The organism is Kaistia nematophila (genome assembly GCF_026343855.1).
Classification (GTDB): domain Bacteria; phylum Pseudomonadota; class Alphaproteobacteria; order Rhizobiales; family Kaistiaceae; genus Kaistia; species Kaistia nematophila.
The window spans coordinates 169882-225119 of sequence record NZ_JAPKNK010000002.1; the positions used below are offsets into that span (position 1 = coordinate 169882).

A 55238-nucleotide genomic window follows, 5' to 3' on the forward strand; every position below is an offset into this window, starting at 1 on the left:
CTTCACGCCCGCGGACGAAGAAATTCTCGCCGCCGCCGATGGCCTGCTGCCGATCTGCCGCGCCGCCATGGACGGGCAGCAGATCCATCACGCGCTGAACGCGGTCTGGGGCGTCGTCGCTGAGGCGAACCGCTATTTCGCCAACCAGGCTCCGTGGCAACTGCGCAAGACCGATCCGGACCGCGCAGCGACCGTGCTCTACGTCACGGCCGAGGTGATCCGCCAGATCGCCATCCTGTCGCAGCCGGCCATGCCGGGTTCGGCCACGAAACTCCTCGACCTGCTGGCGATCCCGGAAGCTGGCCGAAGCTTCGCGTCGCTCGGCGCCGCCGGCCGGCTCGCGCCCGGTTCGACCCTGCCCACCCCGGCCGGCGTGTTCCCGCGCTATGTCGAGGCGGAAGAGGCCGAAAAGTCGGCGTAAAGACACCATCCGAGCCGCAGCACACGCGTCGGCTCGGATTGTCCTTTCGGGATCTGCTTCGGCCCCGTCACCTTCAAGCAAGACCCTCACCCAACCCTCTCCCGAAAGCGGGCGAGGGCTTTTGAGCCGACGTGGTTGCAATGTCGGAGCCGCTCTTCTCGAAGGACTGGGTGCGGCGCGCCCCCTCTACCGCTTGCGGGAGAGGGTTGGGGTGAGGGGCTTTCTTCTTTCCAGCCGGTCCCTTTGCCAGACCTAACCCGGCGCCAGGCGGTCGTTGATCCGCTGCACGGTGGCGATGGTTTCCGATTCACGCGTGCGCCGCAGGGCGAAGTCCTGTCCTGCCGCCGCGATCTCGCGGCAGGCCTGGTCGTGCGCCCGGCACCACTCGACCTTCTCGACGATATCGGACAGATCCGCCGCGACCGGTATGTAGTGCGTCCACGGCACGAACTCGTCGTAGAACCATTGCCGGAAGCCGGAAGGCGACGCGACCTTCAGCACGCAGCAGCCGAGCAGCATCCGCGTATAGAGATTGCCCCAGCTGTTGGTCGGGCCATCGATGTCGAGCGCGAACTTGACGTCGATCCAGCGCGCCGGAGGCACGTAGCTACCGAGGATGCCGTGCGCCTCCATCGCCTGCCGCGCCGGATGCGCGGCGCGGTCGCGCTCGGGCACGATCAGGCGCACATCGACGTCGTCGAGCCCCCTGAGCGCCAGGCAGAGCCGCACGCGCTGCTTCAGGTTGGGATCGTCGATGTCCATCGCTTCGGTCGTGGTGTCGCCATGGCCGGAAATGGCGCCCCGCCAGAGTAGCATGTCGCTGCGCGCCGCCCACTGGCCCGGCCGGTTCTCGGCCAGCCGGCGGAAGGCCTGGTAGATCTCGGGCTTCATGAAGCCGGGATCGGGCACCAGCAGCGATTGGGGCTCGTCGGAGCAATAGGCCAGTTCGTTGGCGATGTTGCCGCCGCCGTCCGAAATGTTCGCTGTCGCCGACGTCACGCCAGGCGCCGTGCGGGCCATGATGTGGATCAGGGGCGGCAGTCGCCGCCAGACCATCTCGAACTGGTGCGGGTCGCGCGCCATCAGATCGAGGTCGAGCGAGACATGCAGCTGCGTCCCGATCCGTTCGAAGTCGATCTGGTAGCGATGGCGGGCGGTCTCGGCGGACTGCGTCAGCACCAGCGACGAGGGAGCACCCTGCATGGCTGGCAGGCGGGCGGCCAGCTTGCGCACGAGGGCCTCTTCCTTGAGGCGCCTTGGAAGGATCGCATAGAAAGTGCGTTGGCTGAGTTGCAAGTACGAATCCCCGGCCGCCTGCGGTCACTTGCGGCACTGTAGTGGTGCGATCTCGCCACTGTCCACAATGGTCGACAGCGTGGCTGTTAGCCGCTACTGACTGCGCACGAAGCACCCCATATTGCGGCCATGACACCATCCATGACGCACTCATCCGAACCGTTGAACAGAATGCTGGTCGATAGCCACTGTCATCTCGATTTCGCCGACTTCGATACCGATCGCGAGGCGCTGATGCAGCGCGCCCGGGACGCCGGGATCGGCCTCATGGTCACCATCTCGACCCGCGTCCGCCAGTTCGACAGGATCCGCGCCCTCGCCGAGGCGCATGACGAAGTCTACTGCTCGGTCGGCACCCATCCGAACAGCGCGCATGAGGAGCCGGACATCACGACCGACGAACTGGTCGCGCTGTCGGCCCATCCGAAGGTGGTGGCGATCGGCGAGGCCGGGCTCGACTATTTCTACGGCGCCGAGCACAAGCTGCTGCAGGCGGAGGGGCTGCGCCGCCATATCGCCGCCGCCCGCATCACGCAGCTGCCGCTGGTGATCCATGCCCGCGACGCCGACGCCGACATGATCGCGATCCTGCGCGACGAGATGGGGAAGGGGGCCTTCCCCGCCATCCTGCACTGCTTCTCGTCCGGAGCGGAGCTGGCGAAGGTCGGCCTGGAGCTCGGCCTCTACGTCTCCTTCTCCGGCATCCTGACCTTCAAGAGCGCGCAGTCGATTCGCGATGTCGCCGGCTTCGTGCCGATGGACCGCCTGCTGGTGGAGACCGACGCGCCCTATCTCGCCCCCGTGCCGCATCGCGGCCAGCGCAACGAGCCGGCCTATGTGCGCGACACCGCCGCCGTGCTGGCCGAGGTCAAGGGCGTGTCGGCGGAGACGATCGCCGAAGCGACGACGGAGAACTTCATGCGTCTCTTCACCAAGGTGCCGCGCGCCGCGCTGGCAGGCCCCACGGCGGTGCCGCATGGCTGAGGGCGGGGCAGGGGCTGTCCGGGCCGATCGGCTGCGGATCACGGTGCTCGGCTGCGGCGCATCGCCCGGCGTGCCGCGCATCGGCAATGACTGGGGCGCGTGCGACCCGTCCAACCCGAAGAACCGGCGCACCCGATCCTCGATCCTCATCGACGCCTTCCGTGGCGATCACCCCTATCCGACGCGGATCCTCGTCGATGCCGGCCCCGACGTGCGCAACCAGCTGCTCGACGCGCGCGTCGATCGCGTCGACGCCGTGCTCTTCACCCATCCGCATGCCGACCATACGCACGGCATCGACGACCTTCGGTCGTTCTGGCTCGATACCCACCGCCTGGTGCCCGTCTATTCCGACGATTTCACGCAGGAGCGGCTGGAGGAGGCGTTCGGCTATTGTTTCCGGACGCCGGCCGGCGGCAGCTATCCGCCGATCCTCGGCCGGACGCGGATCGAGGCAGGGCAGGGCTTTTCGATCGACGGTCCGGGAGGCAAGGTCGACATCCTGCCGATCCGCCAGATTCATGGCGACATCGACAGCCTCGGCTTCCGGATCGGCGGCTTCGTCTATTCGAGCGATATCAGCGCCATCCCCGACGAAAGCCTGCCGCATTTCGCCGAGATGCAGCTCTGGATGGTCGATGCGTTGCGCTGGCGGCCGCATCCGAGCCATTTCAGCGTCGACGACACGCTCGCCTGGCACGAGCGCCTGCGGCCGCGCAAGACGATCCTGACCCACATGCATGGCGATCTCGACTACGCGGCCCTTGCGGCGCGCATCCCTGGCGACGTCGAGCCGGCCTACGACGGAATGGTATTCTCGCTCGGCCTCTGAGCGGCATTAACCATGGGATGCCGTATTCGTCGCACTGGCCCGACCGAAAAGGACATGCCAATCTCGGAATCATAACAGCGGCGGACCATCGGGAACCGGCGCCCGGGAAAGGGGATACTGCTTAATGAAGAGCCGAAACGCGGCTTGGTCCGTCTTCGGGATCGGCGCAGTCGCCGTATCGATCTACATCCTCTACCGCGAGTTTCGTCGCATCTCGTTCGCTGAAGTGGCGGACAGTCTCGCCGCGATAACGCTCGGAAACTGGGCTCTGGCGATCTGCGCCACCCTCGTCGCCTATGCCGCGCTCGCCTGGTACGACCGGATCGCCATCCAGCATCTCGGCAAGAAAGTCTCCTGGCTCTTCATCTCGCTCTGCTCGTTCACGACCTATGCGCTGTCGCATAATATCGGCGCATCTGTGATCTCCGGCGCCGTGGTGCGCTACCGGGCCTATTCGACGCGCGGCCTGACGGCCCAGGAAATCGGCCTCCTCATCGTCTTCTGCTCCTTCACCTTCGCGCTCGGCACCGTGCTGATGGGTGGCTTCGTGCTGACGATCGAGCCGCATATCGTCCGCCGGCTTGTGGACGTGCCGGACTGGGTGTCCTTCAGCGCCGGCATCATCCTGCTCGCCATGGTCGGGCTCTATGCCCTCGGTTCCTGGCGGCACTTCCCGCCATGGCAGTTCAAGCGCTTCACGCTGCAATATCCGCGCTTGCCGATCGTCACGCGCCAGATGCTGGCAGGGCCGCTGGAACTCGCCGCCGCTGCCGCGATCATTTATTTCGCGCTGCCGGCGGCCGGAAATCCCGGCTATCTCGTCATTCTCGGCGTGTTCCTCGCCTCGTTCACGCTCGCGCTTCTGTCGCATGCGCCCGGCGGTCTTGGCGTGCTGGAGGTGACCTTCCTGGCGGCGCTCCCTGAGCTCAATCCCAACGACGTTCTGGCCGCGCTGATCGTCTTCCGGCTGCTCTACCTGCTCATTCCATTCGGCTTCGCGCTCATCGTCGTGCTGCTATTCGAAAAGACGCAGCTTGGCCGCAAGGACTCCGAGGCGTAGCGGGCAGGGCCGGGGAGGCGAACTGCCCTGCTCTTTCACGGCCGCAGGGTCGATCGGTGCGGCCGTTCCGATTCCTCGTAAGCGCATTTTTATAATACATATCAATTAATTATTGGCGGATCCTGATCCGCTTTATAGCTCCCGAAATATCTGAGGCCGCGGCGATGTCTCGTCCGCGGCCTCGTTGTCTTCACCTCGAAGGCTGGTGATCAGGCCTTCGCCTTCCCATGCCGGGCAAGCCAGCGGGCGTTGTAGCCCAAGGGATCCTGCGGCAGCCGTTCGACCGGAACGCCGAGATTGGCGGCGCGGATGCGGGCGATGTCGGCCTTGGGCTTGCGCTCCATCGTCAGGACTCCGTTCTGTTCCTGATAGGTGTCGGTCAGCTGCGTGTAGCAATAGCCCGCGAGCAGGGTCGATTCCGTCGTCGGGCGCAGCACGTCGGCATAGCGGACGAGGAAGTCGTCGGCGTCCTTCGCCTGGCTGTAGCCCCAGCCGGCTTCCTGGCCCATGAAGAAGGCGATACCGCCAAACTCCGTCAGCATGACCGGCTGGCCCGCCCAGGCATGGCCCTCGAGAGCAAGGGCGCGGCCCGCCGAGCGGAAGGTCGTCAGCGTGTCGCGGAAGACCGTCTCCGAGCGATAACGGCCATCGAGTACGTCGCCGCTATGGTGGTAGTCGTGCACGGCGAAGATGTCGGTCGCCATCTGCTCCCAGCCGTCATTGCCGCTCACCGGCCGCGACGGATCGAGGGACTTGGTGAGATGGTACAGCGCCTGCTGGTAGCTGCGCTGGCGCGCGTCGTGGGGCAGCTCGGGAATGCCCCAGGACTCGTTGAACGGCACCCAGGCGACGATGCAGGGATGCGAATAGTCGCGCTCGATCGCTTCCTGCCACTCGGCCGAAAGGCGCGTGATTGCTTCGGTCGAGAAGGAATATGCGCTCGGCATCTCCTCCCAGACCAGCAGGCCGAGCACGTCGGCCCAGTAGAGATAGCGCGGGTTCTCGATCTTCTGGTGCTTGCGGGCGCCGTTGAAGCCCAGTTGCTTCGTCAGTTCGACGTCGCGGCGGAGTTCCTCGTCGCTGGCGGTCATGACGCCTTCGCGCCAGTAGCCCTGGTCGAGCACCAGGCGGAGGAAATAGGAACGGCCGTTCATGACGAAACGGCCATTCGCGGTCGAGACGCCGCGCATCGCCGTGTAGCTCTTGACCGCATCGACGACATTGCCGGCGGCGTCGATCACCGCCACTTCGGCGTCGATCAGCTGCGGATGCTCCGGCGACCAGACATATTCGGCGCGCGCGTCATCGATGCCGGGGTCGGGGAGGGCGAGCACGCGGCGGGTGTCCTTGCCGGTCAGCGCATATTCGTCCTCGACCAGCACCCGCCCCGCGAGCGAAAGCTTGACCTTGAGCCGGCAGCCGGACGGCCGCGCGACGCGCGCATCGAGGCGGATCTCGAAGCGGGCGAAATCGGCCGTCCAGTGCAGGCGGTCGACATGGGTTTTGCCGACGCGCTCGATCCAGACGCTCTGCCAGATGCCGGTCGTACGCGGATACCAGATGCCATGCGGAGCCGCGAGCCAGTCCTGCTTGCCGCGTGGCTTGTGCATGTCGGCCGGGTCGTCCTCGGCGCGCACGACAATCTCGAACGACCGCCCCTTGATCAGGGCGCCGAGCGCGATGCGGACGGGCGTGTGGCCGCCTGTATGGGAGGCGGCGTGCTGGCCGTCGATCCAGATGTCGCTGATATAGTCGATGGCGCCGAAATGCAGGATCAGGTCGTGCGCGTCATCCGGCGCCAGGCCCTCGGGCAGTTCAACCGTCCGGCGGTACCAGACAACCGGATGAAAACCCTCGTCCTGAATGCCGCTGCGCGGCGATTCCGGCACATAGGGCACGTTGATCGTGAGCGGGAAATCCGGCTGATCCGGCCGCTGCCATTGCGCGGCATCGTCATAGGCGAACTGCCAGGCGCCATCGAGCGGCTGCCACTGGCTGCGCTCCATCTGCGGGCGCGGATGGGTACTGTAGATCAAGGAATTTCCTCCAATTCCAGCACGACAAGACGCAGTCGGGCGTCGGCGCAACGTCAGGACGCGGCGCCGTTTGGCCCAAGGGCAGGGGACTGCCCTCCTCCATTCTGCGATGACCGTCTCGATCAATGGTATTATGATAAGATTGACGAATTGGGGTGTCAAATCGGGAGCCGAAACGCCCAAATTCGAGGCGAAAATGGCCGAATGCCGCCAAATCAGCGCGCCGGGGTCGCGGCTTCGCCCGAAAGCGGCCCCATTGAGGCCGGGAATCAGGGGCCTAATGCGTCCATCGCTCCGCTGAGCAGAGGAACCGCCATGGATATCAACGACGAGCTTTCCGAGAAGACGTTTCCGCGCGTGCCGCGTCTGGTGCTGCTGGGATCGGCCTCGCTCGCCGCCGTGCTTTGCGCCGGCTTCGTCGCGAACGCCATGCTGACCCGGTCGCAATTGCCGGCGTCGAGCGCGCCGGCGACCGCGCAGATGTATGTGTTGCCCGAGGAAGGCGCATCCGACACGGCGGCCGCGCCGATCCTGGACGCCGATCCGCTGCCGACGGCCGAAGTATCGCCCGACACCACCACGCCGCAGGCCGAGACAAAGGTGGCCGCCATTCCGCCCAAGCCGCTGAGCAAGCCGGCTGAAGCCAGGGTCACCGAAGCCAAGGCCGGTCCGGCCAAGCCTCGCTGCGAGGCCGATGAGTGCGTCTCGTGGGAGACGACCGTCAACAAGGCGCTGGCAGCCTCTGCGAGCCCTGGTGAGGCGCGGGTGATGCCGCCGCACGGCACGATGCAAGCTGTTGGTCCGCAGCCCATGCCGGCTGCCATAGAGCCGCCGATGACCATTCCGCAAGATGAGCCGATGCTGATCGAGCGCGAGGCATCGACCGTCGGCGGCCTGGCCAAGTCAGCGGCTACGAGCGTTGTCACGCAGAGCGGCCGGCTGGTCGACAACCTGATGCGCTGGAGCGATAAGACCGTGACCAAGCTGGTGACGCCGCCGCGCTGGGCCTCGGCGGATGAAACGCCATCGACGTCGCCGACACCGTAGCCGGCAGGCGACGCATCACGCACAAGGTTTGCGGGCGGCAGATCGGCTAGACCCGTCCGGCCACAGTTCAATCCCCAGCCAGCCCGGGTATCCGATATAGTTCCATAATATATCTTATGCGAATTGAGGATGTTGGAGTGGAGCTGGGACGTTGCACGACAGCGAAGTCCCCTCAACCGCCATAGAGCCCTTCGCAGAACGGCGGTACGCTCTCTGTGACACCGGAGCGGCTGGAGCGTTGAGCGCGTCGTCGTCGTGACCGTGTTGCCGCAGGCCCGCGTCAGCCCCGCTGTCGGGTGAAGCTCGATACGCGGCGGTCGCTACGCCAGGCGGTGAGCAAGGCCTCGACATTGGCGTCGACGCTGTCCGTCGAGTTCAGCTCGATGTCGTATGCCTTGCCGACATGGATGGTCTCGTAATCCTGACGGGCGCTGCCAATCGGCCGGTCGCCGCGCGCCGCCTCTCTCTCGACCAGAAGCTCCAGCGGACAATGGACGCCAGCGAAGAACACGTCGTGCTGCGCAAGCAGCCTCGCCAACATCTCCAGCCAGTTTTCCTTGTCGAGGATGTGCTCGAGGATCAGGTTGTTGCCGGCGTCCGCATAGGCCTTCAGGGAGCCGTGGAAGCCGTCGAAGAAGGCCGACCGGGCGTCGGCCCAGCGAAACTCGCCGCTCTTGAAGCGTCGCGTCGGCAGTAAGCCGGCGTCGCGCAGATGATCGATCGAGATATGCCAGAACGGCATCTCGATCCGGTCCTGCAGCGCCTTGGCGATGGTCGACTTGCCGGAGCTGGATGCGCCGTGGAGAAAAATGATCTGTGCCATCCCGGCCTCCTGCTGGTTGAGACGCGGGATATGGCAGCCCTGTGACGGCAGCAAGACGCTTCATGGGCGGATGCTGCATTCTCCTCCATATCATTGATATGACGTCGTTTTATTCGATCGGGCAGGGCGGATCAACGCTGGCTCCGATATTCCAGGGCGAGGCGGGAGGCGAGCGCCCTGCCCGGTTCCTGCGCCCTCCTCTGCCGCTGCGATGGCGGCAGGTCAGCGATCCTTGAAGCCAATCGAGGCATGTGTCCCGTCGCAGAACGGCTTGTTGGCCGATTGGCCGCAGCGGCACAACGTCATCCGGTTCCGGGTCTCGTAAGGCGTGCCGTCAGCAGCTTCGACGGGAATGCCGCCTCGCACCCAGAGCGGCCCGGCGACGCCCTTCTGCGGGTCCTCGACGATCACGATTGAGGGCGGCAGTTCGGGCTCGACCGGTTGGCGCGTCCCGTAGTCCCAGGCGACCAGCCGGCCGGAAGGACATTGGCCGACCTGCCGGACGAAGGCGGCGCGCTCGGGTTCTAGCCTCGCCTCTGACACTGTGTTCCAGACTTTGCCGTCGCGATCGCAGAAGCGCGCGAAAGCACAGAGCGACTCGGCGTCGGTGAGCGCCAGCGCCGGTCCGTCGATCTCCTGCGCCATAACTGCGTAGGACCGTCTGGCGGCCGTCTCGTCGCCGACGAAGCCGATGCGCGTGTGGGTGTCGTCACAGAACGGCTTGGTCGCCGAACGGCCGCAGCGGCAGAGCTTGTAGGCCACCGTCGCCGGCTCGATCGTTTCGATCTCGACCCACTCGACGGAATCGCCCGCCGCGTTGGCGCCGATGGCCTGCCGGCTCAACGGAACCCGCCCACGAACCAGATACGGCCCGTCCTTCGTGACGGTGATCTTCATGCCGGATGCAGCGTTGTTGTTCACGGTGCGGTCCTTCCGGAGAATGGCCAAATCGACCCGCAGCGGATCGCGACGCGGTCCCAGGGCAGGCGCACGGTTTCAACTGGCGTTCCGAAGGAGAGATTCAATCCAGGGCAGTGCCGTGCTGCGGATCGGCTCGGTCGGGCGGGGACCAAGTCCCTGCCCTGTCATGTGCGCTTCATCGTCTCCGGGATAGCTGCCACATTCCCGCAAACCGCACGGCCCCCTGCATCATGACATCGATTCTCTCAGACAGCCGGCTCAACCGCTATTCGGCCGCGACGCAGACAGAGCCGCCCCGGCATCTGGGCCGTCGTTACGACCGGAGCGGCACCTTCCTGTCCGAACCCGGCAATACCGTCGTCTGCCATCTGGTCGAGGGATCGCCGTCGCAGCAGGCGGTCGTGGAAGTCCGCCGCCGCATGCAGGCTGAGCCCGATGCCGGCCGCCTGGCGTTCACGCCTGTATCCAGCCTCCACATGACGCTGTTCCAAGGCATCATCGAATATCGCCGCAGCTTGCCGTTCTGGCCGTCCGACATGCCGCTCGACACCGACATCGACGTCATGACGGCTCACTATCGGGACAAGCTGAAGGATTTTCACGGCGCCGGACCGTTCCAGGTCCGTGTGATCGACGTCGTTCCGACCGGACTGACCGTCGCCGGCGCCACCGACGAGGACGAACGACGGATGCGGGCGTGGCGTGACGCCTTCGCCGAGGCGTTCGGCTACCGCCACCCCGACCATGACGACTACGTCTTCCACGTCACTCTCGCCTACATGATCGACTGGCTGGCCGAGGATCGGCTTTCGGCGTGGGAAGCGCTGTTCGACGACTGCCTCGGCCTGCTCGCGCGCGAGGCGCCGATCCTCGAACTGCGGCCGCCGGCCTTCTGCAGCTTCGAGGACATGAACCATTTCGAGGAACGGCTGGTCCTGGAATAGGGCCCGCTGCGATTGGCGAGGGCCGGATCGTCGCCCTGCCCTCGCCGCCGCATATGGACGTTCGTGTCCCGCGCCCCGCCGGCCCTACTCGGCCGCCTCGAGCGCCGGATAGTCGGTGTAGCCCCTGGCGCCCGGCGTGTAGAAGGTCGAGGCATCCGGTTCGTTCAGCGGCGCGTCGATGGCGAAGCGCTTGGCGAGGTCGGGCGACGCGATGTACTTGCGGCCGAAGGCGACGGCGTCGGCCGAGCCTTCCCGGATCAGACGCTCGGCGTCGGCCTTGCTCATCCGCTCATTGGCGATGACGACGCCGCCAAAGGCCCGCTTGATCTCGGCAAGGAGGCTGTCCGGCTCCTCGCGCTCGATCACGAACAGGAAGGCGATGCCCCGCCGCTTCAGCTGTTCCGCCAGATAGGTGAACAGGGCGCGCGGGTTGCTGTCGCCCATGGCATGGTCGTCGCCGCGCGGCCGGATATGGGCGGCGACGCGATCCGGTCCCCAGACCGATATCGCCGCGTCCACGATCTCCAGCATGAGCCGGGTGCGGTTCTCGATCGAACCGCCATACTGGTCGGTGCGATGGTTGCTGCTGTCCTGCAGGAACTGGTCGAGCAGGTAACCATTGGCGCCATGCACGTCGACGCCGTCGAAGCCGGCTCGCTTGGCGTTCTCGGCGCCGCGACGGAAATCCTCGATGATGCCGGGGATCTCGCTCGTCTCCAGAGCGCGCGGCACGACATAGGGACGGATCGGACGCAGCAGGCTGACATGGCCGGGGATTCGGATGGCCGAGGGCGCGACCGGCAGATCGCCGCCGAGCAGTTCGGGATCCGAAATGCGGCCCACATGCCAGAGCTGAGACACCATCCGCCCTCCGGCGGCGTGAACGGCATCGGTGACCTGCCGCCAGCCTTCAACCTGGGCGTCGGACCAGATGCCGGGCGTGCCTAGATAGCCCACGCCCTGCGCGCTGACGCTGGTCGCCTCGCTGATGATGAGGCCGGCATTGGCGCGCTGCGCGTAATATTCGGCCATCAGCTTGTTCGGGACGCGCTCGGCCCCTGCCCGGCTGCGCGTCAGGGGAGCCATGACAATGCGATTGGGCAGGTGAAGCGCGCCGGCCTGAAGCGGCTCAAAAAGCAGGGACATGCGGGACGAATTCCTTGGCGTCACAAGTTGTCAGTTTTCCTGACCACTATAGGGCGTATGGCGACGGCTGCAATCGCCGATCGAGAGCGTCTCGAGCAAAGTGGATACCGGCTCGCGTGAAGAAGACGCGGCCAGACAAAGAACCGGAACCCCTCCGTGCCCCCATGAAACACGGAAGGGTTCTAGCCCGGACGCGGCATCTTGAAGGCATGGCGCGGCGCGCGGAATTGGCCCCGCACGCTGCCAATGCCGAGCTCGAAGCTGTCGGCGATGCGGTTGGCGCGATCGATGAAGATGGCGGCGCCATCAGGCGGCATGATTTCGCTCGCCGTGGCGCGGAAGAGCGCCAGCCAGCGGTCGAAATGCGCCGCCTCGATCGGCAGGCGTAGATGCTTCTGCATCGGCCGGCCCTGGTAGCGGCCGGTTCTGAGCACGACGTTCGACCAGAAGGCGCAGAGCTTGTCGAGATGCTCGGGCCAGTCATCGACCTGGGCCTCGAAGATCGGGCCGATCAAGCTGTCGCGGCGGACGCGGTCGTAGAAGGTGTGCACGAGGGTCTTGATCGACGCTTCATCGACGCCGGGAATGGCCACCCCAAATCCGCTGGTCTCGCCGGTCATGATCCACTCCGCTGCGTCCGAATGCCTCTCAGCTAGGCGGTAGCCCCCTGCCCCACAAGCCCCGCGTGACAAGCAGCCGCAAGCCGCGCCAAGGTTTCACAGGCCCCGCCAAGGATTCAATTGACAGACCGGGGCCTCTCCGACATCTAGGCGACCAGAAATAGAACAATGAAAAGGTAGCCCGTCCCGTCGACCCTGTCCGCGCCCCTGGCGCGGCGCGCCTGACGCCTGTCGCACCGGACCAGCCACCGACCAACCACGACCGAGACATGCCCGCATGAACAGCGAAGCGCCGCGCATTTCCTTTGTCAGCCTCGGCTGCCCCAAGGCCCTGGTCGATTCCGAGCGGATCCTGACCCATCTGCGCGCCGAGGGCTACGAGCTCTCGCGCCATCACGACGGCGCCGACGTCGTCATCGTCAACACCTGCGGCTTCCTCGACAGCGCCAAGGCGGAATCGCTGGAAGCGATCGGCACGGCGATGAAGGAGAACGGCAAGGTGATCGTCACGGGCTGCATGGGCGCCGAGCCCGAGCAGATCCGCGAGGCGTTCCCCAACGTGCTGGCGATCACCGGTCCGCAGCAATATGAGAGCGTGCTCGGCGCGGTGCACACCGCCGTGCCGCCGGCGCACGATCCGTTCGTCGACCTGGTGCCGCCGCAGGGCATCAAGCTGACCCCGCGCCACTACGCCTATCTGAAGATTTCCGAGGGCTGCAACAACCGCTGCTCCTTCTGCATCATCCCGAAACTGCGCGGCGACCTCGTCAGCCGCCCGGCCGGCGACGTGCTGCGCGAGGCCGAGCGCCTGGTGAAGGCCGGCGTCAAGGAGCTGCTCGTCATCTCGCAGGATACGAGCGCCTATGGCGTCGACATCAAGTACGAGGCCAGCAAGTGGCGCGACCGCGAGGTGCGCGCGAAGTTCCTCGACCTGTCGCAGGCGCTCGGCGAGCTCGGCGCCTGGGTGCGCATGCACTATGTCTACCCCTACCCGCATGTCGACCAGGTCGTCGAGCTGATGGCCGAGGGCAAGATCCTTCCCTATATCGACATCCCGTTCCAGCATGCGAGCCCGAACGTCCTGAAGGCGATGCGCCGTCCGGGCAACCAGGTGAAGACGGCCGACCGCATCCATAAGTGGCGCGAGATCTGCCCGGACCTCGCCGTGCGCTCGACCTTCATCGTCGGCTTCCCCGGCGAGACGGACGAGGATTTCGAATTCCTGCTCGAATGGCTGGACGAGGTGAAGCTCGACCGCGTCGGCTGCTTCAAGTTCGAACCGGTCGAGGGCGCGCCGGCGAACGAGCTGGCCAATCCGGTTCCGGAAGAGGTCAAGGAAATCCGCTGGCACCGCTTCATGAAGCGGCAGCAGGAAATCAGCGCCAAGCGCCTCGCCAAGAAGGTCGGCCGCCGCATCCCAGTCATCATCGACGAGACGACGGGCCTGACCGCCAAGGGCCGCACGGTCTGGGACGCGCCGGAGATCGATGGCGCGATCCACCTGACGTCGCGCCGTCCGATGCGCGTCGGCGAAATCTACACGGCCAAGGTCGAGGGCGCGGACGCCTACGACCTGCACGGCGTGGTCGTCTGATTGGCTGGGGGGCCTTGCGGCGCCGGGCCCCTCGCCCTATCAGCCGGTGACCTTCTGGGCGAGCGCCTGCAGGCGCTCCGCCGGCGCGCGGCCGATCAGGAGCCGCGCCTGTCCGCCCGAAGCCCAGTGAACTACGGTGAATCCGTCGAGTTCCTCCGTCGTCGGCGCCCTCTCCCTCTGGTCGGGGTCGGCGATCACGCAATAGGCGATCGGCCCGTGCTGCGGATCGAGATAGGCGATCTGCACCAGCGGGCGGCCATGGAAATCGAAGAGCTGCGCGCCGCGGAACGACAGGCCCGGAAACGCGTCCGGCACGGATGACAGGTCGACGCCGAGCTTGGCCGACGCGGCCTGGAGTTCTGCCGCCGCGCGCTCGGGCGTCGGCGTCAGGGCCAGCGTGTCCGCCGTCGTCAACGACCAGTATTCCGCCACCGCCTGCCGCCAGCCCTCTGCCGCGGCCTCGGTCACGGCCGCGTCGCGATCGACGCGGCCGCTGAGCGACATGCCGACCACCCCGCCGAGCACGAACAGGGCGAGCGCAGCCGCGACGAGCCGAGGCTGCCATTTCGGCAGGCTCCAGCTGCGGGCGCGCGGCCGTTCGAGCACGAGTCGGGTCTCGTCGGACGCGATCGCGGCGGCAAGCCGCGCTTCGAGCCGCGCGCGCGGGGCGTCGGCGCCAAGGGCGGCAAAGGCCGGCGCGATCAAACGCCCGCCCCGCTCGATCCGCTCCAGCCGGGCCTGGAGCGGCTGGTCGCTCGCAAGCCGCGCCGCCAGCTTGTCCCGCTCCTCGACCGACAGCGCGCCGTCGAGATAGGCGATCAGCCTCGCATCGTCCGGATGACTAGTGTCCGTCATCGCCGCCTCGTTCTGTCTCCTCGCGCCGCTCCGTCGCGTCCGACAATCCGCCGAGCCGCTCGCGGACCGTCGCGAGCCGGCTCATCACCGTGCCGATCGGAACACCCAGGAATTCGGCCGCCTCGCGGTAGGAGAACCCTTCGGCATAGACGAGCAGCACGGTCTCCCGCTGCGCCTCGGCCAGCTTTCCGATCTCCCTTAACACTTGAGAGGCAAGAATATTCGTCTCGATCTCGTGACGACCGTCGACGACCAGCGCGATCTCGGCATCGACGATCCCGGCGCCCTGGCGGACGCGCTGGGAGCGCAGCTCGTTGATCCAGATCGAACGCTGGATGGCGAACAGCCAGCGGTCGAGCCGCGTGCCGGGAAGGAACTGGTGCGACCGCTCCAGTGCGCGCACGCAAGTAGCCTGGACCAGATCTTCGGCAGTATCGCGGTTGCGCGACAGGACGAGCCCATAGCGCCAGAGCGCTTCGAGATGAAGCGCGAGGTCCGCCTTCACAGCATCGTGATCCGTTCTCGACATGGGCTACCGAATAGGGCTCCCGCCCCTGCTGTTCTTGCCGCGACTCTCGTCTCACGGGCGAGAGGAAACCAGTCGGAGGGTCCGATGACAACCATGTTCGAAAAGACAACGCGTTCCGTGCTGACGCTCGCCTTCATCGGCCTGCTGGCCTCGACCGGCGCCGCCCTCGCCTCCAGTGGAGGAGGCGGAGGTGGCGGCGGCGGCGGGGGCGGTGGTGGTGGGGGTAGCAGCGGCGGAGGCGGAGGTGGCGGCAGCAGCAGTGGAAGCAGCAGTGGCAGCGGCGGCGGTGGCAGCAGCCATTTCATGCCGTCCAACCAGGTCTGCAAGCGCGGCATGGTCTACAACATGAACCTGCAGCGTTGCGTCAAGGCGCAGCATAGCGGCCTCGATGACAAGCAACTGCTGCAACAGGGCCGTCAGCTGGCGCTGGCCGGCTATTACGACAACGCCCTCGACGTGCTCGACGCCGTGCAGGACAAGCACGACGCCGTCGTGCTGACCTATATCGGCTACAGCCACCGCAAGAAGGGCGATACCGATGTCGGCATCGACTTCTACAAGCAGGCGCTGGCGATCGATCCCAACAATGTGAACACCCATGAATATCTGGGTGAAGGCTATGCCAGCGCCGGTCGCACGGAATTGGCCCAGGCCGAGTTGGTCGTCGTGCAGAAGCTGTGCGGCAACACGGAATGCGAGCAATACGAGGAACTCGCCTCCGCGTTGGCGGGCAAGCCGGTCGAATAGGCGGGATCCGGCACAGAAACCGGCGGCGCCGTCTCGGATGCCGCCGGTTCGCGCGTCACCACTTCGTGACCCGAGGGGCGCGTCGCGGATATCGAATAGTGCGTCGGCAAGGACTAGCCTCCCGTCGGCACCACGCCGACGGAGACATGCCGATGAACTCGGTACCAGCTCGTGCCCCTCTAGCGATCTCGTGTGTCGCCCTGCTCAGCCTGGCCGCGACGGCTCCGGCCTTCGGCTATTGCGGTCATGGTAGGACGGTTCATGCGCGCATGCCGCCATGCGGCAACCAGCAGATCTGGGACACCCAGTTCCAGCGCTGCCTTTCCTATAGCGCGCACGGCCCGCCCGATCAGCAAGCCTGGCCACGGGGGCCGAGCTGGGCTTCGAACTACAATTACGGCCGGGCCATGACCGACTGGAACCAGTAGTCGCGGTCTGCAGGCCGTGCGGTCCAGACACGATACCGATCGACACCGGCCGCCGAGTTGGCTACCGCGGCGCGTGCCGGATGCGAATCCCTGACCTGGAGAGACAGGCATGAACCTGATCCGGTTTCCGAGCGCCGCCATGACTGCGCATGCCGGCAGTCCCACGGTGGCGGCGACGCTGCGATCGCTGGTGACGGTGGTGCCCCCGCATCGGATCCCGCAATCCGTGGCCAAGGAACGGGCGCGCGAGGTGTTCGGCTCGCGCATGCCCTTCTTCGACCAGTTGGAGCAGGTGTTCGATAACGCCGCCATCGAGGCGCGCTACAGCTGCCTGCCGGTCGAGTGGTTCCTGGGGCCGGCCGATTTCGAGGAGAAGACCCGGCTCTACCAGCAGCACGCGACCACCCTCGCCCATGACGCCGCCCGCCTGGCGCTCGAGCGGGCGCACTTGCAACCGCAGGATATAGACGTCATCGTCTTCGTCTCCTCGACCGGCATCTCGACGCCCAGCATCGAGGCGCGGCTGATGAACAGGATCCCCTTCCGATCGGATGTGATGCGGCTGCCGATCTTCGGGCTCGGTTGCGCCGGTGGCGTACTGGGGCTGACCCGCGCGACCCAGATGACCCGCTCGCAGGCAGGGCTCCGCTGCCTGCTCATCGTTGTCGAGCTGAGCAGCCTCGCCTTCCGCTATGATCGGCTGACCAAGAGCAACCTCGTCGCCAGCGCGCTGTTTGGCGACGGCGCGGCGGCGGCGGTCATCAGCAGCGACCCGCGCGACGCCGGTTCTCCGGCGCTCGGCATAGGCGGCGAGCATTGCTGGGCGAACACGCTCGACGTCATGGGCTGGAACATCGACGCGAACGGCTTCGACGTGATCTTCCAGCAGAGCATCCCACAGATCATCGCCGAACACTATCCGGCGGCCCTCGACGGCTTTCTCTCCCGCCACGGCTTGACGCGCGCCGATATCGACCGGCCGTGCTGCCATCCGGGCGGCGCCAAGGTCATGGACGAGCTGGAGAAGGTGTTCGACTATCCGAAATTCGGCCTCGACGCGGAACGGCGCGTGCTGGCGGCCTATGGCAACATGTCGGCGCCCACGGTGCTGTTCGTGCTGGAAGACCTGCTGAAGACCGGTCGGCGAGGCGATATGCTGGCTTCGTCGCTGGGGCCTGGCTTCACGGCGGCGTTCCAGATGGTGACGCTCGGCGGAGAAGCCGGCGAAGCATAGGAAGGACCCACGATGCTGGGATGGGCCTATTGGCTGCTCATTGCCGTCGCGCTGCAGCGCCTCGTCGAGCTGGCGCGCGCCAACCGCAACACGCGCCGCCTGCTTGAGCTCGGCGGACGTGAGGTCGGGGCGGAGCACTATCCCCTGATCGTGGCGCTGCACGCCTGCTGGCTGTTGGCGCTGACCCTGCTGACCTCGCCGGATCCGCCGGTCAACTGGGGCCTGATCGCCGTGTTCGCGCTGCTGCAGGCCTTGCGGATCTGGGTTCTGGCAAGCCTCGGTCCCTACTGGACGACCCGCATCATCACGCTCGACGACGCGCCCCTGCAACGCAAGGGGCCGTATAGGTTCATGCGGCACCCCAATTACCTGATCGTCGCGCTCGAAGTGCCGCTGCTGGCACTGATCCTCGACCTGCCGGTGGTGGCTCTGGTCTTTGGTGCCATCAACCTGCTGTTGCTCGCCGTCCGCATCCAGGTCGAGGGCCGGGCGCTGGCGGCGCGGCGGCACATGCCGGATCAGGCGGAGAGCAGGTCCTCCAGCGCCAGCGCGACGATCTCGGTCGCGGCGCGCAGGTCCGACAGCTGAAGGTGCTCGTCGGTCGAATGCGCCCTCGCCTCCAGGATGGAGCGCGGCCCGGCGCCATAGAGGATGGTCGGGATGCCGGCCGCCGAATAGTGGCGTGCGTCGGTATAGAGCGGCACGCCGGTGGCCTCGATCTCCAGCCCCAGCACGGTCCTCGCCGGCCCCTGCACCGCCTGCACGAGGCGCTCGACGCCCGGCAGCGGGCGCAGCGGTTCCGCCAGCATGATCCGGCGACACTCGACCTCGACGCCTTCCATGTCGGGCGTGGCCGCCTCGATCAGTTGGATCAGCTCGGCCTCGACGGCTTCGCCCTGTTCCTCCGGGATCAGGCGACGGTCGATGCGGAAGGCGATCCGGTCCGGCACGACGTTCGTATTGATGCCGCCCGAGATCAGCCCGACAGTGATCTGCGGCGAACCGATGCCGCGCTCGGTCGAGACCCGTTCCAGCAGGCGACGGCGTTCGGCATAGATGGCGGCGAGGATCGGCGTTGCCGCTTCGAGCGCGTCGACGCCCGAGGAAGGCATCGCGGCATGGGCCTGCCTGCCGCGCACGACGACTTCAAGATGCAGCGCGCCATTATGCGCCGTGGTGATCGCGTAGGAGAAGCCGGCGGAAATCGCGTATGTCGCCTTCGACAGGCCGTGCGCCAGCAGCCATTGCGGCCCGACGAAGCCGCCTGTCTCCTCGTCATAGGTCAGATGCAGCTCGACGCCGCCGTTGAGCCGCTTGAACGACCGATCCAGCGCCAGCAACGCGAACGCATAGGTGGCGAAGTCGGATTTCGAGACGGCCGCGCCGCGCCCGTACACGGCGCCATTGCGCTCCTCCGCGCCATAGGGATCCGTCGTCCAGCCATTACCGGGCGGCACGACGTCGCCATGCGCATTGAGCGCGATGACAGGCCCCTCGCCGGTGCCGAAGGTCTTGCGGACGATGAGGTTGGTGACGCTCTTCATGCCGTGCTGGCGGACGAATGGCTCCGGCACGGGATGCTGCTCCACCGTGAAGCCGAGCTTTTCCAGCGCTATGGCGGTCGCTTCCGCATGCGGGGAGCAGTTGCCGGGCGGGTTGTCGCTCGGTATCTGGATCAACGCCTTCAGGAAGGCGACCTCACGCTCCCAATTGGCGGCGACGGCGTCGCGGATCATGTCGCCTCTTCCTGTCGGGCCAGTTCGAGAATGGTCTCGACCAGGGCCTCGACCGCGGCGCCCATGTCGTCTTCGGTGACGAACTCGGCCGGGTTGTGGCTGATGCCGCCCCGGCAGCGCACGAAGATCATGCCGTATTCACAAAGATGCGCCATCGAAAGACCGTCATGGCCGGCGCCGGAAAGAAGCCGCTGCGCCGGCTTGCCCATGACCTCCGAGGTCGCCGCCTCGATCGCGGCGGTCAGCCGCGCGCCGCATGGTGCGAACGGCTTCTCCAGATAGGTATCGAAGCTCAGCGAGACCTGGCGCACGGCCTCGATCTTGCGCGCCAGCGACAGCATCGCCGAAACCGCGTCGCGGCGCGCGTCGTCGGTCGCGGCGCGGACGTCGAGCGTCAGGCGCACCTCGGCCGGAATGACGTTGGAGGCGCCGGGCAGGACGTCCATCTGGCCGACCGTCGCCACGAGCGCGTTCCTGCGGTCCTTGCGGGCGATGGCCTCGATGCCGACGATCAGTTCCGCCGCCGCCGCCAGCGCATCGCGCCGCATCGGCATCGGCACGGTGCCGGCATGGCCGGCCTCGCCGCGGATGCGGATATGGTGACGGCTCTGGCTGGCAATGGCGGTGACGACGCCGAGCGAGGCATTGGTGCGTTCCAGCACGGGCCCCTGCTCGATATGGACCTCCAGGTAGCCGAGCACGGAATCGGCCGGATAGGCCTCGGCGGCGAGGCCGTCTGGATTGCCGCCGAACGCGGTCAGCGCGTCGCGCATCGTGACGCCGGCGCGATCGGTCTGGTCCAGCGTCGCCGTCTCGAAGACGCCGGCTGCGATCGCCGAGGAGGTGAGCGTGATCGGGAAACGGACGCCCTCCTCGTCGCCGAAGGCGAGGATTTCGAGCCCGAACGGCAGCGCGATGCCGCGCGCCTTCAGCGCCTCGACGGCGAGCAGGCCGGCCACGACGCCGAAATTGCCGTCATAGCGGCCGGCATCGATGACCGTGTCGATATGCGAGCCGATCAGCAGGGACTTGTTGCCGCTGCGCCCTGCCCGGCCGGGCGGCAGCGAGCCGCGCACCGTGCCGGAAGCGTCCATGCGGGCGGAGAGACCCGCCTCGCGCATCCAGCCTTCGACCAGTTCGGCGGCGCGCTTGTGCTCGGGCGTCAGGTAGAGCCGGGTCAGATTGTCGGGGCTGGCGGAGATCGCGGCGAGCGCGTCGATCATCTGCTGCGCGCGTTTGCCGGTCGCGCGGATGGCGGCTTTGTCGGTCATGCTGAAACACGGTCCTCGAGGCGGAAACGGATGATCCGCTGGACCTGCGTCAAGGCGGTCGCGAATTCGATGTCGGCGGGATTGTCGAGGCGGGCCTCGAAGGCGGCGAGCACCTGGTCCTTGGTGGCGCCCTTGACGGCGAGGATGAAGGGAATGCCGTAGCGGTCGCGGTAGGTGGCGTTCAGGCGGGAGAAGCGGTCGTATTCGTCCGCCGTCATCCGGTCGAGGCCGGCGCCGGTCTGCTCGTTGCGGGATTCCGGCGCCAGTTCGCCGGCGATCGCGGCGCGACCGGCGAGATCGGGATGCTCGCGCAGAAGCGCCAGCTGGGCTTCCTGCTCCGCCTCCGCCACCGCCTCGACGAAGGCGGCTACCATCGCGGTCCGGTCGGGATAGGGCCGCGCCCTCTCCGCCACCTTCGCCACCCATGGCGAGTGTTCGGCGATATCGCCGAAACTCGCCACGAAGGCGTCTTCATCCATGCGGTTTACCGCGGCGAGCGTCAGCGGTTGGGTCGACATTTCATCCCGGTTTCAGGAAACGCGCCAGATGGGCCGGTGCGCTTTCGAGCGAAGTGTGGCGTGATCCGCGTCAGAAAAAACGCGACCAAGCCAAACCCTCTAATGGCTTTGCAGCCACGCGCCAAGCCTCTTGCGGTCTTCCTCGGTCATGCCGCGCTCGTTGCCGAGCGGCATGGCGGTGCCGTTCACGGCCTGCGCCAGGATCTGTTCCTTGTGCGCCTTCAACTGGTCGGTCGAGGTCAGGATGACGCCCTTGGGCGGCGCGTCGAAGCCGTCATGCGTCGGCTTGGCCGAATGGCACATGGCGCAATGCTGTGCCGTGAGCGTCAGCACATCGGCATCCGAAACCATCAGGCTGGGATCGATCTCAGTCGGCCGCGGCGCCGTCATCACCAAGAGGACGCCGAAGGCGACGGCCGCCGCCGGGATCGTCCAGGCGAACTTCCTGAACGGATCATGCGCCTCGTGCCGGTTGAGGAAATGACGGATCGAGCCGCCGAGCAGCAGCACGAAGGCGACGAGGATCCAGCTCTGCGGATGGCTGGAGAGCATGGGATAATGGTTCGACACCATCATCAGCAGCACGGGCAGCGTCAGGTAGTTGTTGTGCACCGAGCGCTGCTTGCCGATGGCGCCGAGGCGCGGATCCGGCTTCTCGTGCTTCAGGAGCGAGGCGACGATCTTCTTCTGGTTCGGAATGATCACGCCGAAGACGTTCACCGCCATGATCGTGCCGATGAACGCGCCGACATGGATCAGGGCGCCACGGCCCGAATAGACATGGGTGAACATGTAGGCGGCGCCGACGATCAGCACGAACAGGCAGACCGCGAGAAGCGGCGTGCTGCGGCCGATGATCGACTTGCAGAGCTGGTCGTAGATCACCCAGCCGCCGGCAAGCGACAGCAACGAGATGACGATCGCCTGCGACGGGAGCATCGGCAGGATCGACTTGTCGATCAGATAGGTGTTGGCGTTCCAGTAATACTGGACGGTCAGGAGGAGAAAGCCTGTGACCCAGGTCAGGTAGGCTTCCCACTTGTACCAGATCAGGTCGGAGGGCAGCGCCGGCGGCGCCACCAGGTATTTCTCGACGTGATAGAACCCGCCGCCATGCACCTCCCAGGCGGTGCCATAGACCCCCTCCTTCATATGCTCGCGCTTCTTCAGCGAGAGGTCGAGCGCGATGAAATAGAAAGAGGCGCCGATCCAGCCAATGCCCACGATCATGTGGGCCCAGCGGATCAGGAGGTTCAGCCAATCGACGACGAATGCGGACATCTGGCGGTGATCAGTCTCGTTGGGGTGCCGGTTGCGTGTGGGCGCGCACCTACCGGTTCCGAGAAAGCGGAGTTGTTTCGAGGCGCTCCCCGCTGCGGCTAGGCAGCCGGGGCGCGGGATCCCTGGATCCGGGGAGGATCTCCCGGACGCGGCGCGAGGCCGGTCCGGGAGATGGGGCGTGCCGTTACTGCGGCAGCTTGTCGTCGATGCCTTTGACGTACCAATTCATGCTCAGCAGCGTGCCGTCGTCGAGGTTCTTGCCCTCGCCGATCGCCTCGGTGCCGTCCTGCTTGAAGATCGGGCCCTTGAACGGATGCAGCGTGCCGGCCTCGATCTCGGCCTGCGTCTTCTTGGCGGCGGCGACGACATCATCCGGCAGGTTGGTGTAATCGGCCATGTGCAGGATGCCGTCCTTCAGACCGTCCCAGATCTGCTCGGACTTCCAGGTGCCGTCGAGAACCGCGTTGACGCGCTTCACGTAGTACGGGCCCCAGGTGTCGATGATCGCGGTGTACTGCGCCTTGGGCGCGAACTTGTACATGTCGTGCGCCTGGCCGAAGCCATGCAGGCCGCGCTCCTGGGCGATCTGCAGCGGAGCCGGCGAATCCGTGTGCTGGGCGATGATGTCGGCGCCCTGGTCGAACAGCGCCTTGGCGGCGTCGGCTTCCTTGGCGGGGTCGAACCACGAATTGACCCAGACGATCTTCAGCTTGAAGTCGGGATTGATCGACTGCGCGCCGAGCATGAAGGAGTTGATGCCCATCACGACTTCGGGGATCGGGAACGAGACGATATAGCCGGCGACACCCGTCTTCGACTGCTTGGCGGCGATCTGGCCGGCAATGTAGCGGCCTTCATAGAAGCGCGCATTGTAGGTGCCGACATTCGGCGCCGTCTTGAAGCCGGTGGCGTGCTCGAACTTCACGTTCGGGAACTTCGCGGCAACCTTGATGGTCGGGTCCATGAAGCCGAACGAGGTCGAGAAGATGATCTGGCAGCCGGAACGGGCCAGCCGCTCGAGCGCGCGCTCGGCGTCAGGGCCTTCGGCAATGCTCTCGACATAGGAGGTCTCGACCTTGTCACCGAGTTCCTTTTCGACCATCTGCCGGCCGACGTCGTGGCCTTCGCTGTAGCCGCCGTCATTGTGCGGGCCGACATACATCCAGCATGCCTTGAGCTTGTCAGCAGCCCCGGCGGAGCCGATGCCGATGGCGAGCGCGACGACGGCCGTCGCGGCGGTGAGAAGTTTCTTCATTGCCTGGTCCCCTCTGGCACTAACCAATTGCGATCCACTCGATCGGAACCCGGCCGCGGATCGCTGCGGCATGTCCCGGATGGCGTTCCCTACCGGTCGGGAACGAATGACTGCCCCAGCGCCGCCGGCGTATTGGCGCGGACCAGCGCGCGGTTGCGCGAAATGATCACCAGCACGATGACCGTGGTGAGGTAGGGCAGCGCCGACAGGAACTGCGACGGCACGCCGACGCCGAGAGCCTGGGCGTGCAATTGCAGGATGCTGACGCCGCCGAAGAGCAGAGCGCCGATCGCCACGCGTCCTGGCAGCCAGGTGCCGAACACCACGAGCGCCAGTGCGATCCAGCCGCGGCCCGCCGTCATCGCCTGCGTCCATTGCGGCGTGTAGACGAGAGAGAGATAGGCGCCGGCAAGGCCCGAGCAGGCGCCGCCGAACAGCACCGCCATGAAGCGGACGCGGATGACGCTGTAGCCGAGCGCATGCGCCGAGACGTGGCTGTCGCCAACGGCGCGCAGGATCAACCCGCCGCGCGAGCGGAACAGGAACCACGACACGGCGATGGTGATCGCGACGGCGAGATAGGTGAGCGGATCGAGCCGGAACAGGAGGCCGACGACCGGCAGGTCGCTCAAGCCGGGGATCGAGACGCGAGCGAGGCCGGCGCCGGGCACGCCAACGAAGGCGTCGCCGATCAGCCCCGAGAGGCCGAGCCCGAACAAGGTCAGCGCCAGGCCGGAGGCGACCTGATTGGCGACGAAGATCAGCGTCACGACGCCGAACAGGGCCGCCATGGCGACGCCGGCGACAATCGCGCCGACGACGCCGAGCGCGATGTTGCCGGTCGAATGCGCCACCGCGAAGCCGATGACGGCGCCCATCGCCATCATGCCCTCGACGCCGAGGTTGAGCACGCCCGAGCGCTCGGTGACCAGTTCGCCGATCGAGGCGAACAGGAGCGGCGTGGCGGCCGTGATGATGGTGAGGAGGATGCCCTCGAGCATGAGTGCGGTCATGACGACACCGTCCCTGCCTGCACCGCCGGCGTCCTGACGATCTGCAGGCGATAGAAGATGAAGCTGTCGCACGCGAGCACGAAGAAGAGCAGCATGCCCTGGAATACCCGGGTCGTCTGGTCGGACATGCCGAGCGCGATCTGCGCGCCCTCGCCGCCGAGATAGGAAAGTGCCAGCAGGAAACCGGCGAAGATCGCGCCAATCGGGTTCAGGCGTCCGAGGAAGGCGACGATGATCGCGGTGAAGCCGTAGCCGGGCGATACCGACGTGCGCAGCTGGCCGATCGGGCCGGCGACCTCGCAGATGCCGGCCAATCCCGCCAGCGCGCCCGAGATCAGGAAGGTCAGCAGCACCATCCGGTTCTGGCTGAAGCCGGCGAAGGCCCCTGCCCGCGGCGCCTGGCCGAGCACCTTGATCTGGAAACCCATCTTGGTCCAGCGCATCAGGAACCAGGCGGCGAAGGCGGCGACGAAGACAAAGATCAGGCTGATGCGGATATTGGTGCCGAACAGGGTCGGCAGCAGCTGCCCGCCATCGAACGGCCGGCTATCCGGAAAATTATGGCCTTCCGGATTGCGCCAGGGACCGCGCGCCAGCCAGTCGAGAAAGAGCTGCGCCACATAGACCAGCATCAGGCTGGTGAGGATCTCGTTGGTGCCGAAGCGGATCTTCAGGAGCGCCGGGATCGCGGCATAGGCCATGCCGCCCAGGATGCCGAGCGCGAGCATGGCCGGCAGCATGAAGGGGCCGTGCCAGTCCGGGAAGAAGATCGGCAGGAAGGAGCCGGTGATGGCGCCGACGGCGATCTGGCCTTCGGCGCCGATGTTCCAGGTGTTCGACAGGTAGCAGAGCGACAGGCCGATCGCGACGAGGATGATCGGCGTCGCCTTGGCGACCAGTTCCTCCAGCGACCACAGCTCCGTCAGCGGCTCGATGAAGAACACGTAGAGGAAGCGGCCATAGTCGACGAAGCCCTGCTGCAGCGCGCCGAAGAAGCCGCCGGTCTCCGGGTTGGACAGGTCGACCGTCGACAACCGCCAGACGATGACGATCAGCGCGCCGCCGATCAGCGTCAGCAGCAGCGCCAGCAACGGTGAAAGATAGGCCATGGCGGCGGAGCGTTCGCTGCGCCGTACCAACTCAACCCGCATGTGCTGCCCCCCGGTCGGCCGCAACCGGCTCGCCCATACCACCCATCAGCAGGCCGATTTCCTCGCGCGTCAACCCGGAGGTCGGACGCGACGGCGAAAGATGTCCCTTGGAGATCACGGCGACATGGTCGGCAATTTCAAGAACTTCATCGAGATCCTGACTGATCACCAGGATGGCGGAACCCGACCGGGCCAGGTCGATCAGCGCCTGGCGGATGATCGCCGCGGCGCCCGCGTCGACACCCCAGGTCGGCTGGCTGACGACGAGGACACCCGGCTGGCGGTCAATCTCGCGCCCGACGACGAATTTCTGCAGATTGCCGCCGGATAGCGACCCGGCTTCCGGATCCGGCGTGCCCTTGCGGACATCGAAGGCGCGGCTGACCCGGTCGGCCAGCTGGCGCGAGGCATCGGGATCGAGCACGCCGCCGCGCAGCAGATGATCGCCGGTCGAATGGCGGGTCAGGAGCACGTTGTCGGAGAGCCGCATGCGCGGCACGGCGCCATGACCGAGCCGCTCCTCCGGCACGAACGCAGCGCCGAGGCGACGCCGCGACGTGACGCCGACATCGCCGCATGGCTTGCCGTCGATCGAGATCGAGGCGGCCGTGCCGGCGGTGCGCTCGCCGGAGAGGGCGTCGAAAAGTTCGGACTGGCCGTTGCCGGCGATGCCGGCGATGCCCATCACCTCGCCCGCTTTCACCTCGAGCGAGATGCCATGCAGCGCGACCGCGAAGGGATGTGGCTGCGGCAACGACAGATTGGCTACCGAGAGGCGGGTGCGGGTGTTCTGCGGCGGCGGCAGGTCGGAGGAGAGCTTGCGCACCTCGGCGCCCACCATCATGGTCGCGAGCCTCGCGGCAGTCTCCTTCTGCGGGTCGCATTCCGACACGACCTTGCCGTGGCGCAGGATCGTCGCGTGATGGCAGATCCGCTTCACCTCTTCGAGGCGGTGGCTGATGTAGAGCACGGCGCAGCCGCGCGCCGTCAGCTTGTCGAGCGTGACGAACAGGTCGTCGGCCTCCTGCGGTGTCAGCACCGAGGTCGGCTCGTCCATGATGATCAGTTCGGGGTTCTGCAGCAGGCAGCGGACGATCTCGACCCGCTGCCGCTCGCCGACCGAGAGATCGGCCACCACCGAGGACGGGTTGAGCGGCAGGCCGTATTCGGCCGAGATCTTCTCGATCTCGCGCGCCAGCCCGGCGCGGCTCTTCCGGTCGGAGAGCGCGAGCGCGATGTTCTCGACGACGGTCAGCGCCTCGAACAGCGAAAAGTGCTGGAACACCATGCCGACGCCGAGCTTTCGCGCGGCGGAGGGGCTGGCGATGCCAACCGGCTTGCCCTTCCAGAGGATGTGCCCCTCGGTCGGCTGCAGGACGCCGTAGAGGATCTTGACCAGCGTCGACTTGCCGGCGCCGTTCTCGCCGAGAAGCGCGTGAATCTCGCCGGGGCGGATCGCCAGGTCGATGGTGTCGTTGGCCTTGAAGGCGCCGAACATCTTGGTGATGCCGACCGCGTGCAGAAGCGGCGGGCTCTCCGGCCGTTGCCGGCTCGGCGCCGCGCTGTCCGCACGTCCCAGGATGACCTCCAACTCAGTGCCCCCCCATTGCCAGCGCCGACGGCTCGGCGGGCCCAGTCGTTCCATGCGCAAGCAGCTGTCGCATGGCTTCGTCGCGTACCAGTAGATCGGCGGCGACCGAGGCCGCAATAGCCGCGGGCAGCTTCGAGTGGATCCCGGCGACGCCGATCGGGGTCACCATGCGCTGGATGTCCTCCTTCGGGAGACCGGCGCGATCGAGCTGGTGCGTGAAGCGGGCGCGCTTGGTCTCGCTGCCGATCAGGCCGACATAGGCAAAGTGGTGTCCCTTCAAGGCCCTGGCGACGATGGCGAGGTCGAGCGAATGGCTGTGCGACATCACCAGGACGAAGCTGTCGGCCGGCGCGTCGTCGAGCGCCGCCGGCGTATCCTGCGGCTGCACGCAGCGCACATTGGCGGGAACATGCTGTGGAAAGGCATCCGGCCGCGGATCGACCCAGACGACGCGGAACGGAAGCGGCGCCAGCGCCATGACGAGCGCGCGGCCGACATGGCCGGCGCCGAAGAGATAGAGGACGCGGCTGTCATCGCCGAACCCCTCCACGATGACGCCGTGATCGATATGTGCGGAACCGATCGGGACGTGCAGCCCGGCGTCGATGCTGCGGTGCAGCTTGCCGTCCGACATCTGCGAGCCGCGGGTACGGAACAGGCCGGCGGCCTCGGCCTCGGCCAGTTCCTGCACCTCCGCCCGGCGCGAGCGATCGAACACCTCCAGCGCCAGATCGACCCGTCCGCCGCAGCACTGCCCGAGCTCGGGCCCGAGCGCGACGCGCTGGGTCGCGTAGAAATGCGGGTTCGGCCGGGCCAGCGCCGCCTGCAGGTCGGCGATGACCCGCCATTCCAGCGTGCCGCCGCCGATGGTGCCGAAGAAGGTCGCGTCCGGCAGCACCACGATGCGGGCGCCCGCCTCCCGGGGGGCCGAGCCGCGCGTCTCCACGATGGTCGCCATGGCGGCCTTGCCCTGCCGATCGATCGCTTGGAGGAGACGCTGCCAGACCAACATGATGTTATCCTGCCATCATCAAGCTGCCGTCATGCCGCGAACCGCCCTCAGGATCGCTTCCGGCGTCGCCGGCGCGTCGAGCGCCGGCATGACGCCCGGTTTCAGGCTGGCGATCGCATTGGTGATCGCGCAGAAGACCGAGATGCCGAGCATCAGGGGCGGCTCGCCGACGGCCTTCGACTTGAAGATAGTGTCTTCGCGAGGTCCTTCCGACTGGAATAGTTCAACGCGGAAGTGTTCGGGAATATCCGAGGCCGCCGGAATCTTGTAGGTCGAGGGCGCGTGCGTGCGCAGGCGGCCCTGCTTGTCCCAGACCAGTTCCTCCGTCGTCAGCCAGCCCATGCCCTGCACGAAGCCGCCCTCGATCTGGCCGATGTCGATCGCCGGATTGAGCGACTTGCCGACATCATGCAGCACGTCGACCCTGTCGACCTTCATCTCGCCGGTCATCGTGTCGATGGTGACTTCCGAGCAGGATGCGCCATAGGCGAAGTAGAAGAACGGCCGGCCCTCCGCCTTGTCGCGGTTCCAGGCGATCTTCGGCGTCTTGTAGAAGCCGGCGGCCGAGAGCTGCACGCGCTCGACATAGGCGGCGTTGGCGAGCTCGGCCAGGCTCATGACATGGTTGCCGATGATCACCTGGTTGTCGCGGAACGACACCTGGTTGCGGCGAACCTGCCACTTCTCCTCGATGAAGGTGTAGAGCCGGTCCTTGATGATGTTGCAGGCGTTGAGCGCCGCCATCGCGTTCAAATCGGTGCCGGACGAGGCGGCGGTCGGCGAGGTGTTCGGCACCTTGTCGGTCCGCGTCGCCGTGATCGCCACCTTGCCCATGTCGACGCCGAATTCCTCGGCGACGACCTGCGCCACCTTGAGGAACAGGCCCTGCCCCATCTCGGTGCCGCCATGGTTCAGGTTGAGCGAACCGTCGCGGTAGAGATGCAGGAGCGCGCCAGCCTGGTTCAGCATCATCAGCGTGAACGAGATGCCGAATTTCACCGGCGTCAGCGCCAGGCCCTTCTTCAGGATCCGGCTCTCGGCGTTGAAGGCGGTGATCGCCTCGCGCCGCGCCCAGTAGTCGGAGCTCGCCTCGAGCTGCGCCACCAGCGGCTGCAGCAGATTGTCCTCGACCTTCATGCCATACGGCGTGTGATCGCGATCGCCCTGGTAGAAGTTTGCCTTGCGGATCTCGAGCGGATCCTTGCCCAAAGTATAGGCGACGTGATCCATCATCCGCTCGGCGAAGGTCATGCCCTGCGGGCCGCCGAAGCCGCGGAACGCCGTGTTCGAGACGGTGTTGGTGCGCAGCCGCCGCGTCAGCACACGGCAGCTCGGATAGAAATACGAATTGTCGGAATGGAACATCGTCCGGTCGACAACGCCCATGGAAAGATCTTCCGAATGGCCGCAGCGCGCGTTGAGCGCGACATCGACCACCTCCAGCAGCCCTTCCGGGCTGGCGCCGACGCGGTAGTCGACGCGGAAATCATGCCGCTTGCCGGTCATGATCATGTCGTCGTCGCGGTCGAGCCGCATCTTGCAGGGGCGGCCGGTCTTCCAGGCGGCCAGGGCCGCCAGCACGGCCCATTGCGAGGCCTGGCTCTCCTTGCCGCCGAAGCCGCCGCCCATCCGGCGGATCTCGACCGTCACCGCGCTCGACGGCACATGCAGTGCATGCGCCACCAGATGCTGGACCTCGCTCGGATGCTGGGTCGACGAATAGACGAACATCTCGCCCGCCTCGCCCGGCACCGCCATGGCGATCTGGCCTTCGAGATAGAAATGCTCCTGCCCGCCGATGCGGAAGCTCGCCTCCAGCTTCAGCGGCGCGGCGGCGAGCGCTCCCTCGATGTCGCCCCGGCCGAAGGAATATTCGGGCAGCACCGTGTCGACGGCATCCGCCAGATCGATGACGGGCGGCTCGGCCACGGTGGTGAACTTCGCCTTCTTCGCCGCGCGGCGAGCGATGTCGCGGGTGTTCGCCACGACGACGAACACCACCTGGCCGTAGAAGCGGACCTCGTCGACGGCCAGCGCCGGATCGTCGCCGATCAGCTTCGGACTGACGTCGTTCGCGCCCGGAATGTCATCTGCCGTCAGCACGGCGACGACACCCGGAAAGGCCCGCACCGCTTCGAGGTCGAGGCCGGTGATGCGGCCGCGCGCGATCGGCGCATAGCCGGGCGCCAGATGCAGCGTTCCGGCGGGCTCCCGGATGTCGTCGATATAAGCGGCGGAACCGGTCACATGGCGCGGCGCGCTGTCATGCGGCAACGGCTTGCGGACGACGGCGAGGTCGTCGGTGGCCGGCATGGCGGTGGCGCCCTTGTTATTCTGCAGCATGGACGATTGCCTCCCGCTGGCCGGTCAAACGGGTTCGCGAGCTCGGCGTTCCAGCCGCTTCGATCAGGGCCTTGCCGAGCAGCGCATGCGCCGTCTCGGCCCGGTAGCTGGCGCTCGCGCGATGGTCGTCGAGCGGCGTGAAATCCTCGCGCAGCGCGTCGAAAGCCTTGGCCCAGGCGGCGGTGTCGCGGATGCTGGCGCCATGCAGGGCCGTCTCCGCCCGCTTCGCCCGCTTCGGCGTCCCGGCCATGCCGCCATAGGCGATGCGGGCCTCCTGGATGCGCCCCTCGGCGTCGACGGTGAAGCGGAAGGCGCCCATGACGGCGGAAATGTCCTGGTCGAAGCGCTTCGTCACCTTGTAGCAGCGGAAGATCTGGTCCGGCCGCAGTTTCGGCACCAGCAGCCCGGTGACGAATTCGCCGGAGGCGCGGTTCTGCTTGCCGTATTCGATGTAGAAATCCTCGACCGGCATGACGCGCGGCCGGTCTCCGCGACGCAGTTCCATCGAGGCGCCGAGCGCGATCAGCGCTGGCGGCGTGTCGCCGATCGGCGAGCCATTCGCGACATTGCCGCCCACCGTGCCGCTGGCGCGCACCTGTTTCGAGCCGATGCGGCGGAAGAGCTCGCCGAGATCCGGATCGATCGCCCGCATGAAGGGCTCGACCCTGGCATAGGTGGCGGCCGCGCCGATGAGGATCTCGCGGCCGGTATCCTCGACGCCGTCAAGGCCCCGAACCCGGCCGATATGGATGATCTTCGGCAGGTCGCGCAGCTGCTTGGTGATCCAGAGACCGACATCCGTCGCGCCGGCGACGATGGTCGCGTCGGGGTGCCGGGCATAGAGCGCTGCCAGCGCGTCGATAGAGGCGGGAGCGGCGAAGAAGCGCTTGTCGTCGCCGATGAAGATGTCGCTGTCGTCGGCGATGAAGTTCAGGATACCGGCCGTATCCTCGGTCGCCTTGCGGAATTTGTCGTCGCGAGGGCTCGCGCAGACCGAAAGCGCTGCCTCGACAATCGGCCGATAGCCGGTGCAGCGGCAGAGATTGCCGGCAATGGCGTTGTTGATCTCGTCGCGGCCGACGGCCCCGTCCGTGCCCTGGTAGAGGGAGAAGATGCTCATCACGAAGCCCGGCGTGCAGAATCCGCACTGCGAGCCGTGCTTCTCGACCATCGCCGCCTGGACGGGGTGGAGTTCCGTTTCCTCGGCCAGGTCCTCGACAGCCACGACCTCCGCGCCGTCGACCATGCCGAGCAGCTGGATGCAGGCGTTGACCGGCTCATAAACCACCTTGCCGTGGCGGGCGCGGCCGATGGCGACGGTGCAGGCGCCGCAGTCGCCCTCCCCGCAACCCTCCTTGGTTCCGGTCGCGCCTTCGTTGAGGCGCAGGTGATCGAGCAGCGTCGTCATCGGATCGACATTACCGACCTCGACGATCTTGCCGCGACGGAGAAAGCGGATGGTCTGGCGCATGGTTCGGCTCAGCTACCCCGATACGTCGAATAGCCATAGGGCGAGATCAGCAACGGCACATGATAGTGCTCGCTCGCGGACGCGATACCGAAGCGGATCGGAATGACGTCGAGGAACAGACGCGACGGCAGGGCGCCGTTCGTGCCGCGAAGATAATCACCGGCGTGGAAGACGAGTTCATACTCCCCCTCCTCCAGTGCCGCGCCTTCGAGCAGAGGCCCGTCGACCCGGCCGTCGGAATTGGTCGTCACCGACTTCAGAAGCTTCGCGTCCGCGCCGAGCCGGTGCAGGTCGATCTTCAAACCCGCTGCGGGCCGGCCCGCGGCAGTATCCAGAACATGTGTGGTGAGGCGACCCATTTGCGGTCCGTTTCCAATTGCTTCTCAGGCGTCCGACCTTGGACGAAACATAGAGAGATGCCTAAGGTTTGATCAAATGGATTTTTTGATCAACTGGTGCATCTTAATGCGGCAAGGGACAGCTGCAATACCGTGACGGCAACGATCCCCCGCCATCATGCTAGAACGCCTCCAAGGTCCATGATACTGCCAGTTGGAGCGCATGGCGCTGCCGAAAAGGCAGCACCTCGGAGAAAGCGGGGCAAAGAGGATGGTCTCCGAGAGCAAGAACTCCCTCGCGCCCGCCAGTCTGGCGCGGCTGTTTCACACGCCTTCCCTGCTCTACTTCCTGACGGTGGCGGAGACGCTGTCGATGCGGGAGACGGCGCGCCGGATGAACGTGGCCTCTTCGGCCGTCGCCCGGCAGATCGGCCATCTGGAACAGACGCTGGAAATGCCGCTGTTCGTGCGCGAGGCGCGCCGGCTGCGGCTGACGCCGGCGGGTGAGATCCTGCTGCGCCACGCCAAGCAGCTGACCAGCCCGCTGGAGGCCGCCGTCTCGCAGTTGAGCCTGCTGGCCGGGCTGAAGACCGGCACGGTCCGCGTCGCCACCGTCGAGAGCGTCGGCCTGACGATCCTGCCCAGCATCATCGCCGACTTCAGCGCCCATTATCCCAACCTGCATGTGGATATCCGCATGGCGTCGGCGCAGGAGGCAATCGCCATGGTCGTCGATTCCGACGTCGACATCGGCTTCACCTTCCTGGCTGCGCAGCATCGCGGCATCGAGATCGCGGTTCGCCGCGACCTGCCGATCGGCGCCGTGATGCGGGCCGATCATCCGTTGGCGGGCGAGATGCGCCCGAGTTTCGCCACCTGCTTCGCCCACCCCTTCGCGGTGCCGCGCCAGGGACTTTCGATCCGCGAGATCCTTGAGCCTTTCCTCGATCAGGACGGCTCGCGCGGCCGCTCCTTCGTCGAGGTGAACTCGATCCGAATGCTGTTCGAACTGGCGAAGACCGGCCGCTACCTGTCGTTCATGACGCCGCTCGGCATCGAGCGCGAACTGGCGAGCGGCGAGGTCGTGTTCCGGCCGATCGCCGACAAGGGCCTGCCGCTCAACCGCTTCGGCATGGTGATCCGCAAGGGTGGCGACCTGCGCTTCGCCCCCGCCGCCTTCTTCAACCTGGCCAGCAGCCATTTCCGCGCCCGCGAGGGGCTCTATTGACCTACGGGATCAGAACGACCGAGCCGGTGGTGCGGCGGCCTTCGAGCGCACGCTGCGCCTCGGCGGCGTCCGCCAACCGGAAGGTCTGCGGCTCGGCGACGACGACCTTGCCCGACAGAATGACGTCGAAGAGATCCTTCGCCGATTCAACCAGTTCGCCGCGCTCGGCCACATAGCCGCCGAGTGACGGGCGGGTGGCGTAGAGCGAGCCCTTCTGGTTCAGGATGCCGATCGAGAACGGCGGAACGGCGCCGGACGCGTTACCGAAGGAAACCCACGTGCCGCGACGCTTGAGGCAGTCGAGCGAAGCGGGGAACGTGTCCTTGCCGACGGAGTCATAGACAACGTCGAGCTTGGCGCCGCCGGTGATCTCCAGCACGCGCTCGACGAAATTCTCCGTGCGGTAGTTGATGACGTGGTCGCAGCCGAGCCGGCGGGCGATCGCCGCCTTCTCTTCCGAGCCGACCGTGCCGATCACCCGCGCGCCGAGCGACTTTGCCCATTGCGTCGCGATCTGGCCGACGCCGCCGGCTGCGGCATGGAACAGGATCGTGTGCTCGGGGCCCACCCTGAAGGTTTCGCGCAGCAGGTAGCGCGCCGTCAGCCCCTTCAGGATCGAGGAGGCGGCGATGGTGTCGCTGATGCCATCCGGGATCGGGATCAGCCGCGCCGCCGGCGCGAGCCGGGCCTCGGCATAGGAACCCATCGGATCGGCATAGCCGACGCGGTCGCCGGCCTTGAAGTCGGTGACACCCTCGCCAACCGCCTCGACCACGCCGACGCCCTCGCTGCCGGGTACGAAGGGAAAGGCGCCGGGCGCCGGATAGAGGCCGGTGCGGAAATAGGTGTCGACGAAATTGAGGCCGATCGCCGTATGCCGCAGGCGGACCTGGCCCGGCCCCGGGGCGCCGACGTCGATCCTGTCGAAGGAGAGTACCTCGGGACCGCCATGCGAGTGGACCCGGATGGCGTGTACCGCAATCGCTTCGACCATGACCCTATTCCATTTCTGCGCGCGTCCGGCCGGACGCCATCTCGGGGATCCGGCCGGGGCCGGTTCGTGCCGGCGGATGCTATACCGGTTCGTTCGTGGTGTCCCGGACGCCGTCCTTCGCCGCGACGGGCGTGCTGCCGGGCTTGCGCGGGCGCACCTCGCCGGAGAGCCACAGGCTCATGCCGGCGGCGAGCAGCAGCGTCGCCATGCCCAGCCGGTAGCCGCCGACCTGGGCGACGAAGCCGACCATCGGCGGCCCCAGCAGGAAGCCCGAAAACGACAGCAGCGACAGCGCAGCGACGTTAACGGCCGGCGGCCCCTCGCGCGAGGCGGCCGCGGTGACGGCGAGCGGGAAGACGATCGAGACGCCGAAGCCGGTTGCGGCCGCGCCGATGATCACCATGAACGGATCGACGGCGAGCACCATCACCAGCAGGCCGGCGAGCGCCACCGCGCAGCAGACGCGCGCCATCTTCACGGCGCCATAGCGCATCGACAGCCAGTCGCCGATCAGGCGGCCGAACGCCATCAACATGCTGAAGGCGGTCAGCGCGTAACCCGTCGTCGGCGGCTTCGATCCGAACACGTCGCGCAGATAGATGGCGCTCCAGTCGATGATGCCGCCTTCGACCAGCAGCATGCCGAAAGCGAACAGGCAGAGCAGCACGATCTTCGGCGAAGGCAGCACGAAGGCCGGGGTCTTCGCCCTGGGCGAGGCGTCCTCGGCGGTGTGGATCGGCGGCAGGCGCGAGGCGAGCGCCTCGCCGATCACGAACACCGAGATCACCACTACGATCATGTGGATGCCGGGCGACAGGCCATAGGTCGCGGCGAGCGATCCGGTAACACTGCCGCCCATCAGGCCGAAGCTCCAGAAGGCATGGCAGCGCGACATCACCGTGCGGCCGATCGCGCGGCCGATCCGGTCGGCGGTCACGTTGAGGGCGACCTCGAGCGGCCCCATGCCGAGGCCGACGAGCACCAGCGCCAAGAACAGCAGCGTCGGCGAGGTCGCGAAGCCGGGAAGCAGCAGCGGTCCGAGCAGCAGCGGGAAACCGATCTTGATCGCGCGGCGCGGCCCGAGCCACTCCACCACTGCGCCGGAAAACGCCATCGAGGTGACGAGGCCGATCGGCACGCCGAGCAGGCAGATCGCCAGCGTCGCCGGCTCCAGGCCCAGCTTGTGCTGGACGTCCGGAATGCGGATCAGCCAGTTCGACATGGAGCTGGAATAAAAGAAGAACAGCGCCATGATGAGGCGCGCGGACGCGAAGGAAAGGCCCATTTCGGACTCTGTCGTTGTTGGGTTGCGGACGCGGCCGAAGCCGCGTGGATGGATTGGCGCCATCCGGGCAAAAACGCCCGCCAGAAGGGGGAAATTCCTTGTACAGGCGCCCCCTGGCCCGTGCAACCGATTCTAGAACCGATTCAATCTGCCGGATCCCGTCAAAACGAGAGATCCGGCCTCCGGTTCGCGCTCTGGTTCATGCCTTCTTACGGTTGCGCTGCGCGACCACGTTCAGCACTTCCACGACCGTCGAGAACGCCATCGCCGCGTAGAGGTAGCTGCGCGGGATATGGAAGCCGATGCCGTCGGCGATCAGCGCCGCGCCGATCATCAGCAGGAAGGCCAGCGCCAGCATCTTGGTGGTCGGGTGGTGCTCGATGAAGTGCGAGATCGGGCCGGAGGCGATGTACATGATGATCATCGCCACGATGACGGCGGCGATCATGATCTCGAGATGCTCGGCCATGCCGATCGCGGTGATGATCGAATCAACCGAGAAGACGATGTCGATGACGATGATCTGGGCGACGATCGCGGCAAAGCCGGCCTTCAGCGCCCCGCCCGCCCCTTCGTCGTGACCTTCGACGCCCTTATGGATCTCGTGCGTCGCCTTGTAGACGAGGAACAGGCCGCCCGCGAGCAGGATCAGGTCGCGCCAGGAGAACGGGTGCTCGAACAGGGTGAAGACCGGCGTCGTCAGGCCGATCAGGTAGGAAAGCACCATCAGCAGCAGGACGCGGAACACCAGCGCCAGCGACAGGCCGATCTGGCGCGCCCGCTTCGCCTGTTCGGCCGGGAGCCGCGAGACGAGCACCGAGATGAACACAACATTGTCGATGCCGAGCACGATCTCCATGACGGAGAGCGTCAGGAAGCTGATCCATGCCGCCGGCTGAAACAGAAGGTCGACGTTCATCGGCGGGTTCGCTCCTCAGCTTCGGCGAGGCAGGCGGAAACGGGTCGCCTGGAGAACCGCGCCGATGATGGTCAGATAGACGGTGGTCAGCCCGAGGCCGGCCAGAACCAGTTGATTCGGCTTCAGTTCGGCCAGGACGGAAAGCAGCGAGAAGATCGACCAGGCGAGCGTCACCGTCAGCGTCAGCGGACGCAGCCGCTTGACCCGCACCGGATGCACGAACTCGACCGGCGAGAAAGTGAGCACCGCGAGCGCGACGATGACGATGACAGAGAACACCGGCGGCGGCGCGAACACCATCAGCACGAAGACGACCATGTTCCAGACCGCCGGGAACCCACGAAACCCGTATTCGCGCGTCTTCATCCGGGTGTCGGCGAAATAGAGCGCGCCGATGACCGCCACAAGGATGCCGGCCGGCGCCGCCAGCATCGGCGGCATGAGGTCCGAGCGGGCCAGGATCAGCGCGGGAATGAAGACATAGGTCGTGTAGTCGATCACCATGTCGAGGATGGCGCCGTCGAACCAGGGCACGCGTTCGCCGACGCGGAAGCCGCGCGCCAGGGGGCCATCGACGCCGTCGACGAAGAGGGCCGCGCCGAGCCAGAGGAAGGTCTCCACCCACGCGCCGCGCGCCACGGCGAGCGCTGCAAGCAGCGCGAAGGCGGCGCCGCTCGCCGTAAGCAGATGAACGGCCCAGGTCTTCGTCGTTGGCATAAGGATCCCCAGCTGCACTGGCCGCCGGCGAAGGTTGCGCGGCCGCATCCAGCGCCTTTGGCAGCTTTTACTGTCGATACGTGCTCCAACGCTGGCTGGCAATAGCCACTGCGGCGTCATGACCTGCGACATCTGACAGGATTGCCCGCCTCCTATCCCTCACCCACCATGACGGTATTGCAGGAGTACCGCATGATCGGCTTTTCGCCCATATCCGCCATAATCGGAGGCGCCTTGATCGGCGCGGCCGCCGGCCTGCTATGGATCGTCAATGGCCGTATTGCCGGCATCTCGTCGATTTTCGGCTCGGCGCTGTCGCGCCGGCTCGAAGACCTGCCCTGGCGGCTGCTGTTCCTCGCCGGCTTGCCCATCGGAGCCGCCATCGGGCTTGCAGTCGCGCCGCGCCTGATTCCCGATGCGTCGGCCGCCATGCCCGCCCTCAATCTCGATCCGCTCGGCCTGGCGGCGTCGGGCCTACTGGTCGGCGTCGGCACGGCTTTGGCGCGTGGCTGCACTTCGGGCCACGGCGTTTGCGGGCTGGCGCGGCTGTCGGTCCGCTCGATGGTCGCCGTCCTCGCCTTCATGGCGGCGGCGATCGTCACCGTCTTCATCGTGAGGCATGGCCTGTGACCATGCGCCCGGCCCTCTTCCGCCTCGGCGCGCTCGCGTCCGGCCTCTTGTTCGGCCTTGGCTTGGCGATTTCGGGCATGATCGATCCGTCCAAGGTGAAGGCGTTCCTCGACATCGCCGCGATCCGGACCGGGGGCTGGGACCCGAGCCTCGCCTTCGTGATGGCCTCGGCGGTACTGGTCAGCATGGCGGCGCTCAGGATCGCCCACCGCCATCGTCACCCGATCGCCGCCGCGACGTTCGCGACGCCGAGCGCCCGTCGTGTCGACGCGCCGCTGGTGCTCGGATCGATCCTGTTCGGCATCGGCTGGGGCCTGTCCGGCTTGTGCCCCGGCCCCGCCATCGCCAATATCGCCTTCGCGTTGCCCGACATCCTGATCTTCCTTGCCGCCATGGCGGTCGGGTCGCTGGCGGTTCGGCTGATCCGCGGGCGCCGCAATCCGGATGATGAAAAGACACAGGCCCAGCCATGACCGATGATCTCAGCGACGTAGCCGTAGTCGGCGGCGGCCCGGCCGGCCTCGTCGCCGCGCTGTTGGCGCGCAGCCATGGCGTTTCCCTGACCCTGGTCGCGCCGAAGACGCCACCTCGCGACGAGCGCACGGTGGCGATGCTCGGCGCCTCGGTCGACATCCTGAAGCAGACCGGCATCTGGCCGGCGGTCGAATCGAAGGCTGCGCCTCTGCGCACCATGCGGATCGTCGATGCGACGCGCCGGCTGATCCGCGCGCCGCTGGTCGAATTCCACGCCTATGAGGTCGAGCGCGAGGCGTTCGGCTACAACATCCCGAACGCCGTGCTGATCGCCGCCCTCGATGAGGCGATTGACCAGGTCGGCATCGAGCGCGTGACCGGGTTCGCATCCGAGATCCAGCCGGAGGACGACGCGGTCACCGTGGTGACGGCCGATGGCGCCCGGATCCGCAGCAAGCTGCTCGGCGCCGCCGATGGCCGCCGCTCCAAGGCGCGCGACGCAGCCGGCCTCACCGTACGCAGCTGGTCCTATCCGCAGGCGGCCCTGGTCGTGAACATCGCCCACAGCCGGCCGCATGACGACGTCTCGACCGAGTTCCATACCGAGACCGGCCCCTTCACCATCGTCCCGATGCCCGGCCTGCATTCCGCCATCGTCTGCGTCGAGAGCCCGACCGAGGCCGAGCGGCTGTCGAAGCTTGACGACGAGGCGCTCGCGGCCGAATTCGAGCGGCGCTCGCGCTCGATCGTGGGCAAGATCACCATCGTCGGCAGCCGGCAGGTATTCCCGCTATCCGGCCAGACCGCCCGTCATTTCGCGGCGCGACGCATCGCGCTGATCGGCGAGGCCGCGCACGTCTTCCCGCCGATCGGCGCCCAGGGGCTCAATCTCGGCCTGCGCGACGCGGCCGCCTTCGCCGCCGCGGTGGGGGACCATCGCGACGATCCCGGAAGCGCCGACGCGCTCGCCGCCTATGACAAGGCCCGTACTGGCGACATCCTGTCGAGGACGACGGCGGTCGATGCGCTGAACCGCACGCTCCTGACCGATTTCCTGCCCGTGCAGGCCATGCGCGGCATCGGGCTCTACGCCATCGACCGGCTGCCGAAGCTGAAGCGCCTCGTGATGCGCCAGGGGCTGACGCCGCATCTGTGAGGCGGCGGCGCGACTTCGCTCAGCCGCCTAAATCGTTGCGGGAGGTTGACGTGGCCGGAACATCGTGGCTTCTGGCCAGCCCGAGACAATTGGATAGGCCATGGTTCAGCCGCGTACAGCCAAATTCCAGATCGGACAGATCGTCCGCCATCGTACCTTTCCGTTCCGGGGCGTGATTTTCGACGTCGATCCGGTCTTTTCCAACACCGAGGAATGGTGGGATGCCATCCCCGCCGACGCCAGGCCGTCGCGCGATCAGCCCTTCTATCACCTGCTCGCCGAGAACGCGGAAACCGAGTACGTCGCCTATGTCTCGGAGCAGAACCTGCTGATCGACAATTCGGACGAGCCGCTGCGCCATCCGCAGATCCCGGACTATTTTTCCGAGCGCCGCGGCGACGTGTATCTCACACGGAATGGCGGCCTGAACTAGCGTTCACGGCCCGCAGACGATCACCTGCACCCCTGCCCGCTCCAGCGCCTCCGCCAGCTCCGGCGGCGGCTCGCCGTCCGTGACAAGGCACTGGATGTCATCGAGCGGCGCGATGTTGGCGAAGGCCGTGATGCCGAACTTGCTGCGGTCGGCGACGACGATGGTGCGCGACGCCACGCCGATCATGCCGGCCGTATGCGCCGCCTCGTCGAGCTTGGTCATCGAGATGCCGGACGCCGACACGCCGGAGCAGCCGATCACGGCCGTATCGGCATGGATGCCGGCCACCGCCGCGAAGCCGATGGCACCGATCGTCACCTGGTAGTTCGGCCAGTACGACCCGCCCAGGATATGGATCGACTGGATGCTGCCCTCCGGCACGACGGCCGGCAGGCGCAGATTGTTGGTGACGATGGTGAGGCTGCGCCGCGCCCCGAGCGCGGCGGCGAAGAAGCAGATCGTCGAGCCGCCATTCAGGATCAGCGTTTCGTCGTCGCGGATGAGGGATGAGGCCGCCTGACCGATCCGGCGCTTGGCCTCGACATGCTCATCCATGCGCAGGCCCATGGTCGTGTCGACACGGACGAGGCGATCCTTCGTCACCGCGCCGCCATGGGTGCGCACCAGCAGCCCGCGCCGTTCCAGAAGATCGAGGTCACGGCGCACGGTATCGCGGGAGACTTCGAGCAGCGCCACGAGCTCCGCCGCCGTCGCCTGGCCGCGATCCTGCAGATATTGAAGCAGCCGGCTATGGCGCAGCGCCGGCAGCGCGCCGCCGCTGGCGTCGGGTTCGATCGTGACGGGCGGGTGGCTGTCGTCCTGGCTCATGGCGTCCCTTGTCTCAAGGCGATCCTTGGAGCATGAGGCTGGCGGCGCCGACAAGCCCCGCGTTGCGGCCAAGCGCTGCCGCCACCACCGGGACGTCGCGAAACGCCGACATCGCCCGCTCGCGGATCGTGCCCTCGATGCGAGCCTGCATCATCGGCAGCAGGCTGCCGACGCCGCCGCCGAGGATCAATCGTTCGGGCGAATAGAGATGCAGCAGGTTGGTCAGGCCGACGCCGAGCCAGCGCGCCTCGTCGTCCAGCAGCTTCAGTGCCGGGCCGTCACCCTGGCGGGCGGCCTCGGCGACGTGCCTGCCGGTCACCGGTTCGCTTCCCGCCAGCCGGCCGATTTCCGGCGCGCCGCCCGATTCCACCAGCTTGCTCGCCTCCCGCGCCAGCGCCGTGCCCGAGGCAAACGCCTCCCAGCAGCCGAGACCACCGCAGGAGCAGCGCACCGGCTGCTCGGAGACCGCCATATGGCCGATCTCGCCGGCAAGGCCGCGACGGCCATGCAGGAGATGTCCGTCGACGATGACGCCGCCGCCGACGCCGGTCGAGACGGTAATGAACACCATCGACTGCGTGCCCTGCCCGGCGCCGAAGCGCCATTCGCCGAGCGCCGCCGCATTGGCGTCGTTCTCCAGCTGGACGGCGAGACCCAGACGCTCCGAAAGAATCGAGGTCAGCGGCACGTTGCGCCAGCCGAGCAGCGTCGGTGCATCGACGACGATGCCGGCGTCGGGATCGAGTGGTCCCGGTGCGCCGACGCCGAGGCCGACGATCTCCGCCGCCGGCGCTTCGCTCCGCACCCGATCGAGCAACGCCACCATCTGGGCGATCACCGCATCCGGCCCGCCCTGCGCGTCGGTCGGCGTCGCGGCGAAGGCGGCGACATGGCCGTTCGCCTCGACGACGGCGGCGCGCAATTCCGTGCCGCCGAGATCGATGGCAAGCGCCGCGCGCGTCATGCCGCCGCGCCCGGACCGGGAAGCGCGTGCAGCCAGGCCATGCGGGCGGCGAGGTCGGGATCGCCGAAGGCGAGCGAGCCCAGCACGACCGTCTCGGCGCTGGCGGCGCGCAGGCGCGGCACGGTGTTTTCGCGGATGCCGCCATCGGCGGCGAGGCGGACGGAATCCTCGAGGCCCGCTTCCTGCAGCATGGCGCGTACCGCCTCGAGGCGCGGGCAGGCTTCGTCGGAAAGCCCCTGCCCCTTCACGCCGATCGCGGTGCCGAGCAGCGTCACGAAGGCGAGCTTCGAAAGCCACGGCTTGACCGTTTCGACCGGCGTCTCGATGCGCAGCACCATGCCGGCCTCGACGCCGAGCTCGGCGATCAGCGCCAGCGCTTCCTCGGCGACGGCGGCATTCTCGACATGGATCGAGATCAGATCGGCGCCGGCCTCGGCGAACTGGCGGATCTGCGACAGCAGCACGTCGTCCGACGTCATCAGATGCACATGCAGCGGCCGGCTGGTGTGGCCACGAATGCGGGCCACGAGATCAGGGAAGAAGAGCAGCGCCGGGGCGAAATGACCGTCGGCGACGTCGATGTGATAGAGGTCGACATGCGCATCGATGCGGCGGACGTCCCGCTCCATGTTGCAGAGATCGGCCGACCACAACGAGAATTCGCCGAGCAGGCGGTTGCGCGGCAGGGCCTGGAGCCAGCCGGCGGCGGGCTTGTTGGAGGCGGTCATGCGGTCTTCTCCCGGAGAGGTTCTATCGTGCGCAGGAAGCTTTCCAGCTCACTGCGGAATTCGGAGACATGGCGGGGCTTGTCGGTCGCCTTCGGCGCGATCTCGGCAAGGCGGGCGGCCGGTATAGTTTCGGCCAGGCGCTTGGCAAAAGCGAGCGGATGGACGGTATCGACTTCGTGGCCGATCACCAGCGTCGGCAGGTCGAGCTCCCTCGCCTCCGCCTCGGTGACGCCGGGCCCGTCGAGCGCGATGCCACCGAGCAGGTCGGCGGTGACGGCCGGATCGGGCCGATCGAAGAACTTCAGCAGCGAGGCGAGATTGTCCGGCGCGTCGACGGCAAGTTGCTGCGCCAGCGGCGAGGCGGCGAAGGCCGTCTTGGCCTGTTCCGGCGGAGCGCGGCGCAGATGCTCCGCCACCAGCGCATAGGGGCGCATGTTTTCCGGCGTCGCATCGAACAGCCAGGCGGGGCGGGCCAGCACAAGGCCGGCGACGCGGTCGGGGTTCCGATGGGCGATGTGCAGCGCGATCGCGGCCCCCATCGATATGCCGCCCATGACGAAGCGATCGATGCCGCGGGCGTCGCAGACGGCGAGAATGTCGGCGGCGAACATGGCGATCGAGAACGGCCGGATGCTGCCGGGCTGCGACTGTCCCTGCGCGCGGCATTCGACCGTCAGCCGGCGATATGCCGGGCCATCGGGAAAATTCTCCACGACCTGGCCGTTGTCGCCGCCGAGTCCGTGCTGGAACACCACCGGCAGGCCGATGCCGCTATCGAAGACGCTAAGTTCTGCGTCGTCGCGCCGGAAGCTCGAGCGGGTCATGGCCGCAGCAGGCCCGCGAGATAGCGGGCGACGCCGGGCGCCTCCTCGGCCGAAAGGCCGTGCGTCACGACGGAACCGTCGAAGCCGACCGCTTCGAGCCGCGCCAGGAAATCGGGAAAATCGACGACGCCGGTTCCGGCAGTGGCGAAACTGCCATCGGGATTGCGGTCCTTGGCGTGCGCCATGGCGATCCGCCCGGCCAGCAACGCCACGGCGTCGGAAACGATCGTCCGGGCCGTGTCGCGATCGGCGACCTCGAACAGATTGGCCGGATCGAGCACGAAGCGGATCCGTGTCGAGCCGATCGCCTCGACCAACCGGATGCCGTCCGCGGCCGAGGTCACAACATTCGCCTGCTCCGGCTCGATGCCGAGATCGACGCCGGCGGCTTCCGCCAGCGCCACCGCCTTGGCCATCTCGGCCAGGAGATCGGCCCAGGCCTCCGGCGTCGCGTTGTCCGGGTGAAGCGCCCACTGGTCGTCGGGATCGCGCGTGCCGGTGCAGAGCGTCACCAGCGGGATGCCGAGTTCCCTCGCCGCATCGAGCAGGACGCCGAGCCGGCGCAGCCCCGTCTCGCGAACGGCGATGTCCGGGTGGATCATGTTGTAGGTGCCGGAGAGCGCGACCAGCTCGACGCCGGTCGCGGCGACGGCATCGCGGATCGCGGCGATCGTCTCGGCCGGGATCTGGTCCGGCATCGCCGGCAATCCGGCGCAGGCCATGTTGAACTGCGCGGAGTCGTAGCCGGCCTCCCTGACGGCGGCCAGCACGGTTAACGGGTCGTTACCGGAAAATGTCTTCGCGAAGATGCCGAGGCGCATCAGACCGCCCCCTGCATGTCGGCGACGCGGACCGCCCTGCCGGTCCGGGCCGACTCGGCGATCGCCGCCATGGCGCGAACGGAGGCGAGGCCATCATCGATGTTGGCGCCGCGCTGCGGAACGCCGTTCAGGATGGTGTCGGCGAAGCCTTCGAGCTGCCGGCGGAAGAAATGTCCATCGGCGCCGAGCGGACGATGATAGGTCGCGTCCTTCTCCGAGAAGATCTCGACATCGCTCGATTTGAAATACCAGGGATTGTAGGTCTTGGCGACGATGCTGCCGTTTTCGCCATAGAGCTGGAAGCCCTCGAACCAGTCCATGCGGACGGCGACGGTCAGGTCGAGATGGCCGAGCACGCCATTGGCGAAGCCGGTCTCGACGAACCAGCTATAGGCGCCGAAACGCTCGAGCAAGCGCGCCCGGACCTCGGTGATCTCGCCGCACAGGAAGCGCGCGGTATCCACCAGATGGCTGCCATGCGCGAGCATGAAGTAGCGGCGAAGATCCGCCTTCGGGTTCTCGCTCGGCTTTTTCGCCAGCTTGCTGGTGATCGGCAGCGGCTGGACGGCGTCGGTCATCGTGTAGCGATGCGTGCTGTCGCAATACCAAGCCTTGAGCGACAACTGCTGGCCCATCTCGGTCTTGATGAACGCCTCCGCCGCCTCGAGGCCCGGATCGAAGCGCTTCATGTGGCCGACCTGCAGCGTCAGCCCGGTGCGGTCGACGACCTTCTTCATGGCCTCGACTTCCTCGACGTTGACGCCGAGCGGCTTCTCGCAAAGCACATGCTTGCCGGCTTCCAGCGCCCGGATCGCCATCGGCACATGGAAGCTGTCGGAGATCGCGACGACGACGGCCTCGACCTCGGGATCGGCCAGCATGGCGTCGTAGTCGGCATAGGCCTTGAACGGCTCATAGGTCGCCGCCATCCGCGCCAGCAGGTCCGGCGCCGCGTCGCAGATCGCGTAGAGATCGGCGTTGCGGGCCTTCACCGAGGATTCGAGATGCGCGAACTGAGCGATCGGGCCACAGCCAAGCACGCCAACCCGCAGCCTGCGCGCTTCCTTCTTCAGCATGGAATATCCTTGTCGTTGTCAGGCGAGGAGCTGTCGCATCGTCTCGCGGTTGGTGCGGACACCCTTGGCCGGATCGGCGGCGGCGATGTCCGATTCTTCTTCAAGCACGAGCCAGCCGTTGAAGTTCGGGCTCGCCGCGACAATGTCGACAACCGCGCGCGTGTCGCAGATTCCGGAACCCAACATCTGCCAGTCCCCGGCCGCGTCGACATCCTTCAGGTGCAGGTAGCGGATGCGGTCGCGATAGGTCGAAAGCGTGTCGAGGATATCCATGCCGCCGCGGAGGATATGACCAGTATCGGGCACCCAGCCGAGCAATGCCGGGTCGGTCAGGCCGAAGAGCCGGTCATAGTCGGCGCGGCTGAACAACAGCGTGTTGTGGTGCGAACTCGGATGCACGGCGACCGGTACGCCCGCCTTCCGGCCCAGTTCGCCGGCGCCGTTGTATAGCGCCGCCGCGGCGGCGAACTTGCCGTCGAGATCGCCCGGCGACACGACGGTGGCGCTGCCGAGCGACAGCACGGCGCCGGGAAACGCAGCAACGAAATCGAGAGTGCGATCGATCATGGCCAGATCGCTCTCCAGCCGGGCCGGCTCCGTATAGCCGCTGCCGCTCGCGCAGGCGAAGGCGGCCAGTTCCAGCCCTCTCGCCGCCAGCGCCCGGCCGAAAGCCTCCGGCTTGCCGGCATAGTCGCCGATCATCGTGTCGGTGATCTCGATGCCGGAATAGCCCGCCGCCGCGATGGCATCGAGCAGGTCGTCCGGGCCGCCCTTCCAGCGGTCCCCCAGCATTTCCCACGTGTAGGTCTGGCAGCCGATCTGCAGCATGATGAGCGGGTTCCGGGTTCCGGGTGGCGACGTCGCATTTTCGTTCAAATCATGCTTGCTGTTTTATGCGCGCCGGTCAAGCATGATGACGCACGAATGCGCATCGATGCGCAGCGCGCCGTTCGAGGAGGACTGGCGTGACGTCAGAGGCGGGGAGACACTGAATGAAACGATTGGGAATTGGCGTGATCGGCTGCGGCAACATCGCCAGCACCTATCTGCGCAATGCGGCGCTGTTTCCGGGCGTGGAACTGCGCGCGTGCGCCGACATGCAGCCGGAGGCGGCGCAGAGACGCGCGCGCGAATTCGGCATCCAGGCCCTCGGCGTCGACGCGCTTTTTGCCGCCGACGATATCGATCTCGTGCTGAATCTGACGGTCCCGAACGCCCATTTCGACATCTCGATGGCCGCCCTCTCCGCCGGCAAACACGTCTTCACCGAGAAGCCGCTGGCCGCCACGGCCGCAGAGGGCCGCAAGCTCGTGGCCGAAGCGAAGCAGCGGAATCTCGCCATCGGCTCGGCACCCGATACCTTCCTTGGCGCGGCAGGCCGGCTGGCGCGACGACTGATGGATGAGGGCGCCATCGGCCGGGTTGTCGCCGGCACGGCTTTCATGATGGGCCGCGGCATGGAGCACTGGCATCCGGCACCGCAATTCTATTATCAGCCGGGCGGCGGGCCCGTCCTCGACATGGGGCCCTACTACGTCACCATGCTGGTCAATCTTCTCGGACCGGCGAAGCGGGTAATGGCGCTTAGCACGATCGGACAGGCCGAGCGGCTCATCACGGCGCCCGGCCCGAACCATGGCACGGCTTTCCCGGTCGGCACGCCGACAACGATCATGGCGCTGATCGAATTCGTCTCCGGTGCGAGCGTGACGCTGGGCATGAGCTGGGATGTCTTCCGGCACGGCAATCATCCGATCGAGCTGCACGGCACGGAGGGATCCCTGCGCCTGCCCGATCCTGACACCTTCGGGGGCACGGTTGCGCTCAGCCGACTCGGCGAGGCCTGGGAGGAGCTGTCGACGGCGGAGACGCTGAACGGTCGCATTAACTGGCCCTATGACGCGCCGGACCGCGCCAATTATCGCATGCTGGGCGTCGCCGATCTCGCCCGCTCCCTCGACGGCGGAACGCCTGCGCGCGCCTCCGGCGATCTGGCGCTGCATGTGCTGGAGGTTCTGGAGGGCATCCTTCAGGCCGGCGCATCGGGTTCGGCTGTAACACTGCCCGAATGCGAGGTGCGGCCGGCGAGCCTCACGGAAGCCGAGGCGGCGGAACTGCAGGCTGGCTGACTTTTGCGCGCACTCCGTGCATTTGCCGTTAGCCATTCCATCAAAGCGCGATGCAAAGCGGCGGACGGCGATCTATATTGGTTCGCAACCGCTTATTCGGCTTCGGCGACAGGAGACCATGATGAGACGCTTTTCCCTGGCAGCGCTTGCCCTCGTTGCCGGCGTGACCGCCGCCAGCGCGCAGACGGAGGCGATCGCGCCCGTTGATTCCGCCCAGTTCCGCAAGCTTTCCTGCGACCAGATCGCCGCCCGCATCCAGGCGCTGAACATTCCGATCTCCAGCAACAACAACAGCTGGGACGAGCTTCGCCGCAACCCGACGCTGCAGTTCGTCCTGCTCGGCATCCGGACGCCTAACCCGACCTATGATGATTTCATGGCGCATGCGCGCGGCGAACGGATCGCGCTGATCGAGGTCGCCGTAGCCAAGAACTGCGCTGCCCAGCGCGGCATCCGGTAGCGCCTCACGACGACCTGTCGGGATCAGGAAAGGCGGCGGCTTCCCTCCGCCGCCTTTCGTTCGCGGGCATCGGTTCCCGCATGAAGCCATGCTCGCAACGATAACGGGGTTGGGGATCAATGTCGGGGCACGCCCGGATCGATTGGGTCGACTATGCCAAGGGCTTCTGCATCGTCATGGTGGTGATGATGCATTCGACGCTTGGGGTCGAAAAAGCCGCCGGGGCAGAAAGCTGGCTTGGCCATCTCGTTGCTTTCGCGCGCCCGTTCCGCATGCCGGACTTCTTCCTGATCTCGGGCCTGTTCCTCGCCCGCGTCATCGATCGCGACTGGCGCACCTACGCCGACCGCAAGATCATCCATTTCGCCTATTTCTACGTCCTTTGGCTGGTAATCCAGTTCGCCTTCAAGGCGCCCGGCATGGCGGCCGAGGACGGCGTCGGGGCCGCGCTCGGACAATTCCTGCTCGCCTTCATCGAGCCGTTCGGCACGCTGTGGTTCATCTACCTGCTGCCGATCTTCTTCGCCGTGACCAAGCTGCTGCGCGGTGTACCACCCTGGATCGTGCTGGTCGCGGCGGCGGCGCTCGAGATCGCCCCGATCCATACGGGATGGACCATCCCCGACGAGTTCGCGTCGCGCTTCGTCTATTTCTATGCCGGCTATCTGTTCGCGCCGCAGGTGTTTCGTCTGGCGGCCGCTGTCATCGCCCAGCCGGGCCTCGCGATTCTCGGCCTGGTCGCCTGGGCGATGATCAACGGCTACGCCGTCTTCGCCGGCGTGTCGGAGATGCCCTTCATCGGCCTTTGCCTCGGAATTCTCGGCGCCTGCGCCGTCGTCGCCTTTTCGGCTCTGCTCTCGAAGGCCGACCTGATGGCGCCGTTGCGCTATTGCGGCGAGCATTCGATCGTCATCTACCTCGCCTTCTTCCTTCCCATGGCGGCGACGCGCGTCCTGCTGCTGCGCACAGGAATCATCCCGGATCTTGGCACCGTCTCGCTGATCGTCACCGCCGTTGGCGTCGTCGTGCCGATCCTTCTCTATTGGGTCGTGCGCGACACGCGCCTGCGCTTCCTGTTCGAGCGGCCCGCCTGGGCGCGCATCGACCGCGTGAAGACGCCGAAATTCGCGCCGGCTGAATAGGATGGCCTCGCTCGGAAAGCCCACCATCGTCTGGCTGCGCGACGACCTCCGCCTCGCCGACAATCCGGCGCTGACTGCCGGAGCGCGCATCGGTGCACCGTTGGTCGTCGTCTATGTTCTCGACGAGATGAGCGAGGGCATTCGCCGGCTCGGCGGCGCTTCCAAATGGTGGCTGCACGGATCGCTCGATGCCTCGGGCAAGGCGCTGGCGAAGCACGGCCAGAGGCTGGTGCTGCGGCACGGACCGGCGCAGGACGTCCTGCTCAAGCTGGCCGATGAACTCGGCGCCGGTCACGTGTTCTGGAACCGGCGCTATGGCGGCGGCGAACGCGCCGTCGATGCGGCCATCAAGGCCGGGCTGAAAGACAGGGGGATCGCGGTCGAGAGCTTCCAGGCCAACCTGCTCTGCGAGCCCTGGACCATCCGCACCAAGGCCGATCAGCCGTTTCGCGTCTTCACGCCGTTCTGGAACGCCTGCCGGACGCAGATGCCGCCACGGGAGCCCCTGCCCGCGCCAGATGAATTGCCCTCGCCGGTCGATGGCGTGGGGTCCGACAGCCTCGCCGACTGGAAGCTGCTGCCGACCCGGCCGGACTGGGCCGGCGGCCTGCGCGACAGCTGGACACCGGGCGAGGACGGCGCTCAGGCCAGGTTTCAGGCCTTTCGCGCGGAAAAGCTGAAGGACTATGCGGCGCATCGCGACGAACCGGCCGCCGACGTCTCATCAAGACTGTCGCCGCATCTGCGATTCGGCGAGATCAGCCCGTTCCAGCTCTGGCACGGCGTTTCACCGGAAGGCCTCGGCGATGGGACAAAGATCAGCCAGGCCAATGTCGACAAGTTCCTGTCGGAGATCGGCTGGCGCGAATTCTCGTGGCACCTGCTGTTCCACCAGCCCGATCTCGCGATGCGGAATTTCCAGCCGCGCTTCGACGCCTTTCCGTGGCCCGCCGTCAACGAGGCCGCGCTGGTCGCGTGGCGAAAGGGCCGGACCGGTATCCCGATCGTCGATGCCGGCATGCGGGAGCTCTGGAAGACCGGCTTCATGCACAATCGTGTGCGGATGATCGTCGCCTCGTTCCTGATCAAGAACTTGATGGTCGACTGGCGCATCGGCGAGGCGTGGTTTTGGGACACGCTGGTCGATGCGGATGCCGCGAACAATCCGGCGAGCTGGCAATGGGTCGCCGGTTCTGGCGCCGACGCGGCTCCTTACTTTCGCGTTTTCAACCCGGTTCTGCAGGGCGAAAAATTCGATGCGGCCGGAGACTATGTCCGCCGCTTCGTCCCGGAACTGGCGGATGTCCCCGCCAAGCAGATCCATGCCGCCTGGAAGGCTGGCGGTGTCCCCGGATATCCCGGGCCGATTGTAGATCTCGGTGCTACGCGCGAGAGGGCTTTGCGTGCCTTTCAGCAGATGCGCGAGGATGATGTGGATTCGTCTTCCGGATTTGACGATGATTGAAGCATGATATTTCGCGCGCATGGAAGCTGCCGGGGAATGGTGCTTTGCCCGGCGGGCCTGCTTGAAGCCAGTCTGTGGGCCCGCTAGCCTCCCCGCCTCTCGTACAAGAAAGCAATCATGGCCGTCCTCCCCTCCGTCATCGAAGCCATCGGCAACACGCCCCTGATCCGCCTGCGTCGTGCATCCGAGGAGACGGGCTGCGAGATCCTCGGCAAGGCAGAATTCCTGAATCCCGGTCAGTCGGTGAAGGACCGCGCCGCGCTGTTCATCATTCGCGACGCGATCGCCAAGGGTCAGCTACGGCCGGGCGGCACGATCGTCGAGGGCACGGCGGGCAACACGGGAATCGGCCTGGCGCTCGTCGCGAGCGCGCTCGGCTTCAAGACGGTAATCGTGATTCCCGAGACGCAGTCGCAGGAAAAGAAGGATGCGTTGCGCCTCGCCGGCGCCGAGCTGATCGAAGTTCCGGCCGTCCCCTACAAGGATCCGAACAATTACGTGAAGCTATCCGGCCGGCTCGCCGAGCAACTGGCCAAGACGGAGCCGAACGGCGCGATCTGGGCCAACCAGTTCGACAATGTCGCCAACCGCCAGGCCCATATCGAGACGACCGGCCCCGAGATCTGGGCGCAGACCGAAGGCAGGATCGACGGCTTCGTGTCGGCGGTCGGCTCCGGCGGCACGCTCGCCGGCATCGGCATCGCGCTGAAGGAACGCAACCCCAGCGTCCAGATCGCCCTCGCCGATCCGCTCGGCGCCTCGCTGTTCAGCTATTACACCACCGGCGTGCTGAAGGCGGAGGGATCGTCGATCACCGAGGGCATCGGCCAGGGCCGCATTACCGCCAATCTCGAAGGCGCGCCGGTCGACACCGCCTACCAGATCACCGACGCCGAGGCGCTCGAAGTCGTGTTCGACCTCGCCGAGCATGAGGGGCTCTGCCTCGGCGGCTCATCCGGCATCAACATCGCCGGCGCCATCCGCCTCGCCAGGACGCTGGGCCCCGGCCACACGATCGTGACGATCCTCTGCGATTACGGCACGCGCTATCAATCGAAGCTGTTCAACCCGGCTTTCCTGCGCGAAAAGGGACTGCCGGTCCCCGGCTGGCTCGAACGCCACTCCGACATCTCCGTCCCCTACGAAAAGGCGCCGTAATGACCGAGACGACCCTGCTCTTCCGCGACGATGCCTATCTTTCGACCGCCGAGGCCAGGGTCATCGGCGTCAACGATCGCGGCGGCATCCTCCTCGACCGGTCGATCTTCTACGCTACCGGCGGCGGCCAGCCCGGCGATACCGGCACGCTGGAGCGTGAAGACGGCTCGATGATCCAGATCGCGACCACGGTCTATGGCGACAGCAAGAGCGAGATCGTGCATGTCCCGGCGGAGGGCTCCGCCCTGCCGGCGCCGGGCGAAACACTGGTCCAGCACATCGACTGGACGACGCGGCACCGCCACATGCGCATCCACACCGGCCTGCATCTCCTGACGGTCGCCCTGCCGTTCCCGGTTTCGGGCGGCCGCGTCGGCGCCGACGAAGGGCACCTCGACTTCGACATCGACGGCGCCGTGCCGGCGAAGGAGGCGATCGAAGAGAGGCTGAACGCGCTCGCCGCCGCCGACCATCCCGTTTCGACGGAGTGGATCACCGACGAGGAATTGCTGGCCAATCCGGGCCTCGTCAAGACGATGAGCGTCATGCCGCCGATGGGCAGCGGCCGGGTGCGCCTCGTTCGCATCGGTGACATCGATCTGCAACCTTGCGGCGGTACGCATGTGCAGTCGACTGCCGAGATCGGCCCGCTTGTCGTCGCCAAGATCGAGAACAAGGGCAAGCAGAACCGGCGTGTGCGCATCCGCTTCGCCTGACCGCGCCCGCTGGGTAACCGAGTATCGGAGATGGCCATGATCGACCGCGCTACCACTTTCGTTTCGACCGAATGGCTCGCCGAACGGCTCGGCGACCCGTCCATCGCCATCGTCGACGCCTCCTGGTACCTGCCGAACGCCAATCGCGACGCGGCGGCGGAATTCGGGGCCTCGCACATCCCCGGTGCGATCTATTTCGACCTCGACAAGGTGGCCGACACCAGCTCCGGCCTGCCGCATATGCTGCCTTCGGCCGAGCAGTTCGGCGCGACGGTCGGCGATCTCGGCATTTCCGAGACGCAGACCATCGTCGTCTATGACGGCGCGGGCCTGTTCTCGGCGCCCCGCGTCTGGTGGACGTTCCGCGTCATGGGCGCGAAGGATGTGCGCATCCTCGAAGGCGGCTTCCCGAAATGGACCGCCGAGGGACGTCCCGTCGAAGCGGGGGCGACGTCTCCGGCGCCGAAGGTGTTCCACGCCCGCCTCGACGCCGCCCAGGTTCGATCGATCGCCGACATGCGCCGGCTGGTCGCCGATCGCAGCGTCACCATCGTCGACGCCCGTCCCGGCGAGCGCTTCCGTGGCGAGCAGGCCGAACCGCGAGCGGGCCTGCGGTCCGGCCACATGCCGGGTAGCCGCAATGTGCCGTCGGGCTCCCTCGTCTCCAATGGCGCGCTGAAGAGCGGGCCCGAGATCGCGGCAGCGTTCGCCGCTGCCGGCGTCGATCCCGCGCGCCCCATCGTCACCAGTTGCGGCTCCGGCGTCACCGCCGCGATCCTCGCCCTGGCGCTCGGCACGATTGGCGCCGAGACGGTCGCGCTCTATGACGGCTCCTGGGCCGAATGGGGCGGCGCCGAAGAAGCCCCGGTCGTCACCGGTCCGGCCGAGCAGTAGCGGAGGAGCGAGCGATGGAGTCCCGCGTTGTCGCCGTCGCGCTCAGCCCCACCCACAGCTTCAGCAAGGCGCTGCAGGCCGAGATCCGCCTCATCGCGGGCATGGGGGTCGAGGGCGACGCGCATATGGGCGAGACGGTGAAGCATCGCTCGCGCGTCGCGCAGGACCCGACGCAGCCCAATCTGCGGCAGGTCCATCTCGTTCATGCGGAATTGCTCGACGAATTGCAGGCCGGCGGATTCGCGGTAGGTCCCGGGACGATCGGCGAGAACGTCACCACCCGCGACATCGACCTGCTCGGCCTGCCGCGCGGCGCACTGCTGCGTCTCGGTCCAGACGCCGTGGTCGAGGTGACGGGATTGCGCAATCCCTGCATACAGCTCGACCACTACCAAAAGGGCCTGACGTCCGCGACGCTGGACCGCGACGCGGACGGCAATCTCATCCGCAAGGCCGGCGTCATGGGGATCGTCAAGGCCGGCGGCGTGGTGCGGCCCGAAGACCGAATCCGCGTCGTCCTCCCCACCGGACCGCACCAGGCGCTCGAACGCGTCTGATCCCCACGCAACCTGAACGGGCCATTCAGCCACCGTTCAGCAGCGTTCTGCGCATATGTCCCTCATGGTTGCCGCAATTGATCGGCATGCAGCAGGCACATTCGGACGTATCGCCGGATCTGTCACGGACAACGGCCGGCCCAGGCCAAGCTTCAGGAATCCCATGAGACCTTCCCAGTTTCTCCTGTTTTCGTCGGTTGCGCTCCCGGTCCTGCTGGGCGGCACATCGCTGGCCTTCGGCGAAGAGGCCGGCTTTAACGCCCGGCCGATCGTCGTCGCCCAGGCCGAGGACCGGGTTGCCCGTGCCAAGGAGCTCCTGGAGCAGGCACAGGAATCGCTCAAGCAGGCCGAAGACACCGGTGGCGACGTGCGCGCCGCGCGCCGCGGCGTCGCCGATGCGATGAAGGACCTGCGGTCGGCCGAAACCGCCGCGGGCGGCGCTCCTGCTCCGGATTCCGCGCCCAGCCCGTCGGAAGAACGGCCGATGCGCCCCGCCCGTCCGGCAGAGGCCAATCCGCCGGCCGAAGGCGGCAGCCAGCCGAAGCCGTACCAGCCGCCGGCCGGTGCCAAGAAGCCCGAGGCGCCCGCAGCCAAGCCTGCCCCGGCTCCCTCGCCCGCCCAGACGCCGCCAACGAAGCCTGCCCCGGACCGCAAGCCGGCGCAACCCGCGCAGGGCGAAGCGAAACCGAAGCCGTCCCAGTCGCCGACCGCCCAGCCCGACAAGGCCCGTCCGGCGCCCGACCGCCGTCCGGACGATGCCGGCAGTCGTCCGCCACGCAACGATCAAAGCCGTCCGGATTCGGCTCGGTCCGGCAACGAGCAGCGGCCGCGTCCCGATGCCCGTCCGCCCCGCCCGGGCGATCGCGAGCAGGGTTCCTACCGCGACGACTATCGCGGTGCGCCGCGCGACGTGTTCATCGACGGTTCGCGCCCCGGCGATCGCGAAGTGCCGCCGCCTCCGGGCGCCTATCGCGACGATCCCCGCCCCTACCGCCCGAATGGCCGCTTCATCGATGGTGGCCGTGCCTCCGAGCGGCAGATCGAGGACACGTTCCGCGCGGCGCCGGTCCAGCGCATCGATCGGGGCTATTCGATGAACGAGATCCGCCGTGATCCTCGCGTGCGCGACATGGTGCGCCGCGT

At 66.9% G+C, this 55238-nt stretch carries 56 protein-coding genes (2 of these 56 only partly in view); 25 read left to right on the forward strand and 31 right to left on the reverse strand.

Annotation, left to right across the window (positions count from 1 at the left end):
* On the forward strand, positions 1-421 hold the 3' end of the coding sequence (gene metG, locus OSH07_RS05075; RefSeq protein ID WP_266337532.1) for a methionine--tRNA ligase. It extends 1142 nt beyond the left edge of the window; 421 of the gene's 1563 nt are visible here — the last part of the coding sequence; the start codon falls outside the window, past its left edge; its stop codon occupies positions 419-421.
* A 252-nt stretch (positions 422-673) separates the two neighbouring features.
* Here metG and OSH07_RS05080 read toward each other — a convergent pair whose 3' ends face one another.
* Positions 674-1654: a glycosyl transferase family 90 gene (locus tag OSH07_RS05080; RefSeq protein WP_266337533.1), complete on the reverse strand. Its 981-nt coding sequence runs from the start codon at positions 1652-1654 to the stop codon at positions 674-676.
* 234 nt (positions 1655-1888) lie between these two features.
* Here OSH07_RS05080 and OSH07_RS05085 point away from each other — a divergent pair, with 234 nt between their 5' ends.
* From OSH07_RS05085 to OSH07_RS05095, 3 genes are all read left to right on the forward strand, one after another.
* Positions 1889-2701, forward strand: a complete 813-nt coding sequence (locus OSH07_RS05085) for a TatD family hydrolase (RefSeq protein WP_266337534.1) — start codon at positions 1889-1891, stop codon at positions 2699-2701.
* Complete coding sequence (locus tag OSH07_RS05090) at positions 2694-3533, forward strand: MBL fold metallo-hydrolase (protein WP_266337535.1); 840 nt, start codon at positions 2694-2696, stop codon at positions 3531-3533. Before OSH07_RS05085 ends, OSH07_RS05090 begins: the two co-directional genes overlap by 8 nt.
* Positions 3534-3657: 124 nt before the next feature.
* Positions 3658-4593 (forward strand): lysylphosphatidylglycerol synthase transmembrane domain-containing protein, encoded by a 936-nt coding sequence (locus OSH07_RS05095; RefSeq protein ID WP_266337536.1) that lies wholly within the window; start codon positions 3658-3660, stop codon positions 4591-4593.
* 209 nt (positions 4594-4802) lie between these two features.
* On the opposite strand, the gene OSH07_RS05100 is transcribed toward OSH07_RS05095, so the two are convergent.
* A complete protein-coding gene (locus OSH07_RS05100) occupies positions 4803-6629 on the reverse strand; it encodes a glycoside hydrolase family 2 protein (RefSeq protein ID WP_266337537.1) in 1827 nt (608 codons plus the stop codon).
* Positions 6630-6944: 315 nt separating this feature from the next.
* Between OSH07_RS05100 and OSH07_RS05105 the strand changes: the two genes are divergently transcribed.
* Positions 6945-7676, forward strand: coding sequence for a hypothetical protein (locus OSH07_RS05105; protein ID WP_266337538.1), 732 nt, complete (start codon positions 6945-6947; stop codon positions 7674-7676).
* 280 nt (positions 7677-7956) lie between these two features.
* Here OSH07_RS05105 and OSH07_RS05110 read toward each other — a convergent pair whose 3' ends face one another.
* On the reverse strand, positions 7957-8499 hold the full coding sequence (locus OSH07_RS05110; protein ID WP_266337539.1) for a chloramphenicol phosphotransferase CPT family protein: 543 nt from the start codon (positions 8497-8499) through the stop codon (positions 7957-7959).
* A gap of 222 nt (positions 8500-8721) precedes the next feature.
* Positions 8722-9420, reverse strand: coding sequence for a CDGSH iron-sulfur domain-containing protein (locus tag OSH07_RS05115; RefSeq protein WP_266337540.1), 699 nt, complete (start codon positions 9418-9420; stop codon positions 8722-8724).
* Between the two features lie 230 nt (positions 9421-9650).
* Between OSH07_RS05115 and OSH07_RS05120 the strand changes: the two genes are divergently transcribed.
* Positions 9651-10364, forward strand: coding sequence for a DUF1868 domain-containing protein (locus OSH07_RS05120; RefSeq protein ID WP_266337541.1), 714 nt, complete (start codon positions 9651-9653; stop codon positions 10362-10364).
* An 84-nt stretch (positions 10365-10448) separates the two neighbouring features.
* Here the strand turns inward: OSH07_RS05120 and OSH07_RS05125 are convergent, their stop codons facing one another.
* Both OSH07_RS05125 and OSH07_RS05130 read right to left on the reverse strand, forming a co-directional pair.
* Positions 10449-11510, reverse strand: a complete 1062-nt coding sequence (locus tag OSH07_RS05125; protein WP_266337542.1) for an alkene reductase — start codon at positions 11508-11510, stop codon at positions 10449-10451.
* Between the two features lie 182 nt (positions 11511-11692).
* Complete coding sequence (locus tag OSH07_RS05130) at positions 11693-12130, reverse strand: group III truncated hemoglobin (RefSeq protein WP_266337543.1); 438 nt, start codon at positions 12128-12130, stop codon at positions 11693-11695.
* A 277-nt stretch (positions 12131-12407) separates the two neighbouring features.
* Between OSH07_RS05130 and rimO the strand changes: the two genes are divergently transcribed.
* The gene (gene rimO, locus OSH07_RS05135) at positions 12408-13724 is read left to right on the forward strand and encodes a 30S ribosomal protein S12 methylthiotransferase RimO (RefSeq protein ID WP_266337544.1); all 1317 of its coding nucleotides are present in this window, start codon (positions 12408-12410) and stop codon (positions 13722-13724) included.
* A gap of 39 nt (positions 13725-13763) precedes the next feature.
* On the opposite strand, the gene OSH07_RS05140 is transcribed toward rimO, so the two are convergent.
* Together OSH07_RS05140 and OSH07_RS05145 are read right to left on the reverse strand one after the other, a co-directional pair.
* The gene (locus tag OSH07_RS05140; RefSeq protein ID WP_266337545.1) at positions 13764-14579 is read right to left on the reverse strand and encodes an anti-sigma factor; all 816 of its coding nucleotides are present in this window, start codon (positions 14577-14579) and stop codon (positions 13764-13766) included.
* Positions 14566-15108 (reverse strand): RNA polymerase sigma factor, encoded by a 543-nt coding sequence (locus tag OSH07_RS05145; protein WP_266337546.1) that lies wholly within the window; start codon positions 15106-15108, stop codon positions 14566-14568. Before OSH07_RS05145 ends, OSH07_RS05140 begins: the two co-directional genes overlap by 14 nt.
* 84 nt (positions 15109-15192) lie before the next feature.
* Between OSH07_RS05145 and OSH07_RS05150 the strand changes: the two genes are divergently transcribed.
* From OSH07_RS05150 to OSH07_RS05165, 4 genes are all read left to right on the forward strand, one after another.
* On the forward strand, positions 15193-15855 hold the full coding sequence (locus OSH07_RS05150; RefSeq protein WP_266337547.1) for a tetratricopeptide repeat protein: 663 nt from the start codon (positions 15193-15195) through the stop codon (positions 15853-15855).
* A gap of 269 nt (positions 15856-16124) precedes the next feature.
* On the forward strand, positions 16125-16283 hold the full coding sequence (locus OSH07_RS05155; RefSeq protein ID WP_266337548.1) for a hypothetical protein: 159 nt from the start codon (positions 16125-16127) through the stop codon (positions 16281-16283).
* A gap of 109 nt (positions 16284-16392) precedes the next feature.
* The gene (locus OSH07_RS05160; RefSeq protein ID WP_266337549.1) at positions 16393-17517 is read left to right on the forward strand and encodes a type III polyketide synthase; all 1125 of its coding nucleotides are present in this window, start codon (positions 16393-16395) and stop codon (positions 17515-17517) included.
* Between the two features lie 12 nt (positions 17518-17529).
* Positions 17530-18105: an isoprenylcysteine carboxyl methyltransferase family protein gene (locus OSH07_RS05165; protein ID WP_266337550.1), complete on the forward strand. Its 576-nt coding sequence runs from the start codon at positions 17530-17532 to the stop codon at positions 18103-18105.
* Here OSH07_RS05165 and OSH07_RS05170 read toward each other — a convergent pair.
* From OSH07_RS05170 to uraH, 12 genes are all read right to left on the reverse strand, one after another.
* The gene (locus OSH07_RS05170) at positions 18036-19253 is read right to left on the reverse strand and encodes an ArgE/DapE family deacylase (protein ID WP_266337551.1); all 1218 of its coding nucleotides are present in this window, start codon (positions 19251-19253) and stop codon (positions 18036-18038) included. The two genes, OSH07_RS05165 and OSH07_RS05170, sit on opposite strands and share 70 nt — an antisense overlap.
* Positions 19250-20524, reverse strand: a complete 1275-nt coding sequence (locus OSH07_RS05175) for an allantoate amidohydrolase (RefSeq protein ID WP_266337552.1) — start codon at positions 20522-20524, stop codon at positions 19250-19252. Before OSH07_RS05175 ends, OSH07_RS05170 begins: the two co-directional genes overlap by 4 nt.
* Positions 20521-21042, reverse strand: a complete 522-nt coding sequence (gene uraD, locus OSH07_RS05180; protein ID WP_266337553.1) for a 2-oxo-4-hydroxy-4-carboxy-5-ureidoimidazoline decarboxylase — start codon at positions 21040-21042, stop codon at positions 20521-20523. The genes OSH07_RS05175 and uraD overlap by 4 nt, the downstream gene beginning before the upstream one ends.
* 99 nt (positions 21043-21141) lie before the next feature.
* Positions 21142-22323 (reverse strand): urate hydroxylase PuuD, encoded by a 1182-nt coding sequence (locus tag OSH07_RS05185; protein ID WP_266337554.1) that lies wholly within the window; start codon positions 22321-22323, stop codon positions 21142-21144.
* 184 nt (positions 22324-22507) lie between these two features.
* Positions 22508-23578 carry a BMP family ABC transporter substrate-binding protein gene (locus tag OSH07_RS05190; protein WP_266337555.1) on the reverse strand — a complete coding sequence of 357 codons (1071 nt, stop codon included), beginning with the start codon at positions 23576-23578 and terminating at the stop codon, positions 22508-22510.
* An 89-nt stretch (positions 23579-23667) separates the two neighbouring features.
* Entirely contained in the window at positions 23668-24579 is a 912-nt protein-coding gene (locus OSH07_RS05195) for an ABC transporter permease (protein WP_266338173.1), read from the reverse strand.
* 8 nt (positions 24580-24587) lie between these two features.
* Positions 24588-25742 (reverse strand): ABC transporter permease, encoded by a 1155-nt coding sequence (locus tag OSH07_RS05200; RefSeq protein WP_266337556.1) that lies wholly within the window; start codon positions 25740-25742, stop codon positions 24588-24590.
* Complete coding sequence (locus OSH07_RS05205) at positions 25732-27240, reverse strand: ABC transporter ATP-binding protein (RefSeq protein WP_266338174.1); 1509 nt, start codon at positions 27238-27240, stop codon at positions 25732-25734. Before OSH07_RS05205 ends, OSH07_RS05200 begins: the two co-directional genes overlap by 11 nt.
* 94 nt (positions 27241-27334) lie before the next feature.
* Entirely contained in the window at positions 27335-28345 is a 1011-nt protein-coding gene (xdhC, locus tag OSH07_RS05210; RefSeq protein WP_266337557.1) for a xanthine dehydrogenase accessory protein XdhC, read from the reverse strand.
* 18 nt (positions 28346-28363) lie between these two features.
* Positions 28364-30688 carry a xanthine dehydrogenase molybdopterin binding subunit gene (xdhB, locus tag OSH07_RS05215; RefSeq protein WP_420909600.1) on the reverse strand — a complete coding sequence of 775 codons (2325 nt, stop codon included), beginning with the start codon at positions 30686-30688 and terminating at the stop codon, positions 28364-28366.
* Positions 30675-32159: a xanthine dehydrogenase small subunit gene (gene xdhA / locus OSH07_RS05220; protein ID WP_266337558.1), complete on the reverse strand. Its 1485-nt coding sequence runs from the start codon at positions 32157-32159 to the stop codon at positions 30675-30677. The genes xdhB and xdhA overlap by 14 nt, the downstream gene beginning before the upstream one ends.
* A gap of 8 nt (positions 32160-32167) precedes the next feature.
* Positions 32168-32518, reverse strand: coding sequence for a hydroxyisourate hydrolase (gene uraH, locus OSH07_RS05225; protein WP_266337559.1), 351 nt, complete (start codon positions 32516-32518; stop codon positions 32168-32170).
* A gap of 250 nt (positions 32519-32768) precedes the next feature.
* Between uraH and OSH07_RS05230 the strand changes: the two genes are divergently transcribed.
* The gene (locus tag OSH07_RS05230) at positions 32769-33725 is read left to right on the forward strand and encodes a LysR family transcriptional regulator (protein ID WP_266337560.1); all 957 of its coding nucleotides are present in this window, start codon (positions 32769-32771) and stop codon (positions 33723-33725) included.
* 1 nt (position 33726) lies between these two features.
* On the opposite strand, the gene OSH07_RS05235 is transcribed toward OSH07_RS05230, so the two are convergent.
* The 4 genes from OSH07_RS05235 to OSH07_RS05250 form a co-directional block, all read right to left on the reverse strand.
* Positions 33727-34719 (reverse strand): quinone oxidoreductase family protein, encoded by a 993-nt coding sequence (locus OSH07_RS05235; RefSeq protein WP_266337561.1) that lies wholly within the window; start codon positions 34717-34719, stop codon positions 33727-33729.
* 79 nt (positions 34720-34798) lie between these two features.
* Positions 34799-36004 (reverse strand): MFS transporter, encoded by a 1206-nt coding sequence (locus OSH07_RS05240; protein ID WP_266337562.1) that lies wholly within the window; start codon positions 36002-36004, stop codon positions 34799-34801.
* Positions 36005-36203: 199 nt separating this feature from the next.
* Positions 36204-36923 (reverse strand): TerC family protein, encoded by a 720-nt coding sequence (locus tag OSH07_RS05245; RefSeq protein WP_266337563.1) that lies wholly within the window; start codon positions 36921-36923, stop codon positions 36204-36206.
* A gap of 15 nt (positions 36924-36938) precedes the next feature.
* Positions 36939-37640, reverse strand: coding sequence for a CDP-alcohol phosphatidyltransferase family protein (locus tag OSH07_RS05250; protein WP_266337564.1), 702 nt, complete (start codon positions 37638-37640; stop codon positions 36939-36941).
* Between the two features lie 192 nt (positions 37641-37832).
* Between OSH07_RS05250 and OSH07_RS05255 the strand changes: the two genes are divergently transcribed.
* From OSH07_RS05255 to hspQ, 4 genes are all read left to right on the forward strand, one after another.
* Complete coding sequence (locus tag OSH07_RS05255; RefSeq protein ID WP_266337565.1) at positions 37833-38270, forward strand: YeeE/YedE family protein; 438 nt, start codon at positions 37833-37835, stop codon at positions 38268-38270.
* Between the two features lie 2 nt (positions 38271-38272).
* A complete protein-coding gene (locus tag OSH07_RS05260; protein ID WP_266338176.1) occupies positions 38273-38743 on the forward strand; it encodes a YeeE/YedE family protein in 471 nt (156 codons plus the stop codon).
* Entirely contained in the window at positions 38740-39900 is a 1161-nt protein-coding gene (locus OSH07_RS05265) for a UbiH/UbiF family hydroxylase (RefSeq protein WP_266337566.1), read from the forward strand. The genes OSH07_RS05260 and OSH07_RS05265 overlap by 4 nt, the downstream gene beginning before the upstream one ends.
* A gap of 100 nt (positions 39901-40000) precedes the next feature.
* A complete protein-coding gene (gene hspQ / locus OSH07_RS05270) occupies positions 40001-40333 on the forward strand; it encodes a heat shock protein HspQ (RefSeq protein WP_266337567.1) in 333 nt (110 codons plus the stop codon).
* Positions 40334-40336: 3 nt separating this feature from the next.
* Here hspQ and OSH07_RS05275 read toward each other — a convergent pair whose 3' ends face one another.
* From OSH07_RS05275 to OSH07_RS05305, 7 genes are read right to left on the reverse strand one after another with little or no spacing between them, the layout of a single operon-like run.
* Positions 40337-41161 (reverse strand): DeoR/GlpR family DNA-binding transcription regulator, encoded by an 825-nt coding sequence (locus OSH07_RS05275; protein WP_266337568.1) that lies wholly within the window; start codon positions 41159-41161, stop codon positions 40337-40339.
* A 13-nt stretch (positions 41162-41174) separates the two neighbouring features.
* The gene (locus OSH07_RS05280) at positions 41175-42125 is read right to left on the reverse strand and encodes an ROK family protein (RefSeq protein ID WP_266337569.1); all 951 of its coding nucleotides are present in this window, start codon (positions 42123-42125) and stop codon (positions 41175-41177) included.
* Complete coding sequence (locus OSH07_RS05285; protein ID WP_266337570.1) at positions 42122-42853, reverse strand: ribulose-phosphate 3-epimerase; 732 nt, start codon at positions 42851-42853, stop codon at positions 42122-42124. Before OSH07_RS05285 ends, OSH07_RS05280 begins: the two co-directional genes overlap by 4 nt.
* Positions 42850-43677, reverse strand: a complete 828-nt coding sequence (locus OSH07_RS05290) for an alpha/beta fold hydrolase (RefSeq protein ID WP_266337571.1) — start codon at positions 43675-43677, stop codon at positions 42850-42852. The genes OSH07_RS05285 and OSH07_RS05290 overlap by 4 nt, the downstream gene beginning before the upstream one ends.
* Positions 43674-44498, reverse strand: a complete 825-nt coding sequence (locus OSH07_RS05295; RefSeq protein WP_266337572.1) for a sugar phosphate isomerase/epimerase family protein — start codon at positions 44496-44498, stop codon at positions 43674-43676. The genes OSH07_RS05290 and OSH07_RS05295 overlap by 4 nt, the downstream gene beginning before the upstream one ends.
* Entirely contained in the window at positions 44498-45574 is a 1077-nt protein-coding gene (locus tag OSH07_RS05300; RefSeq protein ID WP_266337573.1) for a Gfo/Idh/MocA family protein, read from the reverse strand. The genes OSH07_RS05295 and OSH07_RS05300 overlap by 1 nt, the downstream gene beginning before the upstream one ends.
* Positions 45575-45592: 18 nt before the next feature.
* Positions 45593-46402: a sugar phosphate isomerase/epimerase family protein gene (locus tag OSH07_RS05305; protein ID WP_266337574.1), complete on the reverse strand. Its 810-nt coding sequence runs from the start codon at positions 46400-46402 to the stop codon at positions 45593-45595.
* Between the two features lie 164 nt (positions 46403-46566).
* On the opposite strand from OSH07_RS05305, the gene OSH07_RS05310 reads away from it, so the two are divergent.
* From OSH07_RS05310 to OSH07_RS05350, 9 genes are all read left to right on the forward strand, one after another.
* A complete protein-coding gene (locus OSH07_RS05310; RefSeq protein WP_266337575.1) occupies positions 46567-47703 on the forward strand; it encodes a Gfo/Idh/MocA family protein in 1137 nt (378 codons plus the stop codon).
* A gap of 121 nt (positions 47704-47824) precedes the next feature.
* Positions 47825-48163, forward strand: a complete 339-nt coding sequence (locus OSH07_RS05315; protein WP_266337576.1) for a hypothetical protein — start codon at positions 47825-47827, stop codon at positions 48161-48163.
* Positions 48164-48282: 119 nt separating this feature from the next.
* On the forward strand, positions 48283-49305 hold the full coding sequence (locus OSH07_RS05320; protein WP_266337577.1) for an acyltransferase family protein: 1023 nt from the start codon (positions 48283-48285) through the stop codon (positions 49303-49305).
* A 1-nt stretch (position 49306) separates the two neighbouring features.
* Positions 49307-50770 carry a cryptochrome/photolyase family protein gene (locus OSH07_RS05325; protein WP_266337578.1) on the forward strand — a complete coding sequence of 488 codons (1464 nt, stop codon included), beginning with the start codon at positions 49307-49309 and terminating at the stop codon, positions 50768-50770.
* 117 nt (positions 50771-50887) lie between these two features.
* A complete protein-coding gene (locus OSH07_RS05330) occupies positions 50888-51928 on the forward strand; it encodes a cysteine synthase A (protein ID WP_266337579.1) in 1041 nt (346 codons plus the stop codon).
* Positions 51928-52644, forward strand: a complete 717-nt coding sequence (locus OSH07_RS05335; protein WP_266337580.1) for an alanyl-tRNA editing protein — start codon at positions 51928-51930, stop codon at positions 52642-52644. Before OSH07_RS05330 ends, OSH07_RS05335 begins: the two co-directional genes overlap by 1 nt.
* A 36-nt stretch (positions 52645-52680) precedes the next feature.
* The gene (sseA, locus tag OSH07_RS05340; protein ID WP_266337581.1) at positions 52681-53538 is read left to right on the forward strand and encodes a 3-mercaptopyruvate sulfurtransferase; all 858 of its coding nucleotides are present in this window, start codon (positions 52681-52683) and stop codon (positions 53536-53538) included.
* Between the two features lie 14 nt (positions 53539-53552).
* Positions 53553-54095 (forward strand): MOSC domain-containing protein, encoded by a 543-nt coding sequence (locus tag OSH07_RS05345; RefSeq protein WP_266337582.1) that lies wholly within the window; start codon positions 53553-53555, stop codon positions 54093-54095.
* A gap of 163 nt (positions 54096-54258) precedes the next feature.
* Positions 54259-55238, forward strand: partial view of an OmpA family protein gene (locus OSH07_RS05350; RefSeq protein WP_266337583.1) — the 5' portion only. Its footprint extends 361 nt past the window's final position; only the first 980 of its 1341 coding nucleotides appear in the window; its start codon is at positions 54259-54261; its stop codon lies off the right edge, out of view.

Bases quoted from the DNA above. Each gene is read 5' to 3' on its own strand.
- OSH07_RS05085 (WP_266337534.1), top strand. From the start codon at position 1,889: ATGCTGGTCGATAGCCACTGTCATCTCGATTTCGCCGACTTCGATACC.
- OSH07_RS05090 (WP_266337535.1), top strand. From the start codon at position 2,694: ATGGCTGAGGGCGGGGCAGGGGCTGTCCGGGCCGATCGGCTGCGGATC.
- OSH07_RS05095 (WP_266337536.1), top strand. From the start codon at position 3,658: ATGAAGAGCCGAAACGCGGCTTGGTCCGTCTTCGGGATCGGCGCAGTC.
- OSH07_RS05105 (WP_266337538.1), top strand. From the start codon at position 6,945: ATGGATATCAACGACGAGCTTTCCGAGAAGACGTTTCCGCGCGTGCCG.
- OSH07_RS05110 (WP_266337539.1), bottom strand. From the start codon at position 8,499: ATGGCACAGATCATTTTTCTCCACGGCGCATCCAGCTCCGGCAAGTCG.
- OSH07_RS05120 (WP_266337541.1), top strand. From the start codon at position 9,651: ATGACATCGATTCTCTCAGACAGCCGGCTCAACCGCTATTCGGCCGCG.
- OSH07_RS05125 (WP_266337542.1), bottom strand. From the start codon at position 11,510: ATGTCCCTGCTTTTTGAGCCGCTTCAGGCCGGCGCGCTTCACCTGCCC.
- OSH07_RS05130 (WP_266337543.1), bottom strand. From the start codon at position 12,130: ATGACCGGCGAGACCAGCGGATTTGGGGTGGCCATTCCCGGCGTCGAT.
- rimO (WP_266337544.1), top strand. From the start codon at position 12,408: ATGAACAGCGAAGCGCCGCGCATTTCCTTTGTCAGCCTCGGCTGCCCC.
- OSH07_RS05140 (WP_266337545.1), bottom strand. From the start codon at position 14,579: ATGACGGACACTAGTCATCCGGACGATGCGAGGCTGATCGCCTATCTC.
- OSH07_RS05145 (WP_266337546.1), bottom strand. From the start codon at position 15,108: ATGTCGAGAACGGATCACGATGCTGTGAAGGCGGACCTCGCGCTTCAT.
- OSH07_RS05150 (WP_266337547.1), top strand. From the start codon at position 15,193: ATGACAACCATGTTCGAAAAGACAACGCGTTCCGTGCTGACGCTCGCC.
- OSH07_RS05155 (WP_266337548.1), top strand. From the start codon at position 16,125: ATGCCGCCATGCGGCAACCAGCAGATCTGGGACACCCAGTTCCAGCGC.
- OSH07_RS05160 (WP_266337549.1), top strand. From the start codon at position 16,393: ATGAACCTGATCCGGTTTCCGAGCGCCGCCATGACTGCGCATGCCGGC.
- OSH07_RS05165 (WP_266337550.1), top strand. From the start codon at position 17,530: ATGCTGGGATGGGCCTATTGGCTGCTCATTGCCGTCGCGCTGCAGCGC.
- OSH07_RS05170 (WP_266337551.1), bottom strand. From the start codon at position 19,253: ATGATCCGCGACGCCGTCGCCGCCAATTGGGAGCGTGAGGTCGCCTTC.
- OSH07_RS05175 (WP_266337552.1), bottom strand. From the start codon at position 20,524: ATGACCGACAAAGCCGCCATCCGCGCGACCGGCAAACGCGCGCAGCAG.
- uraD (WP_266337553.1), bottom strand. From the start codon at position 21,042: ATGTCGACCCAACCGCTGACGCTCGCCGCGGTAAACCGCATGGATGAA.
- OSH07_RS05185 (WP_266337554.1), bottom strand. From the start codon at position 22,323: ATGTCCGCATTCGTCGTCGATTGGCTGAACCTCCTGATCCGCTGGGCC.
- OSH07_RS05190 (WP_266337555.1), bottom strand. From the start codon at position 23,578: ATGAAGAAACTTCTCACCGCCGCGACGGCCGTCGTCGCGCTCGCCATC.
- OSH07_RS05195 (WP_266338173.1), bottom strand. From the start codon at position 24,579: ATGCTCGAGGGCATCCTCCTCACCATCATCACGGCCGCCACGCCGCTC.
- OSH07_RS05200 (WP_266337556.1), bottom strand. From the start codon at position 25,742: ATGCGGGTTGAGTTGGTACGGCGCAGCGAACGCTCCGCCGCCATGGCC.
- OSH07_RS05205 (WP_266338174.1), bottom strand. From the start codon at position 27,240: ATGTTCGGCGCCTTCAAGGCCAACGACACCATCGACCTGGCGATCCGC.
- xdhC (WP_266337557.1), bottom strand. From the start codon at position 28,345: ATGTTGGTCTGGCAGCGTCTCCTCCAAGCGATCGATCGGCAGGGCAAG.
- xdhB (WP_420909600.1), bottom strand. From the start codon at position 30,688: ATGCTGCAGAATAACAAGGGCGCCACCGCCATGCCGGCCACCGACGAC.
- xdhA (WP_266337558.1), bottom strand. From the start codon at position 32,159: ATGCGCCAGACCATCCGCTTTCTCCGTCGCGGCAAGATCGTCGAGGTC.
- uraH (WP_266337559.1), bottom strand. From the start codon at position 32,518: ATGGGTCGCCTCACCACACATGTTCTGGATACTGCCGCGGGCCGGCCC.
- OSH07_RS05230 (WP_266337560.1), top strand. From the start codon at position 32,769: ATGGTCTCCGAGAGCAAGAACTCCCTCGCGCCCGCCAGTCTGGCGCGG.
- OSH07_RS05235 (WP_266337561.1), bottom strand. From the start codon at position 34,719: ATGGTCGAAGCGATTGCGGTACACGCCATCCGGGTCCACTCGCATGGC.
- OSH07_RS05240 (WP_266337562.1), bottom strand. From the start codon at position 36,004: ATGGGCCTTTCCTTCGCGTCCGCGCGCCTCATCATGGCGCTGTTCTTC.
- OSH07_RS05245 (WP_266337563.1), bottom strand. From the start codon at position 36,923: ATGAACGTCGACCTTCTGTTTCAGCCGGCGGCATGGATCAGCTTCCTG.
- OSH07_RS05250 (WP_266337564.1), bottom strand. From the start codon at position 37,640: ATGCCAACGACGAAGACCTGGGCCGTTCATCTGCTTACGGCGAGCGGC.
- OSH07_RS05255 (WP_266337565.1), top strand. From the start codon at position 37,833: ATGATCGGCTTTTCGCCCATATCCGCCATAATCGGAGGCGCCTTGATC.
- OSH07_RS05260 (WP_266338176.1), top strand. From the start codon at position 38,273: ATGCGCCCGGCCCTCTTCCGCCTCGGCGCGCTCGCGTCCGGCCTCTTG.
- OSH07_RS05265 (WP_266337566.1), top strand. From the start codon at position 38,740: ATGACCGATGATCTCAGCGACGTAGCCGTAGTCGGCGGCGGCCCGGCC.
- hspQ (WP_266337567.1), top strand. From the start codon at position 40,001: ATGGTTCAGCCGCGTACAGCCAAATTCCAGATCGGACAGATCGTCCGC.
- OSH07_RS05275 (WP_266337568.1), bottom strand. From the start codon at position 41,161: ATGAGCCAGGACGACAGCCACCCGCCCGTCACGATCGAACCCGACGCC.
- OSH07_RS05280 (WP_266337569.1), bottom strand. From the start codon at position 42,125: ATGACGCGCGCGGCGCTTGCCATCGATCTCGGCGGCACGGAATTGCGC.
- OSH07_RS05285 (WP_266337570.1), bottom strand. From the start codon at position 42,853: ATGACCGCCTCCAACAAGCCCGCCGCCGGCTGGCTCCAGGCCCTGCCG.
- OSH07_RS05290 (WP_266337571.1), bottom strand. From the start codon at position 43,677: ATGACCCGCTCGAGCTTCCGGCGCGACGACGCAGAACTTAGCGTCTTC.
- OSH07_RS05295 (WP_266337572.1), bottom strand. From the start codon at position 44,498: ATGCGCCTCGGCATCTTCGCGAAGACATTTTCCGGTAACGACCCGTTA.
- OSH07_RS05300 (WP_266337573.1), bottom strand. From the start codon at position 45,574: ATGCTGAAGAAGGAAGCGCGCAGGCTGCGGGTTGGCGTGCTTGGCTGT.
- OSH07_RS05305 (WP_266337574.1), bottom strand. From the start codon at position 46,402: ATGCTGCAGATCGGCTGCCAGACCTACACGTGGGAAATGCTGGGGGAC.
- OSH07_RS05310 (WP_266337575.1), top strand. From the start codon at position 46,567: ATGAAACGATTGGGAATTGGCGTGATCGGCTGCGGCAACATCGCCAGC.
- OSH07_RS05315 (WP_266337576.1), top strand. From the start codon at position 47,825: ATGAGACGCTTTTCCCTGGCAGCGCTTGCCCTCGTTGCCGGCGTGACC.
- OSH07_RS05320 (WP_266337577.1), top strand. From the start codon at position 48,283: ATGTCGGGGCACGCCCGGATCGATTGGGTCGACTATGCCAAGGGCTTC.
- OSH07_RS05325 (WP_266337578.1), top strand. From the start codon at position 49,307: ATGGCCTCGCTCGGAAAGCCCACCATCGTCTGGCTGCGCGACGACCTC.
- OSH07_RS05330 (WP_266337579.1), top strand. From the start codon at position 50,888: ATGGCCGTCCTCCCCTCCGTCATCGAAGCCATCGGCAACACGCCCCTG.
- OSH07_RS05335 (WP_266337580.1), top strand. From the start codon at position 51,928: ATGACCGAGACGACCCTGCTCTTCCGCGACGATGCCTATCTTTCGACC.
- sseA (WP_266337581.1), top strand. From the start codon at position 52,681: ATGATCGACCGCGCTACCACTTTCGTTTCGACCGAATGGCTCGCCGAA.
- OSH07_RS05345 (WP_266337582.1), top strand. From the start codon at position 53,553: ATGGAGTCCCGCGTTGTCGCCGTCGCGCTCAGCCCCACCCACAGCTTC.